39 protein-coding genes and 1 pseudogene (1 of these 40 running past the window's edge) are annotated in these 57671 nt (G+C 62.4%); 27 read left to right on the top strand and 13 right to left on the bottom strand.

The window, feature by feature from the left end:
• The 4 genes from A5699_RS20095 to A5699_RS20080 all read left to right on the top strand — a co-directional run.
• Window positions 1-1015, top strand: partial view of a DEAD/DEAH box helicase gene (locus A5699_RS20095; RefSeq protein ID WP_067772820.1) — the 3' portion only. 1994 nt of this gene lie to the left of the window's left edge; 1015 of the gene's 3009 nt are visible here — the last part of the coding sequence; the start codon falls outside the window, past its left edge; the stop codon is at window positions 1013-1015.
• Window positions 1002-1841, top strand: a complete 840-nt coding sequence (locus tag A5699_RS20090; protein WP_067772817.1) for an SWIM zinc finger family protein — start codon at window positions 1002-1004, stop codon at window positions 1839-1841. The genes A5699_RS20095 and A5699_RS20090 overlap by 14 nt, the downstream gene beginning before the upstream one ends.
• Before the next feature lie 99 nt (window positions 1842-1940).
• The gene (locus A5699_RS20085) at window positions 1941-2210 is read left to right on the top strand and encodes an antitoxin (RefSeq protein ID WP_231965774.1); all 270 of its coding nucleotides are present in this window, start codon (window positions 1941-1943) and stop codon (window positions 2208-2210) included.
• Window positions 2207-2584 (top strand): type II toxin-antitoxin system VapC family toxin, encoded by a 378-nt coding sequence (locus A5699_RS20080; RefSeq protein ID WP_067772814.1) that lies wholly within the window; start codon window positions 2207-2209, stop codon window positions 2582-2584. Before A5699_RS20085 ends, A5699_RS20080 begins: the two co-directional genes overlap by 4 nt.
• A gap of 115 nt (window positions 2585-2699) precedes the next feature.
• Here the strand turns inward: A5699_RS20080 and A5699_RS20075 are convergent, their stop codons facing one another.
• Window positions 2700-3989, bottom strand: a complete 1290-nt coding sequence (locus A5699_RS20075; RefSeq protein ID WP_067772812.1) for a DUF2786 domain-containing protein — start codon at window positions 3987-3989, stop codon at window positions 2700-2702.
• A gap of 274 nt (window positions 3990-4263) precedes the next feature.
• Between A5699_RS20075 and arr the strand changes: the two genes are divergently transcribed.
• From arr to A5699_RS20060, 3 genes are all read left to right on the top strand, one after another.
• Window positions 4264-4704 carry an NAD(+)--rifampin ADP-ribosyltransferase gene (gene arr, locus A5699_RS20070; protein WP_067772930.1) on the top strand — a complete coding sequence of 147 codons (441 nt, stop codon included), beginning with the start codon at window positions 4264-4266 and terminating at the stop codon, window positions 4702-4704.
• A gap of 61 nt (window positions 4705-4765) precedes the next feature.
• Window positions 4766-5083: a hypothetical protein gene (locus A5699_RS20065; protein WP_067772810.1), complete on the top strand. Its 318-nt coding sequence runs from the start codon at window positions 4766-4768 to the stop codon at window positions 5081-5083.
• 122 nt (window positions 5084-5205) lie between these two features.
• Entirely contained in the window at window positions 5206-6156 is a 951-nt protein-coding gene (locus tag A5699_RS20060) for a hypothetical protein (RefSeq protein ID WP_157561355.1), read from the top strand.
• Here the strand turns inward: A5699_RS20060 and A5699_RS20055 are convergent.
• Complete coding sequence (locus A5699_RS20055) at window positions 6149-6643, bottom strand: hypothetical protein (RefSeq protein ID WP_067772804.1); 495 nt, start codon at window positions 6641-6643, stop codon at window positions 6149-6151. The genes A5699_RS20060 and A5699_RS20055 overlap by 8 nt on opposite strands.
• A 160-nt stretch (window positions 6644-6803) precedes the next feature.
• On the opposite strand from A5699_RS20055, the gene A5699_RS20050 reads away from it, so the two are divergent.
• A complete protein-coding gene (locus A5699_RS20050; RefSeq protein ID WP_067772801.1) occupies window positions 6804-7583 on the top strand; it encodes a hypothetical protein in 780 nt (259 codons plus the stop codon).
• Window positions 7584-7651: 68 nt separating this feature from the next.
• Here the strand turns inward: A5699_RS20050 and A5699_RS20045 are convergent, their stop codons facing one another.
• Complete coding sequence (locus tag A5699_RS20045; RefSeq protein ID WP_067772798.1) at window positions 7652-9202, bottom strand: serine/threonine-protein kinase; 1551 nt, start codon at window positions 9200-9202, stop codon at window positions 7652-7654.
• A gap of 167 nt (window positions 9203-9369) precedes the next feature.
• Here A5699_RS20045 and A5699_RS20040 point away from each other — a divergent pair, with 167 nt between their 5' ends.
• A complete protein-coding gene (locus tag A5699_RS20040) occupies window positions 9370-10116 on the top strand; it encodes a Mut7-C RNAse domain-containing protein (protein ID WP_067772795.1) in 747 nt (248 codons plus the stop codon).
• Window positions 10117-10327: 211 nt separating this feature from the next.
• Window positions 10328-11038 carry a type 1 glutamine amidotransferase domain-containing protein gene (locus A5699_RS20035; protein ID WP_067772927.1) on the top strand — a complete coding sequence of 237 codons (711 nt, stop codon included), beginning with the start codon at window positions 10328-10330 and terminating at the stop codon, window positions 11036-11038.
• 195 nt (window positions 11039-11233) lie between these two features.
• Here the strand turns inward: A5699_RS20035 and A5699_RS20030 are convergent, their stop codons facing one another.
• Together A5699_RS20030 and A5699_RS29295 are read right to left on the bottom strand one after the other, a co-directional pair.
• Window positions 11234-11587 (bottom strand): DUF6086 family protein, encoded by a 354-nt coding sequence (locus tag A5699_RS20030; protein WP_067772792.1) that lies wholly within the window; start codon window positions 11585-11587, stop codon window positions 11234-11236.
• Window positions 11584-12237, bottom strand: a complete 654-nt coding sequence (locus A5699_RS29295) for a hypothetical protein (protein WP_157561354.1) — start codon at window positions 12235-12237, stop codon at window positions 11584-11586. The genes A5699_RS20030 and A5699_RS29295 overlap by 4 nt, the downstream gene beginning before the upstream one ends.
• Window positions 12238-12345: 108 nt before the next feature.
• Here A5699_RS29295 and A5699_RS20020 point away from each other — a divergent pair, with 108 nt between their 5' ends.
• The 8 genes from A5699_RS20020 (at window position 12346) to A5699_RS19985 (ending at window position 38321) form a co-directional block, all read left to right on the top strand.
• On the top strand, window positions 12346-15441 hold the full coding sequence (locus A5699_RS20020) for a DUF3427 domain-containing protein (protein WP_067772786.1): 3096 nt from the start codon (window positions 12346-12348) through the stop codon (window positions 15439-15441).
• A 429-nt stretch (window positions 15442-15870) separates the two neighbouring features.
• Complete coding sequence (locus A5699_RS20015; RefSeq protein ID WP_067772783.1) at window positions 15871-21036, top strand: AAA domain-containing protein; 5166 nt, start codon at window positions 15871-15873, stop codon at window positions 21034-21036.
• Window positions 21037-21219: 183 nt separating this feature from the next.
• Window positions 21220-25671 carry a sacsin N-terminal ATP-binding-like domain-containing protein gene (locus A5699_RS20010; protein WP_067772780.1) on the top strand — a complete coding sequence of 1484 codons (4452 nt, stop codon included), beginning with the start codon at window positions 21220-21222 and terminating at the stop codon, window positions 25669-25671.
• Between the two features lie 253 nt (window positions 25672-25924).
• On the top strand, window positions 25925-29194 hold the full coding sequence (locus A5699_RS20005) for a helicase-related protein (protein ID WP_067772777.1): 3270 nt from the start codon (window positions 25925-25927) through the stop codon (window positions 29192-29194).
• The gene (locus tag A5699_RS20000) at window positions 29191-29844 is read left to right on the top strand and encodes a DUF4391 domain-containing protein (protein ID WP_067772774.1); all 654 of its coding nucleotides are present in this window, start codon (window positions 29191-29193) and stop codon (window positions 29842-29844) included. The genes A5699_RS20005 and A5699_RS20000 overlap by 4 nt, the downstream gene beginning before the upstream one ends.
• Window positions 29845-29861: 17 nt before the next feature.
• Entirely contained in the window at window positions 29862-31823 is a 1962-nt protein-coding gene (locus A5699_RS19995) for a site-specific DNA-methyltransferase (RefSeq protein ID WP_082957798.1), read from the top strand.
• A gap of 5 nt (window positions 31824-31828) precedes the next feature.
• Window positions 31829-34903, top strand: a complete 3075-nt coding sequence (locus A5699_RS19990) for a type III restriction-modification system endonuclease (protein WP_067772767.1) — start codon at window positions 31829-31831, stop codon at window positions 34901-34903.
• Between the two features lie 52 nt (window positions 34904-34955).
• Window positions 34956-38321, top strand: a complete 3366-nt coding sequence (locus A5699_RS19985) for a TM0106 family RecB-like putative nuclease (protein WP_157561353.1) — start codon at window positions 34956-34958, stop codon at window positions 38319-38321.
• 131 nt (window positions 38322-38452) lie between these two features.
• Here the strand turns inward: A5699_RS19985 and istB are convergent, their stop codons facing one another.
• A complete protein-coding gene (gene istB / locus A5699_RS19980; protein WP_067772761.1) occupies window positions 38453-39301 on the bottom strand; it encodes an IS21-like element helper ATPase IstB in 849 nt (282 codons plus the stop codon).
• Window positions 39298-40659: a DDE-type integrase/transposase/recombinase gene (locus A5699_RS19975; RefSeq protein WP_067772759.1), complete on the bottom strand. Its 1362-nt coding sequence runs from the start codon at window positions 40657-40659 to the stop codon at window positions 39298-39300. Before A5699_RS19975 ends, istB begins: the two co-directional genes overlap by 4 nt.
• A gap of 170 nt (window positions 40660-40829) precedes the next feature.
• On the opposite strand from A5699_RS19975, the gene A5699_RS19970 reads away from it, so the two are divergent.
• The gene (locus A5699_RS19970) at window positions 40830-41480 is read left to right on the top strand and encodes a heme peroxidase (protein ID WP_231965773.1); all 651 of its coding nucleotides are present in this window, start codon (window positions 40830-40832) and stop codon (window positions 41478-41480) included.
• Between the two features lie 288 nt (window positions 41481-41768).
• On the opposite strand, the gene A5699_RS19965 is transcribed toward A5699_RS19970, so the two are convergent.
• A complete protein-coding gene (locus tag A5699_RS19965; protein ID WP_067772751.1) occupies window positions 41769-42722 on the bottom strand; it encodes a DNA-processing protein DprA in 954 nt (317 codons plus the stop codon).
• 3 nt (window positions 42723-42725) lie between these two features.
• Window positions 42726-44768 (bottom strand): RecQ family ATP-dependent DNA helicase, encoded by a 2043-nt coding sequence (locus A5699_RS19960; protein WP_067772748.1) that lies wholly within the window; start codon window positions 44766-44768, stop codon window positions 42726-42728.
• Window positions 44769-44952: 184 nt separating this feature from the next.
• On the opposite strand from A5699_RS19960, the gene A5699_RS19955 reads away from it, so the two are divergent.
• The 3 genes from A5699_RS19955 to A5699_RS19945 are packed head-to-tail and all read left to right on the top strand — an operon-like array spanning window position 44953 to window position 48698.
• Entirely contained in the window at window positions 44953-47388 is a 2436-nt protein-coding gene (locus A5699_RS19955; RefSeq protein ID WP_067772745.1) for an AAA family ATPase, read from the top strand.
• Complete coding sequence (locus A5699_RS19950; RefSeq protein ID WP_067772742.1) at window positions 47385-47774, top strand: hypothetical protein; 390 nt, start codon at window positions 47385-47387, stop codon at window positions 47772-47774. The genes A5699_RS19955 and A5699_RS19950 overlap by 4 nt, the downstream gene beginning before the upstream one ends.
• Window positions 47775-47783: 9 nt before the next feature.
• Window positions 47784-48698 (top strand): GIY-YIG nuclease family protein, encoded by a 915-nt coding sequence (locus A5699_RS19945; RefSeq protein WP_067772739.1) that lies wholly within the window; start codon window positions 47784-47786, stop codon window positions 48696-48698.
• Window positions 48699-48717: 19 nt separating this feature from the next.
• Here the strand turns inward: A5699_RS19945 and A5699_RS19940 are convergent, their stop codons facing one another.
• The 3 genes from A5699_RS19940 to A5699_RS19930 all read right to left on the bottom strand — a co-directional run bounded on the left by A5699_RS19940 (window position 48718) and on the right by A5699_RS19930 (window position 53573).
• Complete coding sequence (locus A5699_RS19940; RefSeq protein WP_231965778.1) at window positions 48718-50064, bottom strand: McrC family protein; 1347 nt, start codon at window positions 50062-50064, stop codon at window positions 48718-48720.
• Between the two features lie 2 nt (window positions 50065-50066).
• Window positions 50067-52160, bottom strand: a complete 2094-nt coding sequence (locus tag A5699_RS19935) for an McrB family protein (RefSeq protein ID WP_067772733.1) — start codon at window positions 52158-52160, stop codon at window positions 50067-50069.
• A 75-nt stretch (window positions 52161-52235) separates the two neighbouring features.
• Window positions 52236-53573 carry a hypothetical protein gene (locus A5699_RS19930; protein WP_067772924.1) on the bottom strand — a complete coding sequence of 446 codons (1338 nt, stop codon included), beginning with the start codon at window positions 53571-53573 and terminating at the stop codon, window positions 52236-52238.
• 504 nt (window positions 53574-54077) lie between these two features.
• On the opposite strand from A5699_RS19930, the gene A5699_RS19925 reads away from it, so the two are divergent.
• Entirely contained in the window at window positions 54078-54332 is a 255-nt protein-coding gene (locus A5699_RS19925; RefSeq protein WP_067772730.1) for a type II toxin-antitoxin system VapB family antitoxin, read from the top strand.
• Entirely contained in the window at window positions 54332-54721 is a 390-nt protein-coding gene (locus tag A5699_RS19920; RefSeq protein ID WP_067772727.1) for a type II toxin-antitoxin system VapC family toxin, read from the top strand. The genes A5699_RS19925 and A5699_RS19920 overlap by 1 nt, the downstream gene beginning before the upstream one ends.
• 18 nt (window positions 54722-54739) lie before the next feature.
• Here A5699_RS19920 and A5699_RS19915 read toward each other — a convergent pair whose 3' ends face one another.
• Complete coding sequence (locus tag A5699_RS19915; RefSeq protein WP_231965772.1) at window positions 54740-55969, bottom strand: DUF6880 family protein; 1230 nt, start codon at window positions 55967-55969, stop codon at window positions 54740-54742.
• A 182-nt stretch (window positions 55970-56151) separates the two neighbouring features.
• Here A5699_RS19915 and A5699_RS19910 point away from each other — a divergent pair, with 182 nt between their 5' ends.
• The 3 genes and pseudogenes from A5699_RS19910 to A5699_RS19900 all read left to right on the top strand — a co-directional run.
• Window positions 56152-56508 (top strand): hypothetical protein, encoded by a 357-nt coding sequence (locus tag A5699_RS19910; RefSeq protein ID WP_231965771.1) that lies wholly within the window; start codon window positions 56152-56154, stop codon window positions 56506-56508.
• A 139-nt stretch (window positions 56509-56647) separates the two neighbouring features.
• Window positions 56648-57184 carry an Ltp family lipoprotein gene (locus tag A5699_RS19905; protein ID WP_231965770.1) on the top strand — a complete coding sequence of 179 codons (537 nt, stop codon included), beginning with the start codon at window positions 56648-56650 and terminating at the stop codon, window positions 57182-57184.
• A gap of 117 nt (window positions 57185-57301) precedes the next feature.
• Window positions 57302-57671 (top strand): annotated as a pseudogene (locus A5699_RS19900) (hypothetical protein); the annotation flags it as partial.

The following is a 57671-nucleotide window of genomic DNA, read 5'->3' as shown; positions in this document are numbered from 1 at the left end:
CGGGGCCAAGGCGGTGCGCCGGCTCGATGCCGAGCATCGGGTCGCGCTGACCGGCACCCCGGTGGAGAATCGGCTCGCCGAATTGTGGTCCATCATGGACTTTCTCAACCCCGGACTGCTCGGCTCGTCAGAGTCGTTCCGGGCCCGGTATGCGGTTCCGGTGGAGAAGTACGGTCAGACCGAGCCGGCCGAGCGGCTGCGCCGGGTGACCCGTCCCTACATTCTGCGGCGGCTCAAAACCGACCCGACCATCATCGACGATCTGCCCGACAAGATCGAGGTCAAACAGTATTGCCGGCTCACCACCGAGCAGGCGTCGCTGTATCAGGCCATCGTCGAGGAGATGATGGAGAAGATCGAGAGCACCGACGGAATTGAGCGGCGCGGCAACGTCCTCGCGGCGATGACCAAGCTCAAGCAGGTGTGCAACCACCCGGCGCAGCTCTTGCACGACCGGTCGCCGGTCGGTGCGCGCTCGGGCAAGGTGATCCGGCTCGAGGAGATCTTGGAGGAGATCCTCGCCGAGGGGGATCGGGTGCTGTGCTTCACTCAGTTCACCGAGTTCGCCGAGATGCTGGCGCCGCACCTGGCCGCCCGGTTCGGTCAGGATGTCGCCTACCTGCACGGCGGGGTACCGAAGAAGCGGCGCGACGAGATGGTGGCGCGGTTCCAGTCCGGCGAGGGGCCGTCGATCTTCTTGCTGTCGTTGAAGGCCGGTGGCACCGGGCTGACTCTGACGGCGGCCAATCATGTTGTGCACCTGGATCGGTGGTGGAATCCGGCAGTGGAGAACCAGGCCACCGACCGCGCTTTCCGGATCGGTCAGAAGCGCACCGTGCAGGTACGCAAGTTCATCTGCACGGGCACCCTGGAGGAGAAGATCGACGACATGATCGAGCAGAAGAAGGCGCTGGCCGATCTGGTGGTCGGCGATGGGGAAGGTTGGTTGACCGAGCTGTCCACCGGGGAGCTACGCACCCTGTTCGCCTTGTCGGAGGGGGCTGTCGGTGAGTGACTGGTATCCCGCCTCGCGGCCCCGTCCCGTCGAGAGCGGGTTGAAGGCCCGCAGCACCCGGGGCGCCATCGCGCAGACGTGGTGGTCGCAGCGGTTCATCGAAGTGCTCGAAGGCATGGGCATCGGCAGCCGGTTGCAGCGCGGCCGCAACTATGCCCGCCGTGGTCAGGTGATCTCGCTGGAGGTGGGGCCGGGCCTGGTCGCCGCGCAGGTGCAGGGCAGCCGGGTGCGGCCCTACCGGGCCCGCATCGGGATCACCGCATTCGACAAGAGTGAGTGGGCACAGATCGAAGCCGCGCTGGCCCAAGACGCCTTGTACACCGCGGCGTTGCTCGCCGGTGAGATGCCGGCCGACATCGAGGGCGTGTTCGACGCGCTGGATCTGCCACTGTTTCCCGCGACGGCCCGGGAATTGTCGCTGGATTGCTCGTGTCCCGACAGTGCGGTCCCGTGCAAGCATCTTGCCGCGGCGTTCTACCTGCTGGCCGAAGCGTTCGACGAGGACCCGTTTGCGATCCTGGCCTGGCGTGGTCGGGACCGCGACGACCTGCTGGAGAACCTGGCGGCCGCCCGCGCCGGTGGCGGCTCGGCGGTCGATCGGGCCGAGCCGGCCTGCCGGCCGCTCGCCGACTGTCTTGATTCTTTCTTTATGCGGCAGAACACGATTCCCGTCTCTGCTCCTCCTGTGGCGTCATCGGCGGCGCTGCTGGATCAGCTGCCTGACATCGCGGTGGCCGTGCGCGGGCGGGCGTTGGTAGAGGTGTTGCGCCCGGCGTACCTCTCTTTCGATGCTCGGCCGGCCGATGGTGATGCTGAGGGCGTCTGACTTCAGGTCGAACGTGACCACTCGGCCGGCATCCACGGGTGTCGCGTGGCCTGGCGGCTCAGGCTGCGGCGCATGAGGTGGTGTGTAGGATCGTTACACATGAGTAGCCGTATTCAGGTGATTCTGTCGGAAGCTGAACGTGAGGCGTTTCGTCGCCAGGCTGCGGCCCGCAAAATGTCGTTGAGCACATGGTTGCTTGAAGCTGGACGCAAGCAGCTCGCTGCCGAGCAAGCCGGACCACTGCGCACGGTTGCCGAGCTACGCGAATTCTTCGGGTCGCTGCCGGATGAACCGGGTGTCGAGCCGGATTGGGACGAGCATCTCCGGGTGATGGCAGAGTCGCGGCGACATGGTGCGTCGGCTCCATGATCTTTGTCGACACGAGTGTCTTCATGTATGCCGTGGGTCGGGAGCATCCACTGCGCCAGTCAGCCCGGGACTTCCTCGAGCACAGCGTTGAGGCTCGCAGCCGGCTGGTCACCTCGGCGGAAGTGTTGCAGGAGCTGCTGCATGCCTACATTCCGGCGGACCGAATCACCACCCTGGATGCGGCGTTGACGCTTGCGCGATCGTTGACCGAGGTTTGGTCGGTCGAGGAGGCCGATGTGGTGCATGCTCGCACGTTGGCTGACCGTCATCGTGCGCTCGGTGCCCGTGACCTCATCCACCTGGCCTGCTGTCAACGTCGCGGTGTCACCGAAATCAAGACTTTCGACCGCGCTTTGGCCAGCGCGTTCGGCTGAAGGGTGGATCCTGGCGGACGTTTCCAGCGCTGCGTGTGCCGGTGGGCTGGCCGTGGGCCTGGATCCGGATTTTGCGCTGTCGGCGCCACCCGCGTTCGTTACGTGGTGGTGCGCATCACCCCGCGATCGGGCGACGCACATCGAGCTGCGCCAGGTCGGCTGCGATACGCCCGGCCGACCAGCCGGCCCCGTTGGACACCGACATCGTGCGGGCGCTGGTCACCGGGAAGAGTCGGTTGGTGAGGTCCTCGGTCGCCTGGCTGTGCGCGGCCAGCACCGGCAGCAGCGTGCCGCGGTCCACCTCGGTGGCCACCGTCGTCGAAGTGGCGGCGAGGCGTTCACCGATGCGCTCGGCGTACGAGAGAAGAAACGACTGACGAAACGAACGCGTCCGGGTCTGACCGCCACTGGTGGTGCGACCCACCGCCAGCATCGCCCGGTTAGCCTGGACCAACAGTGAAGTAGACAGCAGCTCAACGAATTCCAGGTCGCACTCGACGCCGATGACGGTGACGAACCCGAGCTTCTCCGCGCACACCAACCGGCACCGGTTGGCCGTTGCCACCGACTGCACCAGTGTTGCCTTGGCGCTGACGTAGGGATTGTCGATCCAGATCCGCCGGGCGGTCGCCTCCGCGGCGCGTCCCTGCTCGTGATCACGGATCGCGTGGTGCAGCGAGTATCTGCTCATCAGCTCTTGCGCCTTGGCCGAAAAGGCTTCGGCTTCTTCGGGAAACTTGGTGGCCTCTGCCTTGGCGAGCAGCCCGCGCACCCGGCTGAGCGCCTTCGAATCGGCGGTGGACACCGGCACCGACGAATGCTGGTGCGTGCCGGGCAAGGGCAGCAGCGGTTCGAGGGTCGGAAGGGTGCCCAAGAGCCACAGCACCTTCAACACGATCGCCAACACGGCCTCACGTGCGAGACCGTTTCGGCAGGCCCAGTCCCGCATCTGCGCAGCGCCGCGATCACTATCCGTGGACAGCGCGGCAAGCTCGGCACGCCATCGTGGGTGCAGGGTGGCGACGGAGTAGTGCCGGGACTCCCGAACGACGGCCTCGTCCAGGTAGCCGGCTGCCACTGTGTCGAGACGGCGACGAGCGAACTCGTGCAGATCATTGGGTGACCACCCCGCCTGCCATGCGTTGCTGATCGCACCGGCCAAGGTGCCTTCGGCGGCAAGGTCGAGATCGTCTGCCCGGCCGGGGAATTCGTCGAGCAGCTCGGTGGCGTGGAATTCCGCATCGTGGTAGGGACACAACGCGAAGTGGTACAGCGCGGCGGTGAGGCGGTCGAGGAGGGCGGCCCGGTCGTACCCGGGATCGGTGCTCCAGCGTTCTCGTTGTGATGATGCGCGGCGGCGGTCCTTGTGCTTGGCGGCGCGCTTCTGGCGGTTGCGGCGGCTCATGGCTGGAGTCTGGTGCAAGGGTCTGACAAGTTGCCTCTGCTGCCGCGCATCAGCGTCGTCCACGGCGACATCGCCAGGCAGATCGCGAAGGCGGCGGGCTGGCCGTCGGGCTGGATCACCACCGGTGAGGGGCATGCTGGTCGCGTTCGACGCGGTGCCCGGAATTGGTCAAGCGGGAAGGGTTTTCGATTCGTCCCGTTCTCACTATACGGCGGGAGGTGGGTCTTGCGGCAAGGCCCCTGGCGTGCTGCACAATCGTCCGATCCGTGACGAGATGGGGGATGTTGTGACGAGTACGCCGAAACCTTTCGAACTGCACGAGTCGGGTGCGCTCCTGCACGGCACCAAGGCCGACCTGGCGGTGGGCGAGTACCTGGTGCCGGGACGGGAGTCGAATTACGAAGCCGGTCGGATCATGAACCACGTGTACGTCACCCGCACCTTGGACGCCGCGGTCTGGGGAGCCGAGATGGCCGTCGGCGAGGGGCGGGGCCGCATCTACATCGTCGAACCCGAAGGTGCGCTGGAGGACGACCCGAACGTGACCGACAAGAAGCTTCCGGGAAACCCGACCCACAGCTTCCGCACCCGCGAGCCGGTGAAAATCGTCGGTGAGCTCACCGATTGGGTGGGGCATTCACCCGAGCAGATCCAAGGCATGCGCGATGGCCTGGCCGATCTCCGGCGGAAAGGGCTCGACGTACTCTACGACTGACCTCTGCGATTGTCGGTGGCTCGTGTGACGATGCGCGGTTCACTCAAACCAGGAGGTTGATATGAAGCGTGTAGTGGTGGCTGCGGTGACGGTTGCGATGGCCGTCGTGTTGAGCCCGGTGGCGTCGGCCGAACCGTCATGGACGATGCCGAACCTGATCGGCAGGGATCTGCAGGGCGCGCAGGATGCCATCCAGTCGTTGACCCACGGCGAGGTGTGGTTCAGCAGCTCGACCGATCTGACCGGGAAGGGTCGCGCCCAGATCAGCGACCGCAACTGGCAGGTGTGCACTTCCACGCCACCGCCCGGGGCGAAGTTCTCGGCGTCGACCGAGATCGACTTCGGGGTGGTGCGGATCGACACGGAGGAGTGTCCATGAGGCCTCGTCCGTAAGGCACTCGGCAGGCTGCAGTGGGTGGACGCCGGCGGGTGATCCGATGGCGTCCACCCAGGTGGAATTTGCACATCGATAGTGCCGGCAACGGCCGTACGCTCATGGGCATGCGATTCGGGCCTGTCACCGTGCTCTTGATCGCGCTGTCGGTCGGCGTGGGTGGCTGCACCGGTGCGCCCGACCGCGAAGAAGAAGCACTCGACATCCGCAGCCGCATCGCGGCGATGCCGGGGGTGTCCGACGTCGACTTGATCTATGACAACGGCGTTCTGGAGGGCACCCGGTTCGAGCTCGACGTTGCCATGGACCGAGCCACCGATGAGCAGGTCGGCGCGGTGGCCGCGCAGCTCGATGAGCTACGCGGCACAGACTTCGCCAAGTTCGACCAGTCGGTGAAGATCGTTGTGGCCGAAAGGACGTCGATATCCGGCGGTGCCGACCTGCCCGACGACATCCGACCCGTGACCGGGCTGATGCGCAGGCTTCGCGCGGCCGTTCCGGCTGGGGAGATTATGTGGTTCAGTGGTGCCGTGCCGGACGCCTCGAAGATGCGGATCCTGGAGGCTGAGTCTCCGGATGCCGCGGTTGACGCCGTCTTGCGGATTTTCGCCGACCGGCCGCCGCGCGGGATCGAGGTCTCCGCAGCCGACCGGGTGGCCGATCCGCACTGGATGATCGTCAACCGGTTCACCGCTGCCGACAAACAGCGCATCGACGGGCAATTGGCCGCGGCGGCGCCGGCCGATCCGGGGTGGATCGGTGTCCGTGACGGCAGGATCGACCACCTCACCTTCGGTATACCGACGCCGGCGACCGCCTACGACGACGTGGTGCGGACCATTCATGCGATCGGGGCCGGTCCGGACAATCCGGTCAGCCTCACCTGGGCCTGGCACGGTATTAAGTACCGCTACGACGAGCCACGCTGGGCGGGCAGCGCCATGATCGGCAAATGCGACTACGTCAACGGTGACCGCACCAAGAGCGAACCGCTCGTGCCCGATGCGTTGGCCCTGCAACAGCGCATCCGCGACGAGTTCGATACTTGCCTCAAGTAGCGGCTGGACTCGGGGTCAGCTTGATCGCGGCGAGGTGCTCACGGTCGACGGCGTCGGCGAACTCCCGCAGGGTGGGCATCCGGGGTTCACGGAACGTCAAGCCCATCATCCGCTGTGCGCGTTTGACGCCGTAGGACTCGGCGCAGCGGTGGAACAGATCGGCGGCGGTCGCGTGGTCCTCGATGAGGTTGCCGTGCATGGTCGTGGTCTGCCCGTCATGCAGGACCTCGGCGGTGGCGCCGTTGCGGAAGTTGTATTTCCATGGCGCGTCGGTCATCGCATAGAGGGTGTTGTCGATGACATGGGCGCTCAACGGAATCACGTACTGCCGTCCGGTCTTTCGGCCGCGGACGGTCAGCACCATGAATTGTTTTCGCGCAGCGCCGGCGAACGGCATGCGCAGAAGGAACCGCAGCGCCGGATTGACGACGCGCATCATCGCCTGTGGTGGATGGGTCACGGTGACCATGGGCGATTGCTCTGTCATGACCTCACGCTAGGCGGATTGCTCGACGTTGCCCAGGGTGTTGGCGGTGCGATTGCTTGACGGTTTCTCGCGGCGGGGGCACGGCTGTTGGTCGGGCGGTCCGATGAAGCGGCCGCAGCGATGTTCACTCGTCGGAGATTGATGCCGTTAGGTTTTCTTCGTGTCCGAACTGAACCTGCCCGATCCAGCGAACTGGCCCAAAGCAGACAAACGCGGGGTGTGGGCGGGACTCGCCGTGTCCGCGGGCATGGTCTACTTCCTTATCCAGGGGTTCCTTGCCGGACTGCGCGGCAACTACTTGACGACGGTTTTGATTCTCGGATTCATCACATTTCCAGTCCTGATGGCGGCTGTGCTTCTCATGGCCGCATCCGGCAAGACGCAGACGCGAGCCTCCACCGACGCAAGCGGGTTCACCGTGTGGCCGGACAAGCGGTTCGGCATGCTGTATTTGACGGGACTCGCGACGATCTGCCCCTCCGCATTGCTGCTCGCGTACTTCATACCGCGCGGCGTGATCGACATTCCCATGTCGCGAGGGCAGCAGATCTTCTCGCCCCCGCTGTTCATGACAGTGGCGCTGATCGCGGTCATCGGTCTGATCAGCTGGAGGCGGCGCGGAGTCGGATACCTCAAATTCAGTCCGGCCATGGTTGAGATCGCCGATGTGATCAAAACCAGAGCGGTGGAATGGGATGACATTGTCGATGTCAAGGATCATTCGGAGACCAAGGACGGCAAGAATGCTGGCAGGTCGGTGGTGTTGTGCCTGCGTGACGGCAGCGATAACGTAATCGGTGGCCTGAACCTTTATGTCCCGACGGGCGTTGCGCTGTACTGGTTGGTCCGGCATTACTGGCGACATCCCGAGGATCGGATGGAGTTGGTCGACTTGCGGGCTCCAGAGCGGTTGCGGAACGGGCGTTTCGACCTCGCGTAGCGGAAAGATGTGTCACCCGCATCTTCGATGCTGCGATGTGGGAGGCGGACTTTCCCGGCCAGGAGAGATCAATTGAAGTCGGTGCTGCCGGCCACGGCGTGCGTCGTACTGATGAGCTTTGCGTAGCAATGATCCCGATCGAAGCCGTAAGTGCGGCACCAGGCCAACGCGCCGCTCGCATCGGGAAAGGAGATCGGCGCGATGGTGACCCAGAAGTTGGGCGCGTCGAAGGTCGACCAGTCGCCGGACCACAGCAGTTTGGCGCCATACTGCTGCCGCAGTCGCAGATGCTCCGCCAACGTCAACGCGTTGTCCCACACAACACCTTCATCGACGACACCCGGCCGCTTCGAACTCAGCTGCGGCACCCACCGATCCGCGCCCTCCGTACTGATGACGCCGTGGTCTTCGAGGGAGATCTGACGTAGTTGCGCCGCACTCGACACTTCGGGGTTGCGGGCTGCCGTCTGGGTGTACGACGGGGCGGGCGGCGTCGTCGGCGCCGGCACCGTCCTGTACACGGTGGTGCCGGGGACGGTCACGCTCGGTAGCGGGGCGAGTGTCGACGTTGGCGACGAATTGTCGTCCGGCGCCGAACTTTTCGGAATGAGGAGTCCGATGACAAGTCCCACTACACCCAGCAGAAGCGCACCCGCCAGCCCGACGACTGCCCACGGCAGCACCGATTGCCGGTGACGGCTACCGACGTCAAAGGCGTCGGCCTGGTTGACGAGGGGCGAAACATTCGGAGCCGTCATGGTTTCGGCGCTGGCTGCGGTCGCTTCGTCACTCGTGGTTACCGCTCGCCGCGCAGCGCGACCCAACGCGCCGGCGCTGCCGTACCGGTCGTCGGGTTCCTTGGCCATGCCACGGGCGATGACCGCATCCAGCGCGGTGGGAATTCCCCGACGAGCTGCACTCGGCCGTGGTGGCGGGCTGGAGAGATGAGCTGCGATCAGCTGTTCGTGGCTGTGTGTGGGGAAGGGAGTATCGGCGGTCAGTGCCTCATAGAGCACACACGCCAGCGAGTAGGTGTCGACGGCGGGTGAGCACCGGCCGTCGCCGAACCGCTCCGGCGCCATATAGCTGAATGAGCCGATCCGCATGTCTGTTTGGGTGAGGCGCGAATCGCCTTGGGCCTGGGCGATGCCGAAATCGAGCAGGTAGGCGAAGTCGTTGGGGGTCACGATGATGTTCTGCGGCTTGACATCGCGGTGGATCAGACCCTGAGCGTGGGCGGCATCGAGTGCGGCGGCAATCTGCTCGACGATCGACGCTGCCTGCAGCGGGTTCAACGGACCGGCGCGGAGCAGGTCGTGCAACGTTTGCCCGCGGACCAGCCGCATGTCGATGTACAGGTTTCCGTCGATCTCGCCCCAGTCGTGAATGGGCACGACGTGGGGCTCTTCGAGGCCTGCTGCGACGCGCGACTCACGGAGGAACCGGGTCCGGAATTGTTCGTTGTCCGCATACTCTGTGCGGAGGATCTTCAGCGCGACGGTCCGGCCCTTGTCGACGTCGACGGCCTCGTATACCTCGCCCATGCCGCCGCGGCCGAGCAGCGCGGTCAGCTCGTACTTTCCGAAACGGCCGCCCACGCGCGGGTTGTTCTCGACCATCCTGTGCCTCCTCGACTGGCGAACAGGCGAACGTAGCGCGGGGTGCTGACAAGTTTATTCACGGACGGAGTTCCGTAGCGGGAATTTGCTCATAGATTGGTGCCGGACCCGACGTGGGCCCCGATAGTGGATTGCGGCCGACGTACCCGGCGCGTCACCATGGCGAGATGGCCGGTTTCGTGACCGTCCGGGCCTACGCCGAGCTCAACGATTTCCTGGACGTTGACTGGCGCGGTCGAGCCGTGCACCGGCCCTGCCAAAGCCATCAGACGGTCAAAGATGTGCTGGAAGCCATGGGCATTCCGCACACCGAGATCGACCTGATTCTGGTGAACGGGGATCCAGTGGGCTTCGAGCACCGGCCGACAACCGGCGACCGCATCGCGGTGTTTCCGATGTTCGAGGCGCTCGACATAGGCCCCACGGCGCGGCTGCGGCCGGAACCGTTGCGGGATCCGCGGTTCGTGGTTGACGTCAACCTCGGTCGGCTGGCGCGGTTGCTGCGGGTGCTGGGTTTCGATGTGTGGTGGCGCAACGATGCCGATGATCACACGCTGGCCGACGTCAGCCTGGACCAGCAGCGGATCCTGCTGACGCGAGACCGTGGTCTGTTGAAGCGTCGCGCCATCACTCATGGTTTGTTCGTTCACTCCCAGCAACCCGAGGAACAGGCGCTGGAGGTGATGCGTCGGCTGGATCTGCGGCGGCGGGTCACACCGTTCACCCGGTGCCTGCGGTGCAACGGCACGTTGACCGCGGTGGACAAGGAGCAGGTGCTCGATCGCCTGGAGCCGTTGACGCGGCAGTACTACGACGAATTCAGTCAGTGTCCGTGCTGCGGTCAGATCTACTGGGCTGGAACGCATTTCGAGCGGTTATCTGGGCTGGTCGACAAGCTGCTTGAGCGACTTTGATCAGCTTCGAACCAGGAGAGAACCATCATCGGGTCCTTGGCGGTGAGCACCGCCGACGTAGCCGTCGCCATGATGGCGTGCACGGCGTCCGCGAGCGCGACGCCGGGAGCCGAGTCCATCCCGTGGGGATTTTTGGGTAGCCAGGTGCGACCACATGGCCGCGGGTGGGTACCCCTACTTCAGTGTCGAACGTTGGGGGACGGAGATGACGATGACGAAAGTCCTGATGGTGATCTCAGCGGCTGACCACTGGACGCTCAAGGATGGGACGGTGCATCCGTCCGGGTATTGGGCCGAGGAGGTCGCCCGCCCACACCAGATTTTCACCGCGGCGGGATGGGACGTCACGGTGGCGACACCGGGCGGCAAGGCGCCGACACTGGACAAACTCAGCCTCGGGTTCGCCGGGGGTCTGCCGTGGAAGCGCCGCGAGGTGAAGCGCTATCTAGACAGCATCGCCAATATGTTGGCTCATCCCGCCGGGCTCGACACCGTGAACGACGACGACTACGACGTGGTGTTTTATCCAAGTGGCCACGGTCCGATGGAGGACCTCGCCTACGATCCGGTCTCCGGGGCTCTGCTGGCGCACCGGCTGGCGACGGATAAACCACTCGCCTTGCTGTGCCACGCGCCGGCGGCGATCCTGGCCGCTGACAGGTCGGACCGCACATCACCGTTCGCCGGGCGGCGCATGACCGGGTTTTCCAACAACGAGGAACTGCTCAACGGCTTCGCCAGAAAGGCGCCATGGCTGTTGGAGGACAGACTGAAAGAGGCCGGCGTCGCCTATTCCAAGGCGCTGATTCCGCTACGTCCGCATGTCGTCGTCGACGGCAGCCTCTACACCGGGCAGAACCCACAGTCCTCGGAGAAGTTGGCCGAGCGGCTGGTGGCGGACGTGAAGGCGGGCGTTGCGTGATGCCGGCTTGGAGCCAGTGCGCAATCGCGACGGAGTCTGTCTGGGTGGCATGTGGGCTTGAAAGTCGTCAATTCTCTGACCACTAGGTCGCGCCAAGTTTTCGGAAAGCCGTGGTGAGATGATCGACCCTGACACGAGGAGTGACGAATCGTGTCCACACCGTCTAGAAAATGAGGGTCTCGTAGAGAGGCGACGCTATCGCGCCATCGAGAGAGCGCGAGCTTTCTCCAAAAACTCTCGTTCATCGGAGGTCACCGCGGACAGTGGGCGATTGATACGGTCCAGAATGACCGCCGATGGCGCAAGTACTGATTCCAGCATTGCGCGCCCGATTTGATGATTAGTCCCGAAAGCTTCCTTGAACAATTTCTTGACCAACGCCTCGAAAACATCGGGATCGATGTAGTAGTAATCCGACGCCATTGCACTTAGCCCAGTGGGCATGCCCAAGAATTCTCCGACTTGAGTGACGAACCGGACGTACAAGTCGCCTACTTTTAGGGCGGGGCTCCACACGGTGTCGTCGCCGACGTCGAATATGAAACTCACGGTGCCCAGTCTACCAGGATGGTCGCGTCTGTATACTTCACTCGCAGGTCGGCGGCAGCTTGTTCGATTGCTGTTCTCAATGCCGGATCCCCTCCGGGATTGGTGAACCTTACGCCGATGGGCGACTTTTCGTAGCCTGCTATATATTGCTGAGATTCGATATATTTCTCCATTTTGTTGACAAATTGCTTATTCACCCATTGCTCGACGTTTCCCGCAGAAGTTGCGGATTTCTCCTCCCATAGCACCCCGTTCTCGACCCGGTCGATGTCAGTAATTGTGGTCCCGAGATTCCCAGGTTGATCAATTTGTATTTCGGTGGCGCCTTCCGGAATGTGGTATCGGTCATCACTCCCGAGCATTGGGCGGGATGGATCGGCAAAGCTCACGTCGTCGCCGATTGGCGCTGGATGATGTTCGAAGGTCGGCGAGTGATCCGCGACGGGGTTCGGCGGCGCGGTGTGTTCACCTGCAGCCGGCGACGGGTGGTCGAGTACTGATTCAGGTGGGTCGACCGGCGGCCGGCCGGTGAGGTTACCCGCGGCATCGTCGGCTCGGGCTTCAGCTGCGACAAGGGCTTTAGGGAGGGCGTTTTCGCTCGTGATTCCTGCAGCACCTTCGAGCGCCTCGCGTCCGAGGAGAGCTTTCAATCCATGGAACCCGGCCTCGCCGAGCCCTTTGGCTGCTAAGGCGGCTTCAGGAGCCCCGGTACCGTCGATCCTCCAAGCTATGTCGTTCCGCTCCGTTAACCTCCCGTCGTGGACGCTGGACTCTATGAATCTCTGCTCACCGAGCGGCTGAACGCCGCACTGGCCCAGCGCCCGGATCTGCAGGCCGACATCGGCGCCGTTGATGAGGCAGAGCAGGCGCTGACGATCGCACGACACCTGACCCCGCTCATCGAGCGGCAGCTGAACGCCGCGGGTAGCGCGGAAGCACGGGCTCAACTACTCCGCAACATTCTTGAGGTGCTCGGTGATGCTGACGCTCAGCAGGATGCCCTGCACCAGAGTGATCCGACGAGGATTCACCGTCTCGATGCGGTGAGCCCGACAACTCTGGGAACGGTCAATCCTCCACGCCCGGCGACACCGTTGTCGGACGCCGCGTTGATGACGAACGCTCGCAACGAGCCAACGTTGGCTGCCGAGTTGCGGGCTGAGTTGGCGAGTGCCGACCATGTCGATCTGCTGTGTGCGTTCGTGAAGTGGCAGGGTCTGCGACTCCTGGAACGTGAGCTCACCGAACTCCGTGACCGCGGTGTGCCGCTACGGGTCATCACCACGACATACCTGGGTGCCACTGATGCTCGGGCTCTCGACGCGTTGGTGAATGAGTTCGGCGCTGAGGTCCGGGTCAATTACGAAACCGACCGCACCCGCCTGCACGCCAAGGCTTGGCTGTTGCTACGCAACACCGGTTTTCACACCGCCTACGTCGGATCGTCCAACTTGTCGCATGCCGCCCTGGTGGACGGACTGGAATGGAACGTCCGACTTTCGGCGGTCTCCACGCCGCACCTGCTGGACAAGTTCCGGACGACGTTCGATTCCTATTGGGAGAACAGAGAGTTCGAGCCATACCGACCGGCCGACGATGCCGAGAAGCTTCGCGAGGCGTTGGAGATCGCGTCGGGCAAGAAGCAACGCGATCCGTTGGCAGTTACATTGTCCGGTCTGGAGGTGACCGCCAAGCCATATCAGGCGGAGCTGCTTGAAGAACTTGACGCCGAACGCACCCTTCACGACCGCCACCGGAATCTCATCGTCGCCGCGACAGGCACCGGCAAGACGGTGATCGCCGCACTCGACTATCGCCGGCTGGTGCGCGAGGTACATGGCCGGGATCTGTCTTTGTTGTTTGTGGCGCACCGCAAAGAGATCCTCCAGCAGGCACGGCGGATGTACCAAGAGGTGCTGACCGATCCGTTATTCGGAGAGCTACTCGTCGCCGGCGAGCAGCCAACAAAGTGGCGCCACGTGTTCGCCAGTGTCCAATCTCTAAGCGCTGACAAGCTTTCCACCATCGAGCCCGACCGGTTCGACATCGTGGTGATCGACGAGTTCCACCACGCCGAAGCCACCTCCTATCGCCGGCTGCTAGACCACATCTCCCCGATGGAACTGCTGGGGCTCACCGCCACTCCGGAACGCGGCGACGGCGTGGACGTACGAAGTTTCTTCGGTGGACGGGTCGCGGCCGAGCTGCGCCTGTGGGACGCCCTCGAACAGAACTTGCTGTGCCCATTCCATTACTTCGGCATCCACGATGGCACCGACCTGGAAGCTCTGCAGTGGAAGCGCGGCCGTTACGACGCCACCGAGTTGAGCGGCATCTACACCGGTAACGACGCGCGCACACGCATTGTGCTGAAAGAACTGCAAGACAAGGTCGCCGACGTCAGCGAGATGCGCGCCCTAGGCTTTTGCGTCGACGTGGCCCATGCGCACTACATGGCTGAACGGTTTGTCGCCGCCGGTATCCCCGCACGGGCGGTGTCGGGGGAGACCCCACCTGCCGAGCGCAGCGCTGCACTGAGCGAGTTGCGTGCCCGGGAGATCAACGTGATCTTCGCGGTTGATCTGTTCAACGAAGGTTTGGACATTCCCCAGGTCGACACCGTGCTATTTCTGCGACCCACCGAAAGCGCCACGGTGTTTCTTCAGCAGCTTGGTCGCGGGCTGCGGCTTACCCACGGCAAGACGGTACTGACGGCGCTGGATTTCGTGGGGCATCAACGCAAGGAGTTTCGCTTCGATCAACGGTTCCGCGCGTTGACCGGCCTGAGCCGTAAGCAGCTGGAAAGGCAAGTGAGGGAGGGTTTTCCGTTCCTTCCGTCGGGTAGCCAGATCGTCCTGGATTCCGTGGCACGGGAGTTGGTGCTGGAGAATGTGCGTCAGCAGAAGTCGAACAAGCCGGCGCTGATTTCGGAAGTGCGGGCGCATCCCAACGACCGGCTGGCGTCGTACCTTGACGAGTACGGTCGGAGACTCGAAGACATTCTGCGGTCCGATCGGTCCTGGACCACCCTGTGCCGTGACGCGGGAAAGTTGCCTGAACAGCGGGGCCCGCGCGAGAACGAGTTGCTCAAGCGGATCAAGGCACTCGTGCATGTCGATGACCGCCGGCGTTGGGACGCGTACCGCGCGCTGGTCACGGGTGAGGGAAGCGGGCCGAGCGCGGTTGAGCAGCGGCTGGCGGCGATGTTGTTCTACTCACTGTTTCCGAACGGTGGCGGATTCGGCAGTGCCGCAGCCGGTCTCGACGTGCTGCGCGGCGAGGACGTTGCCGATGAGATGCGCCAGGTGATCGACATCGCGTTCGACGCGGCACATCGCAGCACGACGGCGCTGGGTGAGGTGGTTCCGGAGCTAGCCGAGGTTCCATTGGCACTGCATGCGAGTTATTCGCGGGAGGAGATCCTCGCGGCGTTGGGCTGGGTGTCAGCGAAGCGGACGCCGGCAACCATGCGCGAAGGGGTGGCGTGGTGTGAGGCGGTCAACGCCGACGCCTTCCTCATCACGCTTAAGAAGACCGACACGGATTATTCGCCGACCACGATGTATCGGGACTTTGCGCTGAGCGAGGAGCTGTTTCACTGGGAGTCGCAGTCGACCACGTCAGCGGCCTCGCCGACTGGTCAGCGCTATATCCACCACCGTGAGCGTGGCTCGCACATTTTGCTGTTTGTTCGGGACGCCAAGACCAACGCGTTCGGCGCCGCGCCGTACGTCTTCCTGGGACCGGCGGACTACGTGTCGCACGAGGGAGAGCGGCCCATGGCGATCACCTGGCGCTTGCGCCATGCAATGCCTACGGAAGTGTATTTGGGGGCGCGGGCTGCGGTGGCGTAAAACCTTGCTTGCGTCGGAGCCTCCGGCCGCTTATCTGGTAGCTGAGATTCGCATTTTCGTCCCAAGAATGCCGACATCAAGTTACGTGCGTGACGGGCCGCTCGAGCCGGGCACATTGACGGGAACTCTTGCGTCCCGCAAGTGATCTTGATTCCGGTGCCCCTGCTGAGATGTGCTGGCGCCCACCAGGCCTGCGGAGGAATGTGTCCGGTGCGGACGCCGGTCATCCAGTTCAGTCGGGTGTAAGTGGTAGAGATGCCAGCACGCGGAGGGCGTAGTCAGTACGCCTGGGAATGGAAGCGTGATCTGAAGCGGAGGGTGTGTGCTGAGTTGTCGGAGCCGGCGGTCATAATCATCGCTAATTGACACAAGTGACGGTCAGCACATATCACGTCCCTTGTGATCGGTTCTTAACACGAAGGGCGTGCGATGGCTGCTGAGCAGGAAACCGAGAACGAGCGTTTAGTGCGTCGGGCGGTCAACCTCTTCACCTTCCTCGGCCGCGCTCAGCAGCTGTTGGTCAAGCCAGTCCGCACGGTAGACAAGTTCGAGAACGCCATGTGGTTCGCCGACCTGCCTGACCATGACGCCATCCGTTCGGCGCATCGCGTCGCCGAGCTCACACCCGATACGCCGCTCCTCACCGTGGACCGGGTGGCCAAGCTCGATCCGCCGCCGCTGCCGCACGAGCTGATCGTCTGGGTCGATGGCGCGATCGATGACACGGAGAAGGAGCCGACACTTCGCGAGGCCATCTTCCGTGAGGAGCCCGTTCCTGCGGAGGAACGCCAGGACGGCGCGCCGAAGGTGGTGAACCGCCGCATCGATATTGCCGAGCATCCCGGGGTCAGCGAAGCCTTCGATGCCTGGCTGACCGATTGGCGGCTGTGGGCGGACCGGGAACGCCGCGACGCCGCGGTCCGCGAGGTCTACAAGGACCTGTTCGCGGCTCACTTGAAGGCCGCCGATCACAGCGAGGAGTTCGAGCTGGTCCTCGGCGTGGGTTGTCTGGCCTGGCGGCCCGACAACCATGATCAGGTGCAGCGTCACGTCGCTACCGCGCCGACCGCGATTAGCTTCGATGAGAACTCCGGCCGCCTGACGGTCACGCAGGTCAGCGCACCCGATGCCGTGTCGATCGAGGTTGACATGTTGGACCCGGCACTGATTTCCAGTCCGGCCGAACTCGACGAAATCAAGGTGCTGGCCGCCGAGTACGACGGGCATCTGCTCGACCAGCCAGCGATTGGCGAGATCTGCCGCCGTCTGATTCATCGTCTCGACGCTGACGCGCAGTATGACGAAGACGCCGTACAGGCACCGTCAGGCCCCAATCCACGCGGAGCTTTCGCGCCAGCAATTATCCTGCGCCGTCGCACCAACCGCGGCATGGTGCAGATCTACGAGCAGATCGTTACGCAGATCCAGCAGGCCGAGGAGGTGCCGAAGGGCATCCTGCCGCTGGTCGACCCCAACCGCCAACCCGAGCCGGAACTGAGCACAGATGTGCAGGGTGCGGTGGTCACCGTCGATTACGAAGACTTCCTGCCGCTACCGGTGAACGACAAGCAGCGCCAGATTATCGAGCGTGTCGACAGTCGTGCCCAGACCGTCGTCCAGGGTCCGCCTGGAACCGGGAAGACCCACACCGCAGCGGCTTTGGTGTCCCATTTGCTCGCCCAGGGCAAGCGCGTGCTGATCACCGCGCACACCGACCGGGCACTGAAGGAGGTCCGCGCCAAGCTGCCGCGCGAGATTCAATCGCTGGCGGTCGCGGTCATCGGCCAGTCGCGGTCTGACATGGCCGACCTGCGCACCGCGGTCGACAACATCTCGCGGCGGGCAGACGATTTCGACTCCGCCGATTCTCAGCGTTCGATCGCCCGGCACCTCAGCAGGATCGATGACCTGCGCCGTCAGCGGGCCGCGCTGCGCGACCGTCTGCTCAAGGTTCGCCGGCAGGAGGTGGAACCGCGCACCGACGGCCCAGCCCAGGGCACGCTGGCGGCTATCGCCTACGACCATTTGCAGCACGAAGCCGACTACGAGTGGATTCGGGCGTTTGAGGTCGACCCGGCCGGCGCCGGGACGACGGTGTCGACCGAGGAGATTCAGCGGTGGCGCGCCGTGCTGCGCGACGAGGACGTGACTGTGAACGAGCCGGAAGCGACCTCGACGCTGCCCGACGCGGCATCGCTGACGACGCCGGAAGACTTCGCCAACCTCGTTGCCGCCGAGCAGCAGGCCGCAGTCCGCAAGGACCAGTTCGGCGAACTCCTCAGCCACGAGTCGTTTGGTTTTGTCAGGTCTCTGACCACAGCACTGCGAGATGAGTTGCGCGCCAGAGTGTCCAATCTGGCGGAGCAGGCCGGCAATCTCGAGCGTCGGCAGGAAGCGTGGATGAATGACGCTCTGCACGACGTGCGCAGCGGTCGCCACCAAACCTGGGTCGCACGGTCGACGCAGGTCAAGTCACTGGCCGAAACGGCCGCAGCCCTCACTCGCCGGATCGGCCCCACCACCTCAGTGGTCGTTGCCGGCGGCGACTTCGGCGTGCATCAGCAGGTCGCGAAATCCCTGCTCGCCCATGTTGAGTCGGGCAGCGTCATCAAGAGCCGCCCGGACGGGTCGCCGAAGATCGGTGCCTTCACGTCCAAGACAGTGAAGCTTGCCGAACCGTTTTTCGCCGCGGTCAAGATCAACGACCTGCCCGCGACCACCAAGGAACAGCTCGCCACCTTTATTGATTGGGTTGACGCCAGCCGCACCGTGGCCGCGTTGGACCAGGCCTGGCCGGTCAATGTTCTGATTCCCCAGGAGGACACCCTCGACGAAAAGATCCAGTGGCATGTCACGGAGGTGGCCCAGTTGGACAAGGTTCTGGCGTTGGGCGACCAGCTTGAGGTAGAGCGGCAATGGTTCCAAGCCAACAACTTGCCGGTACCGGACTGGAACAAGCTCGAAGACATTCGCCGCTACGCCGATCTGGTGGAGGCCGCCACGGCGGCCGACGACGCGGTGGTCGCGGCCACGCCGGTGGAACGGCTGCACCAGTATCTGCGTAGTCAGGCGCAACTTCCCACGCCGCCGCCGATCACGATGGAATTGCTGGCCGCAGTCCGCGACCGGAACGTCGATGGCTACGCGACCGCGCACGCGCGTCTGCATCATCTCTGCGACGTGGCCCGGGCGGTCGCTGACCGCGACCGGATCCGACACGAGCTGGACCGCTCCGCACCGATGTTGGCGAGTGCGATCGCCGCCGATCCGGCGGCAGCGGAATGGAATTCCCGGTTGGGTGCCTACGAGCGGGCCTGGCAGTGGGAGATGACTGGACGTTGGATCCTCGCCCAAGACAGCGAGGACGCTAACGCGTTGAAGGTCAGCCTGAATGCGATCGAGGATCACATCCGCAGTGAGGTGGAGCATCTTGCCGCTGAGCGAGCCTGGGGCCATGCCGTCGCTCCCGACCGGCTGACTGGGGCGGCCCGGGCGAACCTCACCCAGTACGCCCAGTTGGTGTCCCGCCTGGGCAAGGGCACCGGCAAGTACGCGGCCAAGCAACGGGTGGCGATTGCCGAAGCGATGGATCGGTGCCGGCCTTCCGTACCTGTGTGGATCATGCCGCTTTACCGCATCGCCGAGCAGGTGCACGTCGAGCCCAACCTGTACGACGTGGTGATTGTCGATGAGGCGTCGCAGGCGGGGCTGGAGGCGTCGTTCTTGCAGTACCTGGCGCCGAAGATGGTGGTGATCGGTGACGACAAGCAGGTGTCGCCGTCAGCGGTGGGTGTGGATCAACAGCAACTGCGCGACCTGGCCAACATGTACCTCAGCGATGACCCGTACCGAGAGTCCTGGCTAGACCCCAAGCGCAGCTACTTCGACGAGGCCAATATGCGCTTCGGCGGCCGGATCACGCTGACTGAGCACCGCAGGTGTGTGCCCGAGATCATCGGCTTCTCTAACCGCATCGCGTATGAGCCGGAAGGAATTCGGCTGGTTCCGGTGCGTCAGTTCGGCGCCGAGCGGCTGGAGCCGATCAAGGTGGTGTACCTGCCCGACGGGTATGAGGCGCCCAACAAGACGAACCTCGTTGAGGCCGAGGCAATTGTCGACCAGATCCGAAAATGCTTAGTGGAACCGGAGTACGACGGGGCAACGTTTGGCGTGATCTCGCTGCTGGGCAAGGAACAGGCCAAGCTGATCGAGAGCAAGCTGCTGGATGCGGTGCCGCCGGAGGAGTGGGCGGCCCGCGAGCTGCGCTGCGGAGACGCGTCGGACTTCCAGGGTTCCGAGCGGGATGTCATGTTCCTGTCCATGGTCAAGGCGCCCGAGGACGGCAAGCGGATGGGCGTATTGAACCAACCGCAGTACGTCCAGCGGTTCAACGTCGCGGCGTCCCGGGCGAAAGATCAGATGTGGGTTTACCATTCGATGCCACGTGAAGCGCTGATCAACTCCGAATGCATGCGTTTCCAGCTGCTCGATTACTGCTATGGCACCGCCAATCGGCTGCGCAGCGCTGACGACGCGTTGGGCACCGTGGTTCCGGAAGATGTGCGTGTGCCACCGTTCGACTCACTGTTCGAGCAGCGCATCTTCAACAGACTCATCGACCGGGGCTACACCGTCATGCCGCAGGTCGAGGCGATGGGCTACCGCATCGACATGGTGGTCACCGGCGCCAAAGGCCGGCTGGCGATCGAATGTGATGGCGACTTCTGGCATGGCCCAGAGCAATACGAGAACGATCTGGCGAGGCAGCGTGAACTGGAACGGTGCGGGTGGGAGTTCCATCGCATCCGAGAGTCGATGTTCTATGCGGACATGCCTGGCACCCTGCGGGGGTTGTGGGACACGCTCGACGAGTTGGATATCCGGACCGCGGATTGGATTGACCTGGGCTTCGACGATGACGAACTCGAGGAATCCGAAGACGTCGACGACGAGGAGCACGATGACACGGAACCTGACGTGGTCAAGAATGTGTCGCCGCATCAGCTCGACGTCGCACTCATGGCCGATGGCGACGAATTCGATCTCGTCCACGACGATGAACGCGGCGGGGACAGGCTCGCGCCCTACACAGCGTTCAATGACTCTCTGCCGCCTATCCTGGGCACGCCGCTGCCGGCTTTGGTGGCCAACGTTGTGCGCATCGTCGAGGTCGAAGGACCGGTGCTCGGGCATCGCCTGCATGACGCCTACCGGATCGCCTCCGGAGGGCAACGAATCGGCAAGGAGATTGCGCGGCAGTTGAACCGTGCCATTGAAACTGCCGTGCGGCGAGGACAAATAATTGCCGACAATCCACTCAACCAGCCCGGGGTCAAGCCAAAGACGCTCCGGTTGCCGACTCAGCCTGAGGTACTTCCGCGTGCACTCGGACCGCGGACTCTGTCCCTAGTGCCGCCCGCGGAGCTAGCCGAACATCTCGCTCAGTGCGTTGACGGCAACTATTCAGACGACGAAATTTTCCGTGAGGTACTCGCTGTCTTGGGCCTGAAACGACTCACTGAGCCGGCGCGAATGGTGCTGAGCGATGCGTTGGAGCTAGTTGGACACATGGATCTTGCCGCACTGGAGGGGTGAGGCGGTCAGTGGCTAAGCAGGTTGCTGTGTTTTCCCCGGCTTGGGCATTTTGCCTAACGCCGATGTGCCATGTATCGGCAATGGCGCCTCGTTCGGTACTCAAATGCGAAAGAGTACCGCGCTGAGCGCACAAACCTCGACAAGTCCGGGTTACCATGGCCGACGCAGTCGTGGGGCCCTCAGGTGACCCCCGAGTTGGCCGCACAGCGGCTTTTCGGCGAACCCAGCGCGGATGTCGATTTCGTTGCGGACGACGAGCCTGAGGCGCGGCGGGCCGTCGAGGAGCTGACACGGCTGTTCGATTCTGTGCCGGGGATTTTCAAGGGCGCGATCGACGGCGCATCGGCCGCCGCGCAGACACTGTCAGCGGACCGCTTTCAGGGCTTGTCCGAGATCATCCAGAATGCCGACGACGCCCATGCATCCTTCGTGGAGTTCCGGCTTGCTGATCGTCACCTTGTCGCGACGCATGACGGACGTCCTGTCAATTTGTCGAACGTTCTCGGCTTGGCGATGCCGTGGTACTCAACGAAGACAGCCGATGCGGCCGCGACGGGACGATTCGGAATTGGACTTATGACGTTGCGTGCCTTGGGGGATGTGCTCGAAGTGCACAGCGGCCCGTACCACCTGCGTTTGGGTGATCCCGTTGTCGAGTGGGCCGCCGAAGTCAATGAGGGTGTGGGCGAATTGCCGTCAGAGTTGACGGCAATTTGTATGCCTTTGCGGGAAGAGACGATTGACATCGATAGTCTCCTCGGCTGGCTGGACAGATGGGACAGCAGCGCGCTGCTGTTTCTCCGGCACGTCCGGCGTGTGAACTTAGTCGGGTCCGATGGCGCGGAGCTGAGGACTCTTTACCTCGATTGGTCCGAGCGTGAAGTGTTGAGCCGGACCGGCGGTGCGAACGATCTAGCTGTGAGTACTCGGCTTGCCACTGCTGCGGACGGGCGCTGTTGGCTGCTCTATTCCGCGGAGCACCCCACACCGAATGGAGTCGCCCGTGCGCATAAGGCGACGGATGACACGGTGCTGCTCAGTCTGGCGCTACCGCTTCAGCCGGAGTCGGACGGAGTAATTCACGCCGGTCTCCCGGTGGCATCATCGACAGTGCCGGTTCGGGTCAACGCCCCGCTCGATCCGGTGACAGGTCGAACCGACCTTGCCAACAATGCCTGGAACCATGCGCTCCTGCCGCTTCTCGCTGACCTGTGGGCAGTTGCCGTAGAGGACTTTTTCGCCGAAAACCCCGCCGCAGCATGGCATGTGATCCCACTGCCTACCGAGTACGGCGACTACACACATGCGGTCGTGAATCGGTTGGATGAGTTGCTGTTGGGGGTCGCACGCGGTCGAGTGGCGAACACGGCGGCGATCTTCGTCGATGGGCATCGGTATGCGCTGACCGAGTTGGCTGTTGAGAACGCGGCACTCGAGTGCGTGCTGGATCCGGCGGAGGTGGCTGCACTGTCCGGCCTTGCCGTGGCGCTGCCCATGAGCGCGAGGGATGGCACCGGTCGGTGGAGGGAAGTGCTCGACGATTGGACGGAAGCTGGCGCATCACTGCCGGAACCGGTGACCGTGCAGGACGCATTGGCGTTGCTCGCTGACTCAGCCCGGGGCGTCGACGCCACCATCGCACTCACCGCGGTCGCTTTGTGCGAAGACCTCGACCACCTACTCATCGAATGGCCCTGCATCGTTGTGTCCGACGGAGGCCATGTTGTCCCTCCAGCATGCGATTCGCTAGAGCCGTTGATGACGATTGAGTCGCCGCTTGCGAAGCAATTGGGTATTGGGGTCAGCCTCGCAGAGGAGTATCTGGCCGAATCAGATGATGCCAGAACGGTCTTCGAGTGGTTACGAGAGATCGATGCGGTGGTCGACGACCCGAGTGACGAGCTAATTTTGCGTCGACTCGCTGCTGCAGGGAATGCGGGAAACTGTACAGGCGAGGTGCTCTCCGACGGCCAGATCCGGGCACTGCGCGACGCATTCGACGAGTTAGCCCCCGACCGCCGCGTTGAGCTCGGCCGGGGTGTCGGTCGTGCGGTTCAGATCGCCGCTGTGAGCTACGACGAACGAAGGCAACTCATTGAGTCATACGCGCGGCCCGCCGACATGTACTTGTGCGCCGCCATCGACCGCGACCCCGCAAGCTTCGCCGTGGCCGCGGACAAGACACCCGGACTGTTGTGGAGTCCTAACCGGTACCGCACCCTGCTCACGGGCAAGGGGCTCGGCGCACAGCGGTTCCTGAGGCTACTAGGAGTTGAGCGAACGCCTCGCATCAAGCCCCATCCACTCCTCGAGCGTCGATTTGTTCAAGGTCGCCCGGGGCTGCCCAGAATGGTGTGTGGAGGACCGCAGCGGCGGTACGAGGCTCTAAGGCGACGCGACGCGAGTTTTACGTTGGATGACTTCGACAGCCCTGACCTCTATGCCGTTGCAAGAGATATTGCGGCCGAACGCAAGGTTCGGCCCCGCCGCGAACGCACACGAGCACTCCTCGCAACGCTGGGGCGGGCGTGGGATCGCCTCGAAGAGCAGTGTGAAGTGTCGGCCGCTGATGACTACCAACGCTGGAACGACCGGGGCATCGTGCCGGCGTTCTGGCTGTGGGTGCTCGGCGACATCGAGTGGTTGGAGGACACCGACGGAGTACTTCGAGCACCGCTGGACCTCCGACTTAAGACACGCGCAACTGTTGCTGTCCACGGTCCAGATGCGTCGGGCTACCTGCGCGACGACTTGGATGCTGCCAATCGGCGCGAAGTCCTATCGAGACTCGGTGTTGCCGGCGAGCCGAACACCCATGACCTCATCGAGAGATTGAGATCGTTGCGGCACGCTTCGCCGGATCCCGACTCCGATACAGCGATTGACGTCGCCATGATCTACCAGGCTCTGGCTGAGCGATTGCCGCGCGGAAGCGCCGGGCGGATCAGCGAGCGTGACCTGCGGACGGCGCTCAATCACGACGCTGGCCTCGTGCTGTCCTCGGCTGGTTGGCGCACGCCACGCGAGCTGCTCGTCGGGCCACCAATTTTCGGTCGATATCGGGAGTTCGCTCCGCAGGTGCCTGGAACTGAAGCACTGTGGGTGGCACTGCAGATCGGACCACCGACTACCGATGACTGCGTCCAGGTCATCCGGAAAGTCGCGACATCGGGATGGCCGCTGACGCCGGAGGACCGAGGGATCGTTCTGGAGACGCTGCGGCTGCTTGCTGAGCTCGTCGCTGAGCCTGAGCAGGTGCCGCCGAAGTTGACCAAGATCATGCGACGGCTGCCGATTCTGACAACGACTGGTTGGACTCGGGAACGACCCGTCTACGCAACGGATGACCCCGCCCTGATTGATGGATTGGGCGTCAATGTCCCGGTGTGGGACCCCGGAGGGCAGCTGAGGCAGTTCGAGTCACTGCTGCACCCCCTGGGCATCGTGCATTTGGGCACAGAAGCTGCAGTCGTTATCAATCCTGACGAAGCTGAGTTCGACGGTGACGCCACAGAACTGTTCGCGAACGCGGTAACCCTGCTGCACGACGACTTGGCGCGAAACGATCCACGTACATTGCGGGGGCTGACGATCGACTGGAATCGGCTGCGTCAGTTCACTGTCCGAGTGAGCTCAGATCTACGGGTTGAGGTCAGCGGTCTCGTCGGGCCCGCTAGCCGGGCTGATATCGCGGTTCTTGCCAAGGCGGACGTAACGTCGGATGTGCTGTTTCTCAACGATGGCCGCTCACTGCGCATGGTTGGAGCCGGTGGCGCTGCGATCGCGGGTCTCTTTATCGGAGTGGATCGCCGGCGTGTTGCACAGGCGTGGTTGGCAGCGTGTATGGCAGCCGAAGATGGGAGCATGGCCCTAAATTTGGAATTGGCTGAGCAACAGGCTGACTCCGAGCGTGACCGAACTGCGCGCGCTATTGAGGAGCGGCAGAACGAACTGACGCGCGAGATCGCCAATGCCCAGGTGGAGAAGCGGCCGAAGCAAGGAAGTTCCGGGAAGTCGAGCGATGCTACGTCGGTGTATAGCTCGATGAGCTCGTCGTCGTCGCTCGACCGCCGTGAGCTTGTGGATCTAGCGAAGATGACGGTGGTCACCGTCGATTACGGCTCGACGGGCTATCGACGTGGATCGACGGTGGCGAAGGCGATCCCACGCGAGGCCGGCCTTGCGACCCCGAATCGCTCCGTTTCAGCACCTCAATCACGATCGCTGCCGCCCAGCTTCACTCCCAATGACAAGGAAGCTAAGGGGTTGGAACTGCTCCGTCGGGTGTTCGCCAGCGACAGCGAGGAGATCGTTGACCTGCGAGCACAGCGCAACGTCGGCGCCGACGCGGTCGATCAACGGGGTCGACTCTTTGAGTTGAAAGTGTTTCAGGGCGAGGAGCCGGACGCTGTCACACTCCAACCATCGCAGGTTGAGCAGGCATTGCGGGCCGGCGACGACTTCTTCCTAGTCGTCGTGTCGAACGTCGAAGCATCCGGAAGAGACCCTCAAGTGCGCATTATCTTGGATCCGTTCAGTCAACTCACGGCGGGTGAGACCAGTTCGGTAACGCTTTCCGGTATCAGGAGCGCTCCGCACAGCGTGGTTTGCCGAGTTAGTGCTCCACAGAAATGACGCGGTCGAAAGAGATGGCCCCGGTTCAATCTATCGGGACATTGTCTGAGGTTAGGCTCACGCGTATGGACGCGCTGGGTGACGTGCTGAGAGGATCGTCCATGTCCGCGTCTTGGTTGTCGACCACTAGGATTGCTACCTACTGTGTACCAGCTCACAAGTGTGGTCGGGCATGGCAGCGTCAGTTCGATGTGGTTGAGGGCCCCGCTCGCCGCGGCGCTCAGACTGGCAATGGCGGGACCACGGATTGATCATGCGCATCATCGACAACATCAACGAGCTCTTGGGCGACGATCTGAAGGCCGAGATCCGACAGGGCACAAAGCTCCGCATCGCCGCCTCGACGTTCTCCATCTTCGCGTTCGAGGCCCTCCGCAGAGAACTAGAGCGGGTCGATGAACTGGACTTCATCTTCACCTCCCCATCGTTTGTCGCGGCAAAAGCCACCGATCACCTGCCGAAGGAACGGCGACAGTTCTTCATTCCGTCCGGCGCCAACGGTGAATCATCGTTGTACGGTTCGCAGTTCGAGATTCGGCTGCGAAACCAACTGACCCAACGGGCGATCGCGCGCGAATGCGCGAACTGGGTCAAGCACAAGGTCCACTTCCGGTCGAATCGGACCGGTGCGCCGATGCAGCAATTCGTGCTAGTCAACGATGCTGTCGCGTACCAGCCCATTCAGGGATTCACCTCTGCGGACCTGGGTTACGAGCGCGGGAACGCGGTGTCGAACATGGTCACCAAGCTCGACGACGCTCCGATGGCCGCGCAGTACGTGGCACTGTTCGACCAGATCTGGAACAACCCCGCGCAACTCGAGGACGTCACGCAGGCCGTTCAGGATCACATTGCCAGCGTGTACGCAGAGAACTCACCGGCGCGCATCTACTTCCTGATCCTGTACAACCTGTTCGCCGAGTTCCTCGACGACATCACCGAGGACGTGCTGCCCAACGACCGCACTGGCTACCAAGAGACCAAGGTCTGGCAGAGCCTGTACAACTTCCAGCGCGACGCGGCCACCGGGATCATCAACAAGCTGGAAACCTACAACGGCTGCATCCTCGCCGACAGCGTGGGCCTGGGTAAGACGTTCACCGCGCTGGCGGTCATCAAGTACTACGAGTTGCGCAACAAGTCCGTGCTGGTGCTGGCGCCGAAGAAGCTGGCGGAGAACTGGACCAACTACAACGCCAACCTGACCACGAACATCTTCGCGTCTGATCGCTTCAACTACGACGTACTCGCCCACACTGATCTGTCCCGCACCCGCGGCGAGTCGCTCGGGCTGCGCCTGGACCGGATCAATTGGGGCAACTACGACTTGGTCGTCATCGACGAGTCTCACAACTTCCGCAATGCCGACTACGCCGAAGAAAAGGAGTCCCGGTACCAGCGGCTGATGCGTCAAGTCATTCGCGAAGGAGTCAAGACCAAGGTCCTGATGCTGTCGGCCACCCCGGTGAACAATCGATTCAACGACTTGAAGAACCAACTGCAGCTGGCCTATGAGGGCGAATCGGACAACCTCGCAGAGAAACTCAACATCTCCACGACCGTCGAGAAGGTCTTCAGCGACGCCCAGCGAGTCTTCAACGAGTGGTCCAAGCTACCGGCCGAGTCGCGTACCGCTGACCGGATCCTGCAGATGCTCGATTTCGACTTCTTCGAATTGCTCGATTCAGTTACCATTGCCCGCTCTCGCAAGCACATTCAGGCGTTCTACGACACCACAGAAATCGGGACGTTCCCCAAGAGGCGGCACCCCGAATCGATCCGGGTACCGCTGTCCGATCTACCGAATGCCCCGACGTTCAACGAGATCTTCGAACAACTCCAGGCACTCACACTGGCGGTGTACACCCCGTTGGCCTATGTGTTCCCCAGCAGGATCGCCAAGTACGAAGACCTCTACAACGTCAAGGGAGGCACCGCGCGCTCCAACATCGGACAGCTGGGCCGTGAGCAAGGGCTCAAGAAGCTCATGACGGTGAATCTGCTCAAGCGCCTGGAGAGTTCGGTCGAAGCGTTCCGCCTCACACTGACCAAAATCGAACTGGCAGTGGGCAGCAGCCTCGATCGGCTGGATTCACACACCAAATCCGCAACCGACTTCAACACCGATCTGACCGACCTCGATCTGGACATCGACGACGAGGACGACGCCAATGTCGAAGCCATTTCATTCGGCGACAAGATCAAGATCGACCTGGCAGACATCGACATCGAGTCATGGCACCGGGACTTGAGCAACGACCGCGAAACGCTGCAGGAACTGCTCGACGAGATGCACAAGGTCACGCCCACCCATGACCTCAAACTCCGGGCGCTCCGGCAACTCATTGAGAAGAAGGCAGCGCATCCGTTCAACCCGGACAACCGAAAGGCGTTGATCTTCTCGGCGTTCGCCGACACCGCCGAGTATCTGTACCGGGAGCTCGCACCGGTGCTCGCCGCCGCGGGACTGGAATCAGCTCTGGTCACCGGTGGAGCACACGCCGCCAAGACAACGTTGGGCACCGGCCGCGACTTCCAGCAGGTCCTGACGCTCTTCTCCCCCAGGTCCAAACAACGGCATCTGACCATGCCGCGGGAGACCGGCGAATTGGACGTGCTCATCGGCACCGACGTGATCAGCGAAGGGCAGAACCTGCAGGACTGCGACTACCTGGTCAACTACGACATCCACTGGAACCCGGTGCGAATCATCCAACGTTTTGGGCGAATTGACCGAATCGGGTCCACCAACGCAGAGATTCAACTGGTCAATTTCTGGCCCGACATCTCGCTCGACGAGTACATCAACCTCAAGGAGCGCGTCGAGAGCCGCATGGTGATCGCGGACCTCGCCAGCACTGCCGACGACAACGTGCTGACGCTCGAGGACAGCGACGCCGCATTCCGCAAAGAGCAGCTGCGCAAGCTCCAAGACGAAGTCATAGAACTCGAAGACGTCCGCAGTGGAGTGTCGATCACCGATCTGGGTCTCAACGATTTCCGGATGGATCTTCTCGGCTATTTAAAGGAATACGGTGACCTGGCCGCTGCCCCTAAAGGGCTGCACGCCGTCGTACCCGCCGTACCCGACAAAGGTTTACGTCCCGGCGTGCTGTTCGCCCTTCGCAATGTCAAGGCCGATGCGAACATCAATCGCGGAAACCGACTGCACCCGCACTATCTCGTGTACCTCGATAACGACGGCAAAGTCATTGCCGATCACACCGAGGCCAAGCATCTCCTCGACCTGATCCGTACCGGATGTCGGCCGCACGACGAGCCGGTTGGCGCTGTCACCCGGGCATTCAATGCGGCGACCCGCGAAGGCGGCGAGATGAGCAAGTACTCCGAACTACTCACCGCAGCGATTCGATCCATGATCGAAGTCACCGAAGAACGCGACATCGACAGCCTCTTCAGCGACGGCGCAACGACGGCATTGACTCAGACCATCGCCGGCCTCGATGACTTCGAATTGATCGCGTTCATCGCGGTCGTCGATGCCAGTGGGGCCGGCTCGTGACCGACGTTCTGTATCGGTGGCCGACAGCCGCTCAGTTCGGGCGCGTGGTGCCCAAGACCAAGTTCTACGAGCACGGCTCGGTGTCCACTGCGGTGAAAGAGAAGTTCGTGGCCGAGGTGCAGCGGATCACTTGGGCCTACAAGCTTGCCGAATCGACCATCAATCTTCCCGGCAGCGCCGAAGTTCCCGAGATCCAGGTGTTCCACATCGAGGCCAAGGGCGACGACGTCGCCGAGCCCGTGCTGACCGCCATCGACAAGGCAGTGCGCACCCCGATCATCTTCGAGATCCTCCGCGCCGATGGCCATCTTCGGATGACAGCCGCACTCAAACTCGTCGACGGCAAGGCCAAAATCGACGCGTATCACAGCACGAGTTGGCTGCCCAAAGACTGCGAGCGACAACAGCTCCCGGCCGCAATCACGCTCACCGCGCTCTACACCGCGCTTGTGCAGTCCCTGAGCCCGGTGAGCGCCCGCCCCGGTGAAGACCTCACCGACGCGGCCGCCCGCATGGAAGCAGTCCGCAAATTGGAGCGCGAGATCGCCTCCCTGCAGCGGAAGTTGCGCAACGAGCCGCAATTCAACCGCAAGGTCGAGATACGACGAGTCCTCAAAACAAAACAAGCAGAACTGGAACAGCAGAGGTAACCGTGGAGAAACTTCGCATGACGTCGCCTGATCTGACCGAGGCCAACATCGACAAGATCGCCGACCTGTTCCCGAGTGTGGTCTCCGAGACACGCGACGCCGACGGCAACCCGAAGCGGGCAATCGACTTCGATCAACTGCGCCAAGAGCTGTCCGACCATGTCGTCGAGGGGCCACACGAGCGCTACCAGCTCGACTGGCCCGGCAAGCGCGAAGCCGCCTTCGCTGCCAACGCGCCGATCGCCAAGACGCTGCGGCCAGTGCGTGAGGAGTCGGTCGACTTCGATACCACCAAGAACCTCTTCATCGAGGGCGACAACCTGGATGCGCTGAAGCTGCTGCAGGAGTCGTACCTGGGCAAGGTAAAGCTGATCTACATCGATCCGCCGTACAACACGGGTAGCGATTTCGTGTACGACGATGATTTCGCACAGTCAACGTCCGAGTACCTTGCACGCTCTGGCCAGATCGATGAGCTCACAGCACGTCTCGTATCTAACCCGGAGACCAAGGGACGATTCCACTCAGACTGGTTGGACATGATCTACCCCCGCCTACGGCTTGCACGGAATCTTCTCGCCGAGGACGGATACATCATCGTCAGCATTGACGATAGTGAGTTTTCTACGATGGAACTGCTGCTCGATGAGGTATTCGGAGCCGACAACAAGCTGGCGGTTCTCGTGTGGGACCGCAACCGAAAGAACGATGCACGGTTTTTCTCAGTAGGGCATGAGTACATGCTTGTCTATGCACGTAATAAAGCGGGCCTGACCGAAGCTGGTGTCCGACTGCGTGAACCGCAACCTGGCGTCGATGAAGCCCGTGACTTGTTCCGCGATCTGAAGGCTCGTTTCGGCGAAGACTGGGGTGCGATTCAGGCGGAGTGGCGGAAATGGACGAAGTCATTTCCAGCCGATGATGAGCGACTCAAACTAGGCCGCTTCAGCAAAGTCGGGCCTCGTGGGCCGTTTCGAGATGATGGCAACATATCATGGCCCGGCGGTGGTGGTCCAAGATACGAAGTTCCGCATCCCATCACAGGGCAAGCTTGCAAGATCCCCTCCAGAGGTTGGGTATTCCCGACCCGAGCCCGCTTCGATGAGGCAGTGAGCGCCGGACGTGTGGTCTTTGGACCCGACCACACGACGCAACCGCGCATCTTGAGCTATTTGTTTGAGTCTGAAGGCTTGGTTATGGGCTCGGTGCACTACAGCTACGCGCAGACAGCCGCCGTCGATTTCGCCCAAATCATGGGCGGCAAGGTCTTCGATAACCCGAAGAACTGGAAAGATCTGAGCCGTCTCATCGACTACTTGAGCGGCCCAGGAGACATTATCATCGATTTCTTCGCGGGCTCAGGCTCGACGGCCCACGCAGTGTTAGAGCTCAATGCGTCCACCGGCAGCCGCCGCCGCTTCATTATGGTGCAGATTGCTGAAACTCCTGATCCGAAATCGGTCGCAGCAGAATCGGGGTACGCGTCGATTGCAGAGATCGGCAGAGACCGCATTCGTCGGGTCGGTGCGGCTGTGCGTGAGAAACTGGGTCTCGCCGCTGAAGGATTCGATTCAGGATTCCGTAATCTCAGGGTCGACTCCACAAACATGGCCGACGTACTCCGAACCCCAGACGAGACCGGCCAGCACGAACTCGCCGATCTCGAGTCCAGCGTCAAACCCGACTGCTCCGGCGAAGATCTACTGTTCCAGGTCCTGCTCGACTGGGGCCTGGAACTCACCATGCCCATTGCGGTCGAGACGATTGAAGGCCACGAAGTTTTCATCGTCGATGATGGCGCTCTCATCGCCTGCTTCGACGCAGAGATCGGCCCAGAACTCGTGCGAGCTATCGCCCACAAAGAACCACTCCGCGCCGTTTTCCGTGACTCCAGCTTCGCCTCCGATGACGAGCGCATCAACGCCGAACAGCTTTTCCGAGAACTCTCGCCATCTACGCTCGACGTGAAGGTCATCTGACGGCGATGAAACTTCAATTCAAGGTCCAGCAGTACCAGACCGACGCCGTCGATGCGGTTGTCGACGTGTTCGCCGGACAGCCGAAGCGCGATGGCGTGTCGTACCGGATCGACCCAGGCAAGGTGAATCCTTCCGCTGATCCTGGACTGTTCGATCCCAAGTCTGATTCCGGCTTGCGGAACGCTGAGATCGCCCTGACCCAGGCGCAGCTCCTGGCCAACGTTCAGCAGGTACAGCGGTCTCGGAACCTCCCCTTGTCCAACGAGCTGGAAGACAGCAAGGCCGCAACCGGCGCCCCGAATCTCGATATCGAGATGGAAACCGGCACCGGAAAGACCTACGTCTACATCAAGACGATCATGGAGTTGAACAAGCGGTATGGCTGGTCGAAGTTCATCATCGTCGTCCCGTCCATCGCGATCCGCGAAGGTGTGAAGAAGTCGTTCGACATCACCGCCGAACACTTCCAGCAGACCTACGGCCGCAAGCCCCGCTGCTTCATCTACAACTCGTCACAGCTGCACGAGATCGAACGCTTCAGCTCCGACGCCGGAGTGCAGGTGATGATCATCAACATCCAGGCATTCAATTCGAGGAGCAAAGACAACCTCCGGATCTACGACGAACTCGACGACTTCCAGTCGCGGCGGCCGATTGATGTGATCAGCGCGAACCGACCGATCGTCATCATTGATGAGCCCCAGAAGATCAGCGCTCCAAGTGCTTTGGAGTCCCTGTCGCGGTTCAATGCCCTGATGGTGTTGCGTTACTCGGCAACGCACAAGGTCAACCACACCAAGGTCCATCGTCTCGATGCGGTCGACGCCTACAACCAGAAATTGGTCAAGCGGATCTCGGTCCGAGGCATCACCGTGAAGGGCTTGGCCGGCACCACCGCGCACATGTACCTCGATTCGATCGAGGTGAAGAAAGATTCCAAACCCACGGCCCTGCTCGAAATCCTGGTGCAGACAAAGGGCAAGGCGATCGTCCCGCAGCTCAAGCGGGTATCGCAGGGCAGCCGGCTACATGACCTGTCGAAGGGCATCGAGGCCTACCACGGCCTGGTGGTCACCGATGTCAACGCGATCGACGACACCATCACCCTCAGCAACGGAGATGTCGTCGTCGCAGGGCAGCTGACCAATGACGACGGCACCGAAGAATCCAAGCGGCGCATCCAGATCCGAGAAGTAGTCCGGGCCCACGTCGACAAGGAACGTGAGCTCTTCTCACAAGGCGTCAAGGTGCTGTCGTTGTTCTTCATCGACGAGGTCGCTAAGTACCGCGATTACGACCGCGAGGACACCCTCGGTGAGTACGCGCGAATCTTCGAAGAGGAGTACACGACTATTGTCGCTGAGGTCCTCGGCGAGATTGACTTTGACCCAACGACAGCGGCCTATCAGGCATACCTGAGCCGTGACAAAGTGCGCAAGGTTCACGAGGGCTACTTCGCCATCGACAAGAAGACCAAGCATCAAGTCGATCCCACTGTTGCCAAGCGCGGGGATGAAGCCGGACTGTCGACGGACACCGATGCCTACGATTTGATTCTCAAAAATAAGGAGCGACTGCTATCTTTCGATGAACCGGTGCGATTCATCTTCTCGCACTCCGCACTTCGCGAAGGCTGGGACAATCCCAACGTCTTCGTCATGGGCATGCTCAAGAAGAGCGACAACACAGTGTCGCGGCGCCAGGAGATCGGCCGGGGCCTGCGCTTGTCCGTCGACCAACACGGTGACCGCATGGACAATCCGGTGACCGTCCACGACATCAACGAGCTGACCGTCGTCACCGACGAGTCCTACACCGACTTCGTCACCGGCTTGCAGAAGGAGATCGCCGAGACTCTCTCCGCTCGACCGCGCCAGGCCAGCGTGGAGTTCTTCACCGGCAAGACATTCCAGACCGAGGATGGCGAATCCGTGGTGGAGAAGGAGCTCGCACGCGCGCTCTACAAATACCTGATTTGCAACGACTACCTCAACGACGACGACACACTCTCCGACACGTACACGGAGGCCAAGGAAGCCGGCATTCTGGCCGAGCCAACGTCGGATCTACTCAAACCGCTGATCCAGCACCTTGTGCCACTGGTCGATTCGCTCAACCAAGAACTACCGATCCCGCCGGACGCCCGAAAAGCCAAGAAGATCGCGCTCAACCAGGCCAACTTCGACAAGAAGGAATTTCAGGCGCTGTGGAGCCAGATCAACCACAAGGCGGTCTATCAGGTCGAGTTTGATTCCGCTGAGCTCATCAGCAAGTGCGTCTATGAACTGGACCAGCACCTCAATGTCGCACCGACACAATATGTTGTCGAGACCGGCATCCAGAAGGAATCAGTTGACGTCGACAAACTCTCTGCCGCAGAGGGATTCGCCGTATCGAGTACAGAAACCCACACTGAGACGACATCGGCCGGATCTCAGGTCAAATACGATCTGCTGGGCGAGATCACCGAGAAGACCCAACTCACCCGTCGTACCGCAGCAGCGATCCTCCAAGGCGTTACACCGGAGACATTCGCAAAGTTCCGACTCAACCCCGAGCAGTTCATCACTGAGGCCGCTCGGCTGATCAACGAGCAGAAGGCCGCCACCATCATCGAGCGACTGACGTACGACACTCTGGAAGACCAGTTCGACACCGCGATCTTCACCGAGAATCAAACCAAGCAAGACTTCACCAACGCTGGCAACAAGCTGACCAAGCACATCTACGACTATGTTGTCACCGATTCTAAGGTGGAGCGTGCGTTCGTCACCGAGCTCGACACCAGTGCCGAGGTCGCGGTTTACGCCAAGTTGCCCCGCGGCTTCTTCATCCCGACGCCGGTTGGTGACTACAACCCTGACTGGGCCGTCGCCTTCACCGAAGGAACCGTGAAACACATCTACTTTGTGGCCGAGACCAAGGGATCGCTGTCGTCGCTTCAGCTCAAGGGAGTCGAGACCGCGAAGATCGATTGTGCCCGGAAGTTCTTCGCAACACTCAACGCGAAGAACGGTGACAACGTCAAGTACGACGTCGTCGATGATTACGCCAAGCTCATGGAGCTTGTCATGTCGTGAACGGCAGACATCGCCTCATGTATCACATATGAATGTTGTCGAGGGGAGGAAGATGTCCGGGCGGTTGATGACCCCGTCAAAGGTGACCGCGTGGCTCGACTGCCCTCACTACCTGACTTTGCGCGGGCAGGTCGACACCGGTCTCATCGATGACCCCAAGCCAATTTTCGGCTCCTTCGCGCGGCTACTTGCGGACAAAGGTCTCGCCCACGAGCAGGACTGCCTGCAGCACTATCGGCACGAGGGATTGTCGATTCTCGAGGTTCCCCAGCGAGACAAGCGTGAACTGTTCTCGGACTGGGTGGACCGCGTCAGCAACCCGCTTCATGGTGACTATGACGTGTGGTACCAAATGCCGTTCATCCACGACGGCATCCGAGGCATCGCAGACTTCGTGATCCGTGTGCGAGACCCGGAATCGGAGGCGATCTCGTACGAACCCGTCGATGCGAAACTCACCCGTACCGAGGCCAAGCCCGGCCATGTGCTGCAGCTGTGCTTCTACGCTGACGCCATTGAGAGGCTAACGGGCACTCCGGTTGAACGAATGCACATCTGGCTGGGCTCCGGACAGCTGGAGACGCTGCGCGTCAATGAATTTCGCCCCTACTGGCGCAGACTGCGGACCCAATTAGCCGCCGCGATCGACGTCGGGCCGGATTCAACCACCGTCCCGCAGCCGTGTGCGCATTGTCCGTTCTGCGAGTTCAACGCCGTCTGTGAGGACCGATGGCGCGCCGAGGACTCGCTGATCTACGTCGCCGGCATTCGGCAGCTCGAGATCGCCGCGCTGGTGGAGGCGGACTTGCCGACGCTGACCCAACTCGCGCAAATCGCGGAGCCCGTCGAGGGAATGCACGCGAACCGGCTCACAAGGCTTGTTGGACAAGCCGCGCTTCAACTGCGGGCTCGCTCCGATCTCGGAGCGCCGCCACCGTTTTCGATCGTTCCTCCAAGTGAAGAGCCGGTGTGGGGCCGCGGGCTGGAGGAAATGCCGGCACCCGATGACGGCGACGTCTTCCTGGACTTTGAGGGTCATCCCTTTTGGCGTGCCGACTCCGGCCTCTTCTTTCTGTTCGGGCTCTTGGAACGTGACGACAAGGGCGACTGGTCATATCGCACCTGGTGGGCGCACGACCTGAAGCAGGAGGCCGTCGCAGTCCACGAGTTGGTGCATTATCTCGACGGACGACGCCGCGATTTTCCCAACATGCACGTCTACCACTACAACCACACCGAGCGTTCGGCCCTGCAACGCATGGCGGAATCACATGGAGTGGTTGAGTCGGAACTGACCGAGTTGGTGTGTACCGGAGCGTTCGTCGACCTCTACCGCGTCATCCTCAATGGATTTCAGGTCGGCGCCGAGTCGTACGGCCTGAAGTCAGTGGAGCGACTCACCGAGTACGAGCGCAGCCACGACATCGACAAGGGTGCCGGCGCGGTGGTCCAGTACGAGCGCTTCATGACCCAGCGCGATGAGGCGGAACTCAAGGCCATCGCCGCGTACAACGAGGACGACGTCCGCGCCACTCTGGCTCTGCGGGACTGGTTGATCTCCCATCGCCCTGCCGACATGCCTTTCCGCGACGCCGTTATCGAGTCAGAGCCGGGCGTTCCCGAACTCAACGAACGTGTCGTGCAACTGCACGAGTTCGGTGAAGGAACGCTTCAGTTCTTCCTCGGCGACCTGCTGGGCTACTGGTGGCGAGAGTGGCTGGCCTACATCGTCCCGCGGATGCTCAAACTGCAGGCCGAGCCCGCCGATCTCTTGGAAGATCCAGAAGTTATCGCCGAGTTGGCCTGCGTTGAGCTGATCGAGCGGACCGGTAGACGTGGCCAACCCATCACTCCGCTGATGCGGTTCCGGTTTCCCGACCAGACCCTGGAGCGTTTTCCTCGCGACGGTGGCCGGGTAATCCTGCTTGACCAGGATGGGAACCGCTTGTATTCCAGCATCGAGAGACTCGATCGAACAGGCAATGAAGTGGACTTGACCTGGGGCGAAAAGTTGCGTGAGTTGCCCGCCCCGCCGGGATCGGTTGTCCTTGACGACTGGGTGGACGCGAAACCGAAGGCACTTGCCCTGCAGGCATTTGCGGACGACATCCTCGATGGACGCTCAGCTAACCGCGTCACGGTGGCGCTTCTAAATCGTGAGCTGCCACGCTTCGCTGGACCTGGCCCCGAAGGCGGCGTGTTCAGTGACGACCTCGACGCGATGGTGCGCTGGGTGACGCAGCTCGACCACAGTTTCGTAGCGATACAGGGGCCACCCGGTGCGGGGAAGACACACAATGCGGCTCACCTGATCTACGCATTGATCACCACCGGCCGGCGAGTCGGAATCACAGCCACCAGCCACGTCGCCATCACCAACCTGCTGGACAAAGTGATTGCAGTGTTCGAAGAACACGGGAATGGCGATGCTCTACGGGCGATACAGAAACCGGCCGCTGGTGCCGGAACACCGGCCGGCGTGACGCTCGCCAGTGACAATCCAGCCTGCGCACGAACGGATTTCAACCTCGTCGCAGGAACGGCATGGCTATTCGCCTCCAACGTCATGGCACAGGAGCCAGTCGACGTACTCGTCATCGACGAGGCCGGTCAGCTATCGCTCGCCGACGCGTTGGCCGCGTCGCGCGCTGCTCGCAATCTGATCCTCCTGGGTGACCCACTGCAGCTGCCGCAGGTCGCTCAAGCTTCGCACCCGCGCGACAGCGGACGAAGCGTGCTCGAGCATGTGGTGGGTGAGGATGTCACCCTAGCTGAAGACCGTGGAGTGTTCCTGTCGACAACGTGGCGGATGCATCCAGACGTGTGCGCTTTCATCTCGGAGCAGATCTACGAAGGCCGACTGACGTACCACCCGAATTGTGCGCGGCAATCCACCACGGCGGGAACAGGTTTGCGCTGGATTGCCGCGGCGCACGATGGAAATACGACCAGCTCGGTGGAAGAGGCCGATTTGATTGCGGCACAGCTGCTTCAGCTCATCGGGACCACCTGGGTAAACTTCGACGGAGCCGAGAAGGAATTGACGGTCACGGATTTCATGGTGGTCGCGCCCTACAACGACCAAGTCCGCGCTATCCGGGAGCGCCTCGCCACGGACCCGCTCATCGCGGGCGTGCCGGTCGGAACCGTGGACAAGTTCCAGGGTAGGGAAGCCGCCGTCGTATTGTTCAGCATGACGACGTCGACTGGCAACGACGTAGTCCGCGGCATGGATTTCCTGTTCTCCCGCAACCGCCTCAACGTGGCCATCAGTCGCGCTCGCTGCCTCGCCTACTTGGTGTGCACCGAGCAATTGCTCAACACCCGCGCGCGCACGGTCGCCGACATGCGGCTACTCGCGACACTCAATGCTTTTGTCGAGCACGCAGCTCGTCAGGCAGGAGCGCCGGCCGCATGACCGCACCGCCGCGGCTCCGTATCCCAAACGCCTAAGCAATGTCGTACTTCGATGACATGCTGGTGCTCGTGACTGCGCTCATCGAAAATCCCCAGGTGTGCTCGTTGAAATTCCTCACTTGTGAGCGTCGGTCAGTGTAGTGGTTGGCGGGTTCCGGTGGCGGCTCGTCGGAGGGTGTCGGCGGCGGCGTGGTGGTCGCGTAGTCGGTAGGACTCGCCGTCGAGGTTGATGACCACCGAGCGGTGCAGAAGTCGGTCGAGCATGGCGGCGGCGACGGTGGTGTCGCCGAGGATTTCACCCCAGGCGCCGACCCCGCGGTTGGTGGTGATCACGATGCTTGTTTTCAAATAGCGTTGGGACACAACCTGAAACAACGCCGAGGCCGCCTCGGCCGGCAGCGGCAAATAGCCCAGTTCGTCAATCACCAACAGCGTTGGTCCGGCGTAGAACCGCATGGTCGTGGCCCAGCGTCCCTCGATCGCGGCGCGGTGGCATCGGGCCGCTAGATCGGCGGCGGTCGTGAAGTAGGTGCGATACCCGGCATGGGCTGCCGCGCGTGCTAATCCGACCGACAGATGGGTCTTGCCTGTCCCGGGCGGGCCGATCAGTAGAACGTTGGTCGCCGATTCGAGATAGCGGCAGGTTCCCAGTTCGTCGATCAGGGCGCGGTCGATACCGGCGGCGGCATCGACATCGAAATCGGCGAGGGTGGCCGGGGTGGGCAGACTGGCGAACCGTAGCCGGCCCGCCAGCCGACGGGCGGTGCTGGCATCGACCTCCACAGCCAGCAGCCGCTCCAAGGCCACCGTGAGCGACAGACCCTCCGCGGTGGCCTGATCGAGCACCGAGGGCAGTGCTTCGGCGGCAGCGGTGAGTTTGAGCTCGGCCAAATGCGACCGCAGCTGCTGATAGCGGCTGGCCGCAGCCGCCGGCGCCTGGGCATCGGTGGTGGTTTTGCGGGTGCGTGTAGTGGGGGTCATTGCAGGGTCCTTTTCTGGGCGGCCCGCTCATAGACGGACAAGTCGATGACAGTGGAATCGGTTGATTGCATTGCTGATTCGGTCATATTGGCGGTGGTATCGCGGCGTGCAAGGAGTTGCGCGGCAGCGGTTTTGGCGGCCGGTCCGGGTGGTATGCGTTCCTTGCGGCGATGCGGTTTGCCCGTGTTCGCGGTGGCCATTGCGGCGTTATCCAGGGCGATGACGTGGCCGCTATCGCGCACCATCACCCCCAACCCATCGGCGGCCATGCGGTGCCGGGCGATCACGATCCCGCTCGTGGTGGCGATATCGCAGAACTCGCCACCGACCGGGTGACTCACCATGACCTGCGCGGCAGCAAGCTCCGGAGGCACCGAGTAGCGGTTGCCGCGGTAGGACACCAACGCTTGGCGCGAGGCGGTCCGGGTTTCGGACACGATCACCGGATACGGCGTCGCCGGCACCGGCGATAGGGGTTCGGCCTTGGCGACCACGGCCACCGAGGACCGCCCGTCAGCGGTGGCCCGGATCCGGGTGTCACCACGGACATTGGCGAAGCGATCCACACTGGCCTGTGCCGCCTCGACGGTCATGTCATCAGCCAGAGTGCGCCACCACCGTTGCGCGGCAGTGTGATTGACCTTCTCCACCACGCCCTTGCGATTCCCCCGCCGCGGTGGACAGATCGCCACCGAGACCCCGTAGTGCTTGGCGACCCCGGCGAACGAAGCGGTCACCCGGCCTGAGCCCGGGTCGCAGACGGTGGCCATCCGGTCGAACCGCCAGAGGCGGGTCAGCCCGCCCAGACCACGCACGATGCGGTCGATGGCGGCGACCAGGTGTGGCTGGCCTTCTGACGGTGAGAGCACCGCTCGCCACTTGTCCGAATGCGCCAGTGAGCCCACCAGCAGATGCGCGGTCTTGCCCCACCCCCAATCTGCGGGCGGGTCGGGCAATTCCAGCCAGTCCCACTGGGTTTCCTCACCGGGTGGGTGCGCAATGATCGCGTTGGGCCGGTCGGTGGCGGTACGGCAGGCCTCACAGTCCGGCCGCAGATTGCGCTGGCGGATGTTGCGGGTCAAGCTCTGATAGGACAGCCCGAACCCCAACTCCTCGAGCTCGTCGTAGAGGGTACGGGCCCACAGATGTGGGTCCTCGACCAGTCGCGCGGACACGTAGTCGACGAACGGATCGAACGGATCAGGACCGGGCCGGGCACGGACCCCGGGCTGGCCGTCACCGGCCAGGTACTTGCGGACCGTTTTGCGGTCGAAACCGGTGTGACGGGCGATCGCAGAGATCGTCCAACCACGTTTCTGTAGGGCGTGTACTTCCATGTCGTCCTCCCATGTGAGCATGAGAAAGCGGGCCTCCTTCGACTGGAGCTACTGGCGTCAGACACCAGCAGCATCGAGGGAGGCCCGCCCTTCTCGGCGGAGCCACACAGGTGGGGAATTTCGATGAGCGTCAGTGGGGAATTTCAGTGAGCGCGGTCACTCGCCGTGTTCAGAGCTAAGGAGTGGGGCGCGTGGACGATGTTGATCGGCTGTTGACGGCGTGTGAAGTGTTGGGCAACTCCGAACACTGGTTTCGGCCTGAGGGTTATCACGACGGGCTGGCCTTGTGCATCATCGATTCGATCCAGTCGACTGGCTCCCACTATGCCAGCGTTCGGAACGTCGTCGGTCGCTACCGCCGCCATCGAGGCGATGCGGCGACGATCGACGGGACCGGGGAACTGCTCGCCACGTTCGACACCTGTGGTGGTGTCGACGGCTGGGCACGCGAGATCGGCAACCTGAAGCCGGCCTCCACCCGCAAAGGTGCCTCGTTGAAAGCTGCCGTCATCCAAGAGGTTGCGCGCAATCTTCACGACGACGGTGTCCGCACCACCGATGACCTGCGAGCCCGCGGCGCCCTGGAACTCGGCAACGAGGCCCGGCGACTGGCAACCAAGAAGCTGTGGACGAACGTGGAAGCGCAGTCGTCCGGCATCACCTGGAATTACGCGCTCATGCTCGCCGGTGTCCCGGGTGTCAAGGCCGACCGGATGGTTACCCGATTTGTCAGTCGGGCGCTCCACGGCGTCGAGCTATCACCGGAGACCGCTGCGTCCCTTGTCCGTGAGGTGGCGCAGCAGATGGCTGTGCCTGCAACCGATCTCGATCACGCCATTTAGCGCAAGGAATCGGGCCGGCCGGTGTCCTTCGATCCCGATGACGAGCAGCAACCCGTCCTCGAAGAAGCCGATGAGATGGACAACCACGACCGCGATACGCGATGACAGCCCTTATCGCGTGGCTCGACGCGTCGAGCGAGGATCAGCGGAGGATGCCGGGTCGAGCGGATGATCGTGCACTTCCCGCTGAGCCGCGAAGATGCACAGCATGACCGGCTCCGAGGGATTGCTGCACGAGCGGGGACAGATCGGTCACGCGACCTGACTGGCCCGGGCCACCTCTGGACCCTAAAAGCGCAGGGTCAGCTGCTCTCCCAAATCTTCCTCCGTGGACACTGGTTCTGTAGCGGCGTGGCGCAACAGGTCGCCGAGGCGCTCAATGCCTGTTAACTCAACCGCCCCATGCTGAACAAGAGCATTGTTGCCGGGTGTGCTTCCCCCTCCAGTCCACGCCGCGACTCGGCCGTAGTGATGTTTTAGGGCTTCTGTTGCACCTGCCCACGTACCGCCTGCCTCTCGCTCGCTTGCGATAACCACGGTGCAGCACGACAGCGCGTAGACAATTTTGTTGCGGCCCATCGCATTACCGACGGAGAACGGCGCAGTGGGTGCATAAGGCGTAATGAGGCAGATATTGCCGTCAGCGATACCGCGCCGGGTACCGGGGCGAGTCACAGACTTCTGCAAAGCGTCTGCGAGGACGCCGATGACCTGACCACCCACTTCGAACGCTCCGTTCATCGCATCGCGGTCAACCCCGCGAGCGGCACCAGAGACGACCGGCAATCCGGCTTTCACCGCGGCATGAGCGATATCGCGTGCCACTTGAGCGCCGACTTCGGTGACGTTGCGTGAACCCACCACCCCGACCCCATCGGTGTTGAGCAGCGCCGCGTCGCCTACCCCATGCAGGGTTACGGGTGCGGCGTCTCCCAACCGTGCACGCAAGCGCTCTGGGTACCGTTTCCCTGCGGCAGTGATGGTCCAAACCCCGGAATGCTCGAGCTTCTCGAGGGCCAGCGCAATGCTGGCCGCGCGGTCGAAGAGGGCGGCTATCCGGTCGGCTTTCTCGGTGGCGATCACCAGTTTGGTGGCGATCTCAGTGGATGTCATACTGCGTAGCTCGGCCGCGCTGGTATCCCGGGTGACCTGCCAGAACTCTCGACCGGACAGCGGCTTGACGATAGAGTCGGCCAGGCGGCTGGTCAGCGCCAGCGCCGCGAGGTCGTAGGTGTCAAGCAAATGTCATCCTTTGATCTTGGCCACGGCGAACGGGTACACCGGACCGGTTCCTGCCCTTATCAACAGATCGCCCAATACCGTCATTGTCCACCTGGAGTCGACCACATCATCGATGAGCAAGACTGGGCCAGGCGGCACTGGTTGGCGTATCTCGAAAACACCTTCGACATTGAAGATCTGCTGGGCGCTGTTCTCCATCAGCTTTTGTGGCTCGTTGTGACGTTTCTTGACGATGCAATCAGATAGCTGCACCCCGAGCAGCTCCGCCAGGCGCGTGGCAAAGTCGGCTACAAGTTCGCGTTCGGGATCCAGACTGGGCACGTAGGCGATGGCGCCGTCGAAGTCGGGAAGCCATTCGTTCACGAGTTTCGACGCAGCGAGGACGAGGTCGTTACTCAACAGGCTGTGCTGGCGTTTAGCATCCAGCAATTGGTCACCCCAGCCGGGGTCGGAGAGATAGCACAGGGCTCGGCCAGCTTCGAGTTGATTGGCGATGGTCCCGGAGCGCGGACCAGCCCACCTCTTGCGCGGGTCGATGGTGATAGGGCGCTTCCTCATGAAAGTGAGGGCACGCGCGACCGCGGTGGATTCAAGCGCTGAGTCGTATCGGTTTCCCGCGCAGTTGTCGCAACGACCGCATTGGCCTGCGTCGGCGTCGTCGAGAGCTGTGCGGATGAACTTCATTCGGCACTCCGCGGAAGTTGCATAGTCGCGCATGGCTTGTTGCTCGTTCAGTCGGGCCGCCCTGACGCGATCGATCCGCTCGGTGTCGAATGACCAATTACGTAGGGTGCGACGGTATCTGGAGTGTTCCTTCTCCACTGCCCCTTCAACGTCCAGTACCTTTAGTAGGCCGGTGATTCGTGCATTGGGCATGTTCACGTTGCTCTCGATGTCCTGAACTTTTACCCAATCCGCAACGCTCTCGAGGTACGAGACGACTTCCTCTGCATGCCACTGCATGGGAAGCCCGGTTTCCAAGAAGTACTGCCAGATATCCTCGTCGCGCTCTCCCCATAGCAACACAACCTCAGCGTCGTCGACTGCACGGCCGGCGCGTCCTACCTGCTGGTAGTAGGCCACAGGTGAATCGGGGGACTGAAAGTGGATGACGAAGGAAAGATCGGGCTTGTCGAAGCCCATACCGAGCGCCGAGGTCGCGGCCACGACTTTGACTCGGTTCGACTTAAGCTGCTGCTCAATGTCACGTCGGAGTAAGGCGTCGGTCTCCCCGGAATACGCCGCCGCGGCAATACCATTCTCCATCAACCAGTCTGCGACTCTCAAAGTGTCGGCGACGGTCAAGCAGTAGACAATGCCGGAGCCCTCCATTCGCGGAATCCACTTGGCCAACCACGCGAGCCGTTCCACCGTCAATGGGATTTCTACCGCGTGCAGCGACAAGCTCTCCCGGTCGAGACTGCCGCGGATCACGGTGAGCTCCGCGCCCAACTGGTGGCTAATGTCGTCGATGACTCGATCGTTCGCTGTCGCCGTTGTGCACAGAACCGGGACACCGGGTGCCATGAGTTCAAGGACCCGGACCATGCGCCGGTAGTCGGGACGAAAGTCGTGACCCCAGTCGCTAATACAATGTGCTTCGTCAATTACCAATAGCCCCGCGGTGCTGGTGAGCGGGCCGAGTAGCCGTTCTCTGAAGTCGTTGTTGTTGAACCGCTCCGGCGAGACCAACAGCAGGTCCACTGCCCCGCTGAGCAACTGGTCCTCGATCTGCGACCAATCGTCCCGGTTCTCGCTGTTGATCGTGACGGCATGGAGATTCAGCCGCGTCGCGGCCTCGATCTGATCTCTCATCAGCGCAAGCAGAGGAGACACGATGATGGTGACACCTGCGCCTCTGTCGCGAAGGAGACGAGTGGCGACGAAATACACCGCACTCTTACCCCAACCGGTGCGTTGTACAACGAGAAGACGGCGGCGGTCCGTGACCAGGGCTTGAATCGCCTCAAACTGGCCGTCACGAAAGGCTGCCGATGGGCCCAGCGCGCGCCGTAGGACTACCAGTGCTTCGTCCTTGAAACGCATGCTCAGCGCCCCTATCGAGATGTTCGGTGATGGCGGTTGTGAGTGTAAATGCGGCGTCAGACAAGTATTGCCGGTTCGGGCTCTTCATCAATTGACGGAGGTGACGGATAACATTCCATGCACGATATGTAACGCGAACAAACTGCAACGACACGGGGGCAAAGTGCCGTGCGAAAGTGGGGACATGGCTGACGACCGCTTGAAAAATTTCGTGTTGTCATTGGCAGATGCCGACGAGAAACTGAGTGAGCAGGCCAAGCTCGTGGTGCTCGCCGCGATGGAAAGTCCTGACGAACTTGGCGAGGTGCTCAGTGATGACGCCACGTCGGTAGAGCTGGTGCAGTCGCTGACCGCAGAGGCAAGACAGGACGGCGAACCGGTAGGCGCCTACCTGCACTCCATCACCGTGCAAGGCTTCCGTGGAATAGGGCCGGTCGTCACTCTTCCCTTCCGCCCAGGCCCGGGACTGGTCGTGGTTGCGGGCCGCAATGGGTCGGGAAAGTCGACCCTCGCTGAGGGGCTGGAGCTCGCGTTGACCGGCACGAATTCGCGCTGGAAAAACAAGACCGCGGTGTGGTCGCAGAACTGGCGGAACCTGCACGCCGGTGAACCCGCTCAGATCCGCGTGAAACTGGCTGAAGAAGGATCGGGCGCAACGGTGATCGGTGTGGATTGGCCGTCTGGTGAGGTCGAGGTTGAGAATCTCAAAACTTGGGTGCAGCGGGACGGAAAGAAGCGCGAAGACACCGCCGTACTCGGGTGGACCGGTGCGCTGGAGATGTACCGGCCCCTACTCAGCTACGATGAACTCGGCGGCATTCTCGAGGGCCGTTCAAGCGACTTCTACGACCAACTGCATAAGCTCCTGGGCCTGGAGCAGCTGACTGATGCCATGGCCCGCCTCGAAAAAGAGGTCAAGCAGCTGAAGCAGCCGTCGGCCGCTCAAAAAAGTGCGCGCGATGCCCTTCGCCCCAAGTTAGAGGCGCATGGTGACCCGCGCGCGGCAAAAGCCTTGGCGCAGCTGAAAAAGCGTCGGCCCGATCTGAATGCGGTCAGGCCGCTAATAAGCGATAGGACGACCTCAGCCATGCCGTCGGCATGGAGTTGCGCACAGAACCTGACAGTTCCTGACGAACAAGACGTCGCGCTAGCCTGCCAGGTGCTGCGATCGGCGGCCGATGCTGAGCAAGAAGAGGTCGGTCGCGCTGACGTGCTTACTGCCGACCGTGTCCGGCTGCTGGAGGTCAGCCTCGAGTTTCATGCCAACCATGGCGACCAGAAGTGCCCGGTCTGCGGTGGCGGTGACCTGACCGCAGAATGGGCCGTCGCTGCACGATCGGCACTTGCGGGAGCTCAGCAGTCGGCGCAGGCATTGTCATCGGCTCGAGCCGCGACCAAGCAGGCCCGCTCTGCGCTCGTCGACCTTGCGAATAGCGTTCAGTTGCCGCCGGAGTCGGATGTGTCGCTGTCACATCTGCCTACAGCCCTGGCCGCATACCAAGCCTTCGTGGCGCTGCCTGGTGACGGTGCGCATGCGCTGGCCGATCATGTTCAGCAGAAGCTGCCCTCACTCCGTGACGCGTATTCGGTGCTGCAGGAGCAGGCGGCTGAGTTGATCGCAGCGCAGGAAGATGCCTGGATGCCGGTCGCTGTAGAGCTCGCGGAATGGCTTGGTAAGGCAGAGCGAGCCGACGCGGTCGCATCAACCTTGGCAGTGGCATCCGAAGCGCTGAAATGGTTGCTGGACAACGCCGCTCAGCTGCGTAGCCAGCGCATCGAACCGCTTGCCGAGCAAGCCCGACAGATTTGGGCGACGCTGCGGCAGGAAAGTAACGTCGAGCTAGGTGGGATTGAGCTTGCGGGGCAGAAAACCACCCGCCGCGTTGTGCTCAAGGCGGATGTGGACGGGTCGGATACCGAAGCCTTCGGCGTGATGAGCCAGGGTGAGCTCCAAGCTTTGGCATTGGCCGTCTTCATTCCTCGCGCGACGTCGCCAGCCAGCCCGTTTCGTTTCATGGTGCTCGACGACCCCATCCAAGCGATGGACCCCTCAAAGATCGATGGCTTCCTGCAGGTCCTCACTCAATTGGCGACTAACAGGCAGGTCATCGTGTTCACGCACGATGACCGATTGCCGGCAGCCATCCGGCGATCGCGGGTAGAGGCGCACATCGTCGAGGTGAATCGTGGTGCGAATTCGGTGGTCGCAGTGGCAGAAGCGAGCCGGCCCGCGACGAGGATGCTGAAAGACGCGTATGCGATCGCGGCCGACGATGCCGTACCCGAGGCGGTCAAGAAGGCCGCAGTTCCGGTCCTATGCCGCGACGCCCTGGAGTCCACCGCATGGGACGTCTTCTGCGCGCGTCAGCTGGCGCGCGGTGTGCCACATTCCGTGGTCGAACAGGCCTGGGAATCAGCAACATTGACGAAGGCCCGGATCGCCTTGGCGGTGAACCCGGAAGACAAAGCCGCCGTGGATAGATGGCTGTCCGGCGGATCGGCACGGCGTGAGGCGTTGTGGGTCGCCGCCAGCGGCGCACACAAAGGTGTGGCTGACTACAAGGATGCGGTGAACTCGACCCGGCTGGCAGTTGGCGACTTGGCGAAACTGGCGTCATGACCGATCGTGTGGAGCTGCTGTCGTATGCCGAGCAGGTGCTTGATGGCACGGTGAGGCTTGGTGTCCGCGGTCCGAGGACCGCAGCACTTCTTGCCCGATGTGCGTTCGAGGACTGGCTGGACGAGATGAGTGCTCCCTGGGCGACCCAAGCCGAGACCGACAGGCCGCCAACCACGAGTTCGAAGCTCGTCGCGCTGGGAGCACTTCACGGAAACGAGCTGGGGGAGCAGGCCAAAACTGCATGGAACGGACTGAGCCGTGCCGTGCACCACCACGCGTACGAGCTGCAGCCGTCAGTGACCGAGGTCCGCTACCTGGTCCGGCTTGTCAGGGACGCTTGCACTGGCTCCGGACCGGAACCGGCCGGACCGATATTGAAGGACTGAGGGTTTCACATGGCGCGAGCGCAGACAATCCAGATCTATCTGCCATCGGGCGATCCAGCGGGTATCCGGGTCGCGAGTCTGACCACACGTACCGTGCGCGTGTTTGACGTACCACGCTCGCTTTTGGCTCAGTTCTTGGAGCGTTCGGAATCCACACAGGTCGGTGTGTACTACCTATTCGGCTCGAACGAGGACGAGACACCGCAATGCTACGTCGGTCAATCGGGAAACGTGGGAGTCCGGCTTCAGCAGCACACCACCTCCAAGGACTTCTGGACCAGGGCGATGGTGGCGGTGTCGCTGACCAACGAATGGACCTCGACGCATGTGGCCTATCTGGAATGGCTGTCGCTGAACCGGGGAAAGACGGCCGGACGCTACACGTTGGTGAACGGGAACAGAGCCTCCAATCCCTTCACACCGGAACCGCTAGAAGCGGACTGTCAAGAGTTCATTGAAACCATCGCGGTGTTGCTCGCGACTCTCGGGGCCCCGGTTCTGGAGGCCATCAAGCCGTCAGTCGCCAGCTCTACGGGAGATTCATCTGACTCCGCAGAGGCTTCAGAAGAGCTGTACTTCAAAGAATCCGGCTGTGACGCAAAGGGTTACCAGACTTCTGAAGGCCTGTTGGTGCTCGCAGGATCTAAAGGCCGATCTGTACTCCGTCCATCGGCGCCGCCCAGCCTTGGGAATCAGCGGGATAGCCTCCGGGCGGAAGGAATTATTAAGCATGAAGGTCAGGAGTTGGTCTTTCTGCGGGATCACCTCTTCGCCAGCCCTTCTGCTGCTGGGGGATTGCTTGTCGGCGGTACAAACAATGGTCGTATCTCTTGGCGCAACGACCGCGGCCAATCTATCGCTGAACTCGAACAGCTTGCGCTGGAATCCGCAACCGGATCGCGTCATCACGGATCCGTGCAGTAGGCCCGCGGTGCGGCGCTAGCTACGATTGATCTCCGTAGGCCGGCCCGCGGGCTTGCCAGTTGACACCCGCCAGCCCAACGACGTGGTGGATGATGTTGCGTACAGTTCGCAACACTGATTCGCAAGAGGCGACATCCAATCGGTCTACGATGCCGGCGACGTCGAGCCCGGCTCCCCGGATGTGAGCCCCCGATACCCCGGTCTGGGGCTTAATGCGCAGCGCGGGCCCGGTCACGGAAGTTGTCGCGGCATAGAGGACGCCGGCGTTGCGCGTCGAATCGGACTCGCCGAGAGCGTAGGCGTAGGTGAAGAGCTGGTAGATGTCGCCGGTGCCGAATCGCTTGTCCTCGTAGAGCTTGTACTTGATATCGACAGGGATCTTTCGTCCTGACTCGGTGTCGACGATGACGAGGTCGGGTCGGATGGTGCTGTAGGTGCGCCCGGTGCTCTCGTCGACGACGACGGCGCCGTAGCTCTGCTGAGCACTCACCCCCAGCGTTGTCCCGGCCAGCGCTTCTGAGACGAGGCGGGTGACGAATCGTTCGAAGATAGCGTTCATGTCGAGCATGAAGGCGGTGACACCGTTGTTGCCGCTGTTGTGCAGGTCATCAAGAGCCAGTCCTTCCAACACCATGATGGCGAGCTCATGGGCAGGTCGGTACCGGGAATTGCGGCGGTCATAGTGAATTCGGCGCGGGTACCACTCGGGGTCAAGTGTGGGGGGCTCGCATGTTGCGGCCAGAACTGCGGCGAGCCCGCGGGTGTCGGTCCTGAGCTTGTCGTCGGCCACGCGCGTGGCTGCTGCGGAAAATGCCGCCGCAAGTAGCTGATTCTCCGGTATGTCGCCGTCGTACTCGTCATATTGGCACTCCAACCTGTGCAGGCTGCCGTACCGGCGCAGGAACTGATCGCGCATCCGTAGACGGCCACGCAGTACCGTGAGGGAATCATCGGTGCGCCGATAGTCACGGATGAGCCCGTCTCGGATCAGCTCTCTGGTTTCCTGGACCAAGGCCATGACGATCAACTGAAACAGGTCGGTGCCGTCGGCGGGCAGACGCTGATCGGATGGAAGGTGTGACAGCAGCCGTATCCCGTTGGCGTACTCGACCATCCGCAGGACGCGTAACGACCCACCGACCAACTTGGGGACAACACGGATCTCCAAAGCGCTGAATCGCACCGCACCGACCCAGGAGGTCGCGTTGATTTCTACGTTCCCATCGGCCAGCCAGCGCACGTCCAACCGCGCATCGACGGCGCCTCCGGCCGAAAGCTTTTCGGCCAGTTTCAGATCGGCCAGGGTCGGCTTGTCCGCGGGCACACATTCTTTTTGGTATTCGGCGAGCTCGACGGTACGGCGCATCGTCACGCGGAGGCACTGCCGTATTTGTTCGCCAGATCGACGCACAACCCTTCCGGATCGTTGGCGAGCTCAGCGATCTGCTGGGCCTGGGTATCGATCACTCCGCCCAGAAGGTGGCCCAGGGCTTGGTAGTCCTCGTAAAAGTACTCCTGGAGGAGTGGTATCAGTTCATAGCGGATGATGGCGGCGAAGTCCTCTGGGGAGTCGACGATTTCACCATTCTGGTAGAACAACGCATGGCCGATCTGCTTCTCGCGACCAAAGCGTTTGCGGATCTCCTCGTTGAGGCCGCCCAGGAACGCATCGAGTGCCAGGGCGCCCACCGAAGCCCCTTCGAGAAGTTCGAGGTCTGGAAGCAATTCGATGAACTGAAAGCGTCTGCGCAGTGCGGTATCGAGCAGGTGAATGCTGCGGTCAGCGGTGTTCATGGTACCGATGATGAGTACATTTGGGGGTACCGAGAAGCTGTCATTGCTTTGCGGCAGTTGAACTGTCAGGCCCCGCTTGTCCTTCTCGATGAGCGTGATCAGTTCCCCGAAAATCTTGGGGATGTTGCCGCGGTTGATCTCGTCGATCAAAACGATGTAGCTGTTGGTCGGATCGTTGTGGGCAGTTGCACAGACTCGTTTGAAGATACCGTCGGTCAAGACGAGCTGCATGGCGCCGTCGTCGGACTGCTGAGGGCGGAAGCCCTCGACGAAATCTTCGTAGGCATAAGACGGATGGAAGGTGATTCGGGTTAGCCGGGCAGCCTTGCCGGGACCGGTCGGCTCAGCCAAGGCTTGTTCACGGCGGGTGAGCGCATCGGTGTCGGCGAGCAGTCCGTTGGCCTGTGCGTTCGTGCTTCCGCCATCGAGTAACCAGGCCGCGGCCCGACGGGCAATGTGGGTCTTTCCCGTTCCTGGGGGTCCGTACAGGATCACCTGACCGCGCCGACGCAGCGCAGCTTCCAGTTCGAGCAGCTTCGCGTCGGCTTCAACGGGTTTGGGAGCCGGACCCCGTCCCAGGAGTTTCCGTTGCAACTCGGCCGACACCTTCGAGACGGTCGTCACCCTCCACGCGTCTACTTGCTCAATGGGCCCGGCCGCCGCGGTGTCCCATTCGATGCCTACGGTGTGCTTGTATTCCGCGCGCTCGGGATGCCACACGTAACCGACGTCGTTAACGGTCCCGACGCCGAGCAGGTACTCCGTGCCACGGTTGGCGATGACGGTGTCGCCGGGCTGAAGTTCCCTCAGCGTCCAGAGTTCGTTGGCTTTCCGGCTGACTTGCTGCTCGACGCCGTTGTAGGGGTAGTGCTCCCGGAAAACGTCACGGAACTCGTCCTTGGTGCTGAACTGTGCGAGATCGCCGACGTCATCCCAGCCGACGCAGATGAAGCCATTGTCGACGCAGTCCTGCCAGTACTTTCCCTGTTCGCCGGGGGCGATCTTCACCACTCGCTGTGAAGGGCGCGGATTGTGCCAGTGGTACAGGAAGATTCCGAGTTCCTGATTGGACAAGTCAGCGAGTTCCGTGATGGACCGCAACGCGTTGAGCAGCTGTCGATTGGCGCGGAGCACCGAGGAGGCAGGCTTCTCGCCCAATGCCCGCAGGTAGTGGTCGATGTGGTCCTTCGATGACACCGTGATGAGGTCCGACGGGTAGTACATGCACAGCAGCTTGGCCCGCAGGGCCGGGGCGGCGTAGAGAGCCTTGACATCGTCGGCGTCATCGAACCGGCCTTCGGCGGCGAGATTCAGCATCTGTACGAACCCGGCCCGAACGGCTTCCCATGCCTGCTCGACTGACTCGTACTCTTTCGGGAAATACCATGACCCCGTGGTGGTCCGGTAGATCAGGTGCTTGAACGCCGAGCCGCCCTTCATACTCGGGATCAGACCGTCCTTGAACTCCATCCAGTAGGAAACGACGTCCTGATTGTTTTGTCCGAGCGCGTAATCCGCCAGGGAGAGTTCCTCCCAGGCGGTTCTGGGAAACCGTTCGGCGAACTGGTTGCGCAGTTGCTCAGACTTGGCGAGCTTCGTTGCCGCTGCAGCTCGATCCCACGACTTGAGCGCCTCGAGGATGTCGTGTCGGGTGTGGTCATCGACCATATCAATCCGCCGTTCTCATGAGGGACAACACAACTGACAGCCGCCGATCCCGATGGCTTGCAGAGAGGCCGCTGTCTAGGTTGACTCGCCCGCCTCGTCCGACTTTTCCCGCCGCCATACCTTGCTTTTCTCCCGCGCTCGCCCCAGGAATCCGCCGATCTTGTCGATGCCTTCGCTCGCGGCACCGAGCGCCAAAGTCGCGGTGTCACTGGCGACTCCAAGAGCGGCAGTGGCGGTTTCGGTCACGCGTTCCACCGCCGCGTTGGCGGCGTCCCGAGGGCTCGGCGCACTGAACTCTTGCCAATCTTGTAGATGTGCACGCCGAGCTTTGCCGAACCGGTCGAGGTCTTCGCGCAGTGTCGGCAGGCTGCGCTGCAGGCCTTGCACCGACCAGAAACGGAAGCCGTCGATCGCTTCGGTCTTGGCGACCGCCTCCAGGATCTCGCGGGCCCGTTGGAACAGTGCATCGTCCTCGACGAGCTGCCTCGCAAGCAGATCGCGCGCATCGTCGAGAACCTGCTGCACGTGCTCGGGCTGAGTGGCTTCGACCCGGGCCAGCCGCAACCGCTGCCACTTGAACAGTGACTCCTGGGACACCACCAACAGACTCAGCGTTTCACCGAGCTGATTGCTCTCTACCGCCTTGACGATGAAATCCGCCCGCTCCTGAATGGGCTTGGACGCATCGAAGCTGCGCAACGTCCGGTCGGCATGATGGCGCAACTGCTCCACGGTGCGGTTGAGTGCCGGTCCGATGCTGGCGATGGAATCCCAGTCGGCGTCGGAGAAGGATCCGTGTCTGTCGAGGTAGCTCGCCATCCGATCGATGGTGACCCGGTCGCCGAGAACATCACCGGACCGGTTGGCGTGGGCGAGGCGTAGCACTTCCTCAACCTTGCCTTCGACGCGTTCGACGGAGGCCTCGACTTCGGCGATCGCGGTCTTCAATGCCATCTGCACCGCCACCATCTGCAGCGACATCATCCGCGTCGGCGTGAGGTTGGCCTGCTTCCACTGCAGCTGGCTGACGAACTTCTTGTCCGCACCGCGGGTCATCATCCGGTAAAAGCCGTCTGTTCCAGGGATCAGGTCGCCCTTCTGGATTGCCTTGACGCTCTCGGGATGCAGCTGGACGAACTTCGCGGACTGGCCGAGAAACGCTGCCGCCCCAGCTGCGAGGCCGGCGGCGTTACCGACGGAAGCCTTGTCCACGCCGATCACATCGATGGCATGGCCCGAGACTTTGCGGATGCGGTCGACGTAGGCCTCAATCTCCGACGGATCACCCGCAACCAGTAGTCCCTCCGGCTGGACGGAAACGGCGACCTCGCCATCCTGAGGAACAACCGCAGCGATTTCGTCGGAAGCGTCGTCGACAGGCGTCGGTCTCGTCGGTTCAAGATCGCTTGCCATCTGCATCCCCTCTGCTTTTGCTCGCGCAGTCTAGGTGAACAGATACCCGCGACGGGAGACACTGAGAACCCGAATCTGATCGGGCGGCGTGCAAACCGCGGGGCGAGAGTTATCAAGAAGGAGGTGGTGACGGGCCGCGCCTGAGGTGGGCCTCAAACTGGCTACACAGGGCCTCATCAACGGAGTGGCTGTGTGGATCGCGTCGCGATCGGTCCACGGGTCCGACCCAGCGGACACCGAGTGGTTCGAAGCGTCATAGGGAGCGTGCTCCGGCACACGGGAAGCGGCCAGGATGCGGGCGGCGACCAGATCAAAAGGCAACATCCGGCGGGCAAAGGTGGGCAACACCTTGTCGTCGAACCAGCGCCGAAGGTCCTTGCCTCGGCATCCCGGCATGCGCAAGGTGCACATCACGTAGATGTCCTGCAGCTACGTCAGGTCTGAGCCGCGCGGTCACACCGAGACGTTCTGTCTAGAATCCTGATAACTGTCTATAATCCAGATATGGCTCTCAGCATCAAAGACCCCGAAGCTGATCGGCTCGCCCGGGAACTCGCCGCACGGACCGGGGAGACGCTGACCGAGGCGGTTGTGGTGGCGCTGCGTGAACGACTGGCGCGGCACACCGGACGCCTCGGCGTGGTCCCGTTGCGCGACGAACTCGCCGCCATCCGCAGCAGGTGCGCAGCACTTCCGGTCCTCGATGACCGCTCTGCGGAGGAAGTCCTGGGCTATGACGACCGTGGGCTGCCATCCTGATGGTGATCGACACCTCAGCCCTGGTGGCCATGCTGACCGATGAATCGGGTGCCGAGCATTTGGAGGCATGCGTGGCGGACGATCCGGTACGGATGATGTCCACCGCGTCATACTTGGAGGCTGCCAACGTGATCGAGAGCCGCTTCGGTGAAGCCGGCGGCCGCGAGTTGGACTTGTGGCTGCACCGAGCATCGGTGGAACTTGTCGCAGTCGACGCCGACCAAGCCGAGGCGGCCCGCGTCGCTTACCGGCGATACGGCAAGGGCCGTCACCGCGCGGGACTGAATTACGGCGATTGTTTCTCCTACGCCCTCGCCAAGATCAGTGGCCAGCCATTGTTGTTCAAAGGCAATGACTTTGGTCAGACCGATATCGTTGCCGCCCAATAAAATCCCGGTGCGACGATGTCAGGGCAGCCCAGCTCGGTCGAACTCCTGTTGCAGCCGAGGGCGACGCCGGTATCTGTCGCGCAGGTCGGCGATGAACTCGTCGACCGCCGGGGATTCACTCGACCCGGCCGCCAGCGTGCGCATCTTCTTGAGCCGGCGCGCGGCGCTGCGGTAGTTCTTCGCGTCGGCTGCGCCCAGCTCGCCCTCGACAAGGTCGGTGTAGACGGGCAGCACGGCGAGGGGATCTCGCTTCTCGTACACCTTCACGAGGTCACTCCAGGTGCGGGCGTCGTTCAGGCCGAGGCTGTGGGCCAGATTCCACGCCAGCTCAACATCTTTGAGAGAATTTTGGGCGAACAACACCGCGTCGCGCGGGTGGGCGGTGAGTAGCTCCATCACCTCGTTCTGGTGGTCCGGCCAGACGTCGGGCGCGTCCCGGTAAAGAGCGCCCGCCGTAGTCGACGACGGCCAGCGGCGGAATATCCTGACCCGCGCATCCAGCAGTTCAGCGGGCCGATGCTCGGCAAGGAGTTCACACCAGTAGTCAGCGGCCCACCGAGACTGATGACCGTCATCAAACTCCGTAGCCTGCTGTGCCCAGCCGATGGCGGTATCGACCTCCCCGATTTCCATGAGCGCCACCGCGGTTTCCTGAAACCACGCGGCGACACGTCGGTCTCGGGCGTGGGTCCGGATGATGGCGTCGACATCCCGATCGAGCACAGCCAGACGCCGCGCATTCCAGTCGAGGCTGAACCACTCGATGGAATGCGGCGACGACCATCGTTGATCTTCAGGCGGCCGCGGGCCCAGAGTTGTCTCGCGTTCCTTGAGCTTGACCCGGTAGAGGGCCATGCCCTCGCTGCCGAGCGCAGGCGCATAGGCGACGGGATCGATGGTGAAGAAGTCGCATTCGTTGTCGAACTGGAACTGCATCATCCAGTCGACGAGTTTTGTTGCGGCAGGGCGTACCCGGACAGCCAAAACTGGGTGTAGTGCCAGAAGGTCCCGACAGGCGTCGCCGATGATCCCGCTGGAGTCGTCGGCCCGCATGATGACCTTCAACGCAGAGGCGATCGCGCGTTGGGTCACCGCGAACACGTCGGCGGGATCACCGTCTTTCGCGGCTTGCCGCAGGATCGCGACGGCCTCATGCATCTGTGCGCCGTGTGCGTTGGCGACATTCCACCGGTGCAGGTCAGTCCGGGTTCGGATCAGGGGGAGAACGGCGTCGGCGAGAGCGGTCACAGAGCCATCTTGGTGACGGCCGCGGCCGGGCCGCAAGTGCCACGACGCCGAGGTTTGTCGGTGGCCTCTGTCATTCTGTCCGGCTCGATCGAGCCTCGCAGCCGGTACCGGTTGCGAGTGGACCGAACGATCGGAGACGAAGACAAGTGGCGCGTGAAGCTGAACGTGGTCGCAACAGTGCGGTGCAGCTCGACGACGACCTGATGGCGCGCATCACCGACGTGGTCGACCGCAGCGATGCCATCCAGACGCTGAGTAACAAGCGCACCAACTGGATGACGTCGGTCGACCGTGCGGGCGTGTGGGTGGAGACCGAGCGCTCCAAGGCCCAGGAATCTGGCCCCCAGCTGGTGCCGGCCTGGATGATCGTCGTGGCGTGGGAACGGCTGTGTAAGAACGGAAGTCTCAGCCGCATCGAGCTGCTCAACGATGTGAAGATCGTACGGTCGGCGTTCGTCTGTGCATTGCTGGCGCAGTTCCCGGATGTCGTGGTGGTGCAAGATCGCCCGGCTCTCCTAGAACGGATCGTCGCGCCGTGACGTACCCGAGTCGGGCGGTGCGCTACGGCTTGGAGGTGAATCACCATGTCGCGTCGTCGAAAACGTACTTGTCGGTGGGCTCTGTCATTCTGTTCGGCTCGCGTGTGCGAGCGACCACGAACAATGAATGGAGCACATGATGATCACTTACCAGGTGCAGGCCGCCGCCACCGCGCGAGTCAAGACAAAGAAGAATCGCCGCGTCGCCGTCGGCCTCCTGTTGGCCATCATTGGCGCCGCACTGTGGGCGGTCAGCGCCATCGCCGGCGGACTCGACGTGGCGGCCCCGTCGGTACAGCTGACCGGCGCCGCCACCAGCATCGAAGCACACGGCGTGCCGCATACCCACGCTCTTTCCGGACCCATGATCCCGTTGGAACCCGCCTCGACGGCCAGTCAGCGCAATGCGGTACGGACCGCCAAGGACTACCTCGACTACACGGCCTTTTCACGCCAGGGGCTCATCAAACAATTGGAATACGAGGGTTTCTCAACCGCAGACGCGACCTTCGCAGTCGACAGCATCACCGTGGACTGGAATGCGCAAGCCGCGAAGGCTGCCAAGGCCTACCTGGACTATTCCGGGTTCTCGCGTAGTGGACTCATCAACCAACTCGAGTACGAGGGGTACACCCCGGCGCAGGCAGCCTACGGAGCCACCGCAGCAGGGCTGTAGTGGCCGGCGTGATACCAAGCGGTTCCCGTGAGCGCTGACCTTGCGTCCACGGGAGCCGTTCTGGCCCAACCAAATCAACAGGACGGCATCGCATGAATGCGTCTGTGGAGGTAAGTCATGAGCAGCAATAAGGGCTCTTCGGGTGTGGGCGGACTGGTCTTCTTCGTCATCGTCCTCATCGCGTTGGTGCCGAAACCGGTCTGGATCGCCCTCGGTGTCATCACGGTGATCGTTCTGGTGAGCTGGGGCGGCTACAAGATAGTCGTCGCCCTGGAGCAACGCAGTTATGAGGCGGAGAAGCGGGCGCGTGCCGAGCAAGCGAAGCGCGCCGCGGACACCAAACGTCAACGCGAAGAACAGATCCGCACGGAAAAGCAACGGCGCATCGACACGCTCGGCAAGCAGAACGCCGCGCTGGTCGAGTCCGCGCTCAGCGCCGTCAAGCAGGTGGCTGTATCCGAAGCCGCCCGCGCCGGCTGGTTGGGCG

Source organism: Mycobacterium sp. E802 (assembly GCF_001666875.1).
Lineage (GTDB): Bacteria > Actinomycetota > Actinomycetes > Mycobacteriales > Mycobacteriaceae > Mycobacterium.
The sequence above is the reverse complement of the archived record's forward strand: the minus strand, read 5'-3'. Positions and strand labels throughout refer to the sequence as shown.

What these genes read in the sequence shown, in the direction of transcription:
- A5699_RS19925 (WP_067772730.1), top strand. Translation starts at nt 54,078, where the DNA reads ATGGCTCTCAGCATCAAAGACCCCGAAGCTGATCGGCTCGCCCGGGAA.
- A5699_RS20065 (WP_067772810.1), top strand. Translation starts at nt 4,766, where the DNA reads ATGAAGCGTGTAGTGGTGGCTGCGGTGACGGTTGCGATGGCCGTCGTG.
- A5699_RS20080 (WP_067772814.1), top strand. Translation starts at nt 2,207, where the DNA reads ATGATCTTTGTCGACACGAGTGTCTTCATGTATGCCGTGGGTCGGGAG.
- A5699_RS19945 (WP_067772739.1), top strand. Translation starts at nt 47,784, where the DNA reads ATGGCGCGAGCGCAGACAATCCAGATCTATCTGCCATCGGGCGATCCA.
- A5699_RS20045 (WP_067772798.1), bottom strand. Translation starts at nt 9,202, where the DNA reads ATGGTCGAGAACAACCCGCGCGTGGGCGGCCGTTTCGGAAAGTACGAG.
- A5699_RS20060 (WP_157561355.1), top strand. Translation starts at nt 5,206, where the DNA reads ATGCGATTCGGGCCTGTCACCGTGCTCTTGATCGCGCTGTCGGTCGGC.
- A5699_RS19905 (WP_231965770.1), top strand. Translation starts at nt 56,648, where the DNA reads ATGATCACTTACCAGGTGCAGGCCGCCGCCACCGCGCGAGTCAAGACA.
- A5699_RS19990 (WP_067772767.1), top strand. Translation starts at nt 31,829, where the DNA reads ATGAAACTTCAATTCAAGGTCCAGCAGTACCAGACCGACGCCGTCGAT.
- A5699_RS20005 (WP_067772777.1), top strand. Translation starts at nt 25,925, where the DNA reads ATGCGCATCATCGACAACATCAACGAGCTCTTGGGCGACGATCTGAAG.
- A5699_RS19940 (WP_231965778.1), bottom strand. Translation starts at nt 50,064, where the DNA reads ATGCGCCGTACCGTCGAGCTCGCCGAATACCAAAAAGAATGTGTGCCC.
- arr (WP_067772930.1), top strand. Translation starts at nt 4,264, where the DNA reads ATGGGGGATGTTGTGACGAGTACGCCGAAACCTTTCGAACTGCACGAG.
- A5699_RS20015 (WP_067772783.1), top strand. Translation starts at nt 15,871, where the DNA reads ATGGCTGCTGAGCAGGAAACCGAGAACGAGCGTTTAGTGCGTCGGGCG.
- A5699_RS19975 (WP_067772759.1), bottom strand. Translation starts at nt 40,659, where the DNA reads ATGCTCACATGGGAGGACGACATGGAAGTACACGCCCTACAGAAACGT.
- A5699_RS20040 (WP_067772795.1), top strand. Translation starts at nt 9,370, where the DNA reads ATGGCCGGTTTCGTGACCGTCCGGGCCTACGCCGAGCTCAACGATTTC.
- A5699_RS20035 (WP_067772927.1), top strand. Translation starts at nt 10,328, where the DNA reads ATGACGAAAGTCCTGATGGTGATCTCAGCGGCTGACCACTGGACGCTC.
- A5699_RS20055 (WP_067772804.1), bottom strand. Translation starts at nt 6,643, where the DNA reads ATGACAGAGCAATCGCCCATGGTCACCGTGACCCATCCACCACAGGCG.
- A5699_RS19935 (WP_067772733.1), bottom strand. Translation starts at nt 52,160, where the DNA reads ATGGTCGATGACCACACCCGACACGACATCCTCGAGGCGCTCAAGTCG.
- A5699_RS19955 (WP_067772745.1), top strand. Translation starts at nt 44,953, where the DNA reads ATGGCTGACGACCGCTTGAAAAATTTCGTGTTGTCATTGGCAGATGCC.
- A5699_RS20075 (WP_067772812.1), bottom strand. Translation starts at nt 3,989, where the DNA reads ATGAGCCGCCGCAACCGCCAGAAGCGCGCCGCCAAGCACAAGGACCGC.
- A5699_RS19920 (WP_067772727.1), top strand. Translation starts at nt 54,332, where the DNA reads ATGGTGATCGACACCTCAGCCCTGGTGGCCATGCTGACCGATGAATCG.
- A5699_RS19995 (WP_082957798.1), top strand. Translation starts at nt 29,862, where the DNA reads ATGACGTCGCCTGATCTGACCGAGGCCAACATCGACAAGATCGCCGAC.
- A5699_RS20085 (WP_231965774.1), top strand. Translation starts at nt 1,941, where the DNA reads ATGAGTAGCCGTATTCAGGTGATTCTGTCGGAAGCTGAACGTGAGGCG.
- istB (WP_067772761.1), bottom strand. Translation starts at nt 39,301, where the DNA reads ATGACCCCCACTACACGCACCCGCAAAACCACCACCGATGCCCAGGCG.
- A5699_RS19960 (WP_067772748.1), bottom strand. Translation starts at nt 44,768, where the DNA reads ATGCGTTTCAAGGACGAAGCACTGGTAGTCCTACGGCGCGCGCTGGGC.
- A5699_RS19930 (WP_067772924.1), bottom strand. Translation starts at nt 53,573, where the DNA reads ATGGCAAGCGATCTTGAACCGACGAGACCGACGCCTGTCGACGACGCT.
- A5699_RS19985 (WP_157561353.1), top strand. Translation starts at nt 34,956, where the DNA reads ATGTCCGGGCGGTTGATGACCCCGTCAAAGGTGACCGCGTGGCTCGAC.
- A5699_RS19950 (WP_067772742.1), top strand. Translation starts at nt 47,385, where the DNA reads ATGACCGATCGTGTGGAGCTGCTGTCGTATGCCGAGCAGGTGCTTGAT.